This window comes from Thermincola sp. GK-1 (assembly GCF_059412445.1).
In genome coordinates, this window is record NZ_JBSQAT010000008.1 from 1 (window position 1) to 57,671 (window position 57,671).

Annotated in this window: 55 protein-coding genes and 2 riboswitches (1 of these 57 running past the window's edge); of the genes, 37 read left to right on the top strand and 18 right to left on the bottom strand. The window is 44.3% G+C overall.

Annotated features, from left to right (window positions below; translation table 11 throughout):
• Positions 1 to 141 precede the first annotated feature (141 nt).
• Entirely contained in the window at positions 142 to 459 is a 318-nt protein-coding gene (locus ACSNJE_RS09025; RefSeq protein ID WP_052218907.1) for a DUF6951 family protein, read from the bottom strand.
• 247 nt (positions 460 to 706) lie between these two features.
• A complete protein-coding gene (locus ACSNJE_RS09030; protein ID WP_013119755.1) occupies positions 707 to 832 on the bottom strand; it encodes a hypothetical protein in 126 nt (41 codons plus the stop codon).
• Positions 833 to 1,016: 184 nt separating this feature from the next.
• On the opposite strand from ACSNJE_RS09030, the gene gatC reads away from it, so the two are divergent.
• The 6 genes from gatC to icd all read left to right on the top strand — a co-directional run bounded on the left by gatC (position 1,017) and on the right by icd (position 8,193).
• Positions 1,017 to 1,298 carry an Asp-tRNA(Asn)/Glu-tRNA(Gln) amidotransferase subunit GatC gene (gene gatC, locus ACSNJE_RS09035; RefSeq protein ID WP_495252530.1) on the top strand — a complete coding sequence of 94 codons (282 nt, stop codon included), beginning with the start codon at positions 1,017 to 1,019 and terminating at the stop codon, positions 1,296 to 1,298.
• 42 nt (positions 1,299 to 1,340) lie between these two features.
• Complete coding sequence (gatA, locus tag ACSNJE_RS09040) at positions 1,341 to 2,798, top strand: Asp-tRNA(Asn)/Glu-tRNA(Gln) amidotransferase subunit GatA (protein WP_052218906.1); 1,458 nt, start codon at positions 1,341 to 1,343, stop codon at positions 2,796 to 2,798.
• An 11-nt stretch (positions 2,799 to 2,809) separates the two neighbouring features.
• The gene (gatB, locus tag ACSNJE_RS09045) at positions 2,810 to 4,258 is read left to right on the top strand and encodes an Asp-tRNA(Asn)/Glu-tRNA(Gln) amidotransferase subunit GatB (RefSeq protein ID WP_052218905.1); all 1,449 of its coding nucleotides are present in this window, start codon (positions 2,810 to 2,812) and stop codon (positions 4,256 to 4,258) included.
• 221 nt (positions 4,259 to 4,479) lie between these two features.
• The gene (locus ACSNJE_RS09050; RefSeq protein WP_052218904.1) at positions 4,480 to 5,490 is read left to right on the top strand and encodes a chymotrypsin family serine protease; all 1,011 of its coding nucleotides are present in this window, start codon (positions 4,480 to 4,482) and stop codon (positions 5,488 to 5,490) included.
• Positions 5,491 to 5,674: 184 nt separating this feature from the next.
• A complete protein-coding gene (nifV, locus tag ACSNJE_RS09055) occupies positions 5,675 to 6,811 on the top strand; it encodes a homocitrate synthase (protein ID WP_052218903.1) in 1,137 nt (378 codons plus the stop codon).
• Between the two features lie 86 nt (positions 6,812 to 6,897).
• On the top strand, positions 6,898 to 8,193 hold the full coding sequence (icd, locus tag ACSNJE_RS09060; protein ID WP_474774299.1) for an NADP-dependent isocitrate dehydrogenase: 1,296 nt from the start codon (positions 6,898 to 6,900) through the stop codon (positions 8,191 to 8,193).
• Between the two features lie 404 nt (positions 8,194 to 8,597).
• Here icd and ACSNJE_RS09065 read toward each other — a convergent pair whose 3' ends face one another.
• From ACSNJE_RS09065 to ACSNJE_RS09090, 6 genes are all read right to left on the bottom strand, one after another.
• A complete protein-coding gene (locus ACSNJE_RS09065) occupies positions 8,598 to 9,578 on the bottom strand; it encodes a cation diffusion facilitator family transporter (protein ID WP_052218901.1) in 981 nt (326 codons plus the stop codon).
• 127 nt (positions 9,579 to 9,705) lie between these two features.
• Complete coding sequence (locus ACSNJE_RS09070) at positions 9,706 to 10,275, bottom strand: xanthine phosphoribosyltransferase (RefSeq protein WP_013119762.1); 570 nt, start codon at positions 10,273 to 10,275, stop codon at positions 9,706 to 9,708.
• Between the two features lie 15 nt (positions 10,276 to 10,290).
• The gene (locus tag ACSNJE_RS09075) at positions 10,291 to 11,241 is read right to left on the bottom strand and encodes an ABC transporter permease (protein WP_495252531.1); all 951 of its coding nucleotides are present in this window, start codon (positions 11,239 to 11,241) and stop codon (positions 10,291 to 10,293) included.
• Positions 11,242 to 12,342 carry an ABC transporter permease gene (locus ACSNJE_RS09080; RefSeq protein ID WP_495252532.1) on the bottom strand — a complete coding sequence of 367 codons (1,101 nt, stop codon included), beginning with the start codon at positions 12,340 to 12,342 and terminating at the stop codon, positions 11,242 to 11,244.
• Entirely contained in the window at positions 12,339 to 13,859 is a 1,521-nt protein-coding gene (locus tag ACSNJE_RS09085; RefSeq protein ID WP_474774297.1) for an ABC transporter ATP-binding protein, read from the bottom strand. Before ACSNJE_RS09085 ends, ACSNJE_RS09080 begins: the two co-directional genes overlap by 4 nt.
• A 107-nt stretch (positions 13,860 to 13,966) precedes the next feature.
• Complete coding sequence (locus ACSNJE_RS09090) at positions 13,967 to 15,076, bottom strand: BMP family ABC transporter substrate-binding protein (protein WP_474661502.1); 1,110 nt, start codon at positions 15,074 to 15,076, stop codon at positions 13,967 to 13,969.
• A gap of 329 nt (positions 15,077 to 15,405) precedes the next feature.
• Positions 15,406 to 15,507, bottom strand: a riboswitch (purine riboswitch).
• Positions 15,508 to 15,679: 172 nt separating this feature from the next.
• Positions 15,680 to 15,779, top strand: a riboswitch (cyclic di-GMP riboswitch).
• A 76-nt stretch (positions 15,780 to 15,855) separates the two neighbouring features.
• Between ACSNJE_RS09090 and ACSNJE_RS09095 the strand changes: the two genes are divergently transcribed.
• The 4 genes from ACSNJE_RS09095 to ACSNJE_RS09110 all read left to right on the top strand — a co-directional run bounded on the left by ACSNJE_RS09095 (position 15,856) and on the right by ACSNJE_RS09110 (position 21,124).
• Complete coding sequence (locus tag ACSNJE_RS09095) at positions 15,856 to 16,680, top strand: tetratricopeptide repeat protein (RefSeq protein ID WP_474774296.1); 825 nt, start codon at positions 15,856 to 15,858, stop codon at positions 16,678 to 16,680.
• Between the two features lie 95 nt (positions 16,681 to 16,775).
• Complete coding sequence (locus ACSNJE_RS09100) at positions 16,776 to 17,141, top strand: carbohydrate-binding protein (protein ID WP_052218895.1); 366 nt, start codon at positions 16,776 to 16,778, stop codon at positions 17,139 to 17,141.
• A gap of 198 nt (positions 17,142 to 17,339) precedes the next feature.
• The gene (locus ACSNJE_RS09105; RefSeq protein ID WP_083436967.1) at positions 17,340 to 18,602 is read left to right on the top strand and encodes a glycosyltransferase family 4 protein; all 1,263 of its coding nucleotides are present in this window, start codon (positions 17,340 to 17,342) and stop codon (positions 18,600 to 18,602) included.
• Between the two features lie 5 nt (positions 18,603 to 18,607).
• The gene (locus ACSNJE_RS09110; protein WP_495252533.1) at positions 18,608 to 21,124 is read left to right on the top strand and encodes a sugar phosphate nucleotidyltransferase; all 2,517 of its coding nucleotides are present in this window, start codon (positions 18,608 to 18,610) and stop codon (positions 21,122 to 21,124) included.
• Between the two features lie 155 nt (positions 21,125 to 21,279).
• Here the strand turns inward: ACSNJE_RS09110 and ACSNJE_RS09115 are convergent, their stop codons facing one another.
• Both ACSNJE_RS09115 and ACSNJE_RS09120 read right to left on the bottom strand, forming a co-directional pair.
• Positions 21,280 to 22,893 carry a glycoside hydrolase family 57 protein gene (locus ACSNJE_RS09115; protein WP_052218891.1) on the bottom strand — a complete coding sequence of 538 codons (1,614 nt, stop codon included), beginning with the start codon at positions 22,891 to 22,893 and terminating at the stop codon, positions 21,280 to 21,282.
• Between the two features lie 71 nt (positions 22,894 to 22,964).
• Positions 22,965 to 23,615 (bottom strand): DUF4912 domain-containing protein, encoded by a 651-nt coding sequence (locus ACSNJE_RS09120; RefSeq protein ID WP_052218890.1) that lies wholly within the window; start codon positions 23,613 to 23,615, stop codon positions 22,965 to 22,967.
• A gap of 173 nt (positions 23,616 to 23,788) precedes the next feature.
• Here ACSNJE_RS09120 and ACSNJE_RS09125 point away from each other — a divergent pair, with 173 nt between their 5' ends.
• Positions 23,789 to 24,529, top strand: a complete 741-nt coding sequence (locus ACSNJE_RS09125; protein ID WP_474774293.1) for a CPBP family intramembrane glutamic endopeptidase — start codon at positions 23,789 to 23,791, stop codon at positions 24,527 to 24,529.
• On the opposite strand, the gene ACSNJE_RS09130 is transcribed toward ACSNJE_RS09125, so the two are convergent.
• Positions 24,526 to 25,611: a hypothetical protein gene (locus tag ACSNJE_RS09130; RefSeq protein WP_474774292.1), complete on the bottom strand. Its 1,086-nt coding sequence runs from the start codon at positions 25,609 to 25,611 to the stop codon at positions 24,526 to 24,528. The two genes, ACSNJE_RS09125 and ACSNJE_RS09130, sit on opposite strands and share 4 nt — an antisense overlap.
• 13 nt (positions 25,612 to 25,624) lie before the next feature.
• Positions 25,625 to 26,224: a hypothetical protein gene (locus tag ACSNJE_RS09135; protein WP_052218887.1), complete on the bottom strand. Its 600-nt coding sequence runs from the start codon at positions 26,222 to 26,224 to the stop codon at positions 25,625 to 25,627.
• Between the two features lie 157 nt (positions 26,225 to 26,381).
• Here ACSNJE_RS09135 and rlmD point away from each other — a divergent pair, with 157 nt between their 5' ends.
• Positions 26,382 to 27,749, top strand: a complete 1,368-nt coding sequence (gene rlmD / locus ACSNJE_RS09140) for a 23S rRNA (uracil(1939)-C(5))-methyltransferase RlmD (RefSeq protein ID WP_495252562.1) — start codon at positions 26,382 to 26,384, stop codon at positions 27,747 to 27,749.
• Positions 27,750 to 27,958: 209 nt separating this feature from the next.
• Here rlmD and ACSNJE_RS09145 read toward each other — a convergent pair whose 3' ends face one another.
• Genes ACSNJE_RS09145 through ACSNJE_RS09170 form a run of 6 tightly spaced genes read right to left on the bottom strand, consistent with a single transcriptional unit; the run spans position 27,959 to position 36,117 of the window.
• A complete protein-coding gene (locus ACSNJE_RS09145) occupies positions 27,959 to 30,466 on the bottom strand; it encodes a DEAD/DEAH box helicase (RefSeq protein WP_004103232.1) in 2,508 nt (835 codons plus the stop codon).
• The gene (locus ACSNJE_RS09150) at positions 30,467 to 32,776 is read right to left on the bottom strand and encodes a site-specific DNA-methyltransferase (RefSeq protein ID WP_028992618.1); all 2,310 of its coding nucleotides are present in this window, start codon (positions 32,774 to 32,776) and stop codon (positions 30,467 to 30,469) included.
• A 20-nt stretch (positions 32,777 to 32,796) separates the two neighbouring features.
• Positions 32,797 to 34,434, bottom strand: coding sequence for a DUF2326 domain-containing protein (locus tag ACSNJE_RS09155; protein ID WP_028306830.1), 1,638 nt, complete (start codon positions 34,432 to 34,434; stop codon positions 32,797 to 32,799).
• On the bottom strand, positions 34,409 to 34,651 hold the full coding sequence (locus ACSNJE_RS09160) for an ABC-three component system middle component 7 (RefSeq protein WP_014451309.1): 243 nt from the start codon (positions 34,649 to 34,651) through the stop codon (positions 34,409 to 34,411). Before ACSNJE_RS09160 ends, ACSNJE_RS09155 begins: the two co-directional genes overlap by 26 nt.
• Positions 34,635 to 35,873, bottom strand: coding sequence for an ABC-three component system protein (locus ACSNJE_RS09165; RefSeq protein ID WP_028992619.1), 1,239 nt, complete (start codon positions 35,871 to 35,873; stop codon positions 34,635 to 34,637). The genes ACSNJE_RS09160 and ACSNJE_RS09165 overlap by 17 nt, the downstream gene beginning before the upstream one ends.
• A 16-nt stretch (positions 35,874 to 35,889) precedes the next feature.
• Positions 35,890 to 36,117, bottom strand: coding sequence for a helix-turn-helix domain-containing protein (locus ACSNJE_RS09170; protein ID WP_028306832.1), 228 nt, complete (start codon positions 36,115 to 36,117; stop codon positions 35,890 to 35,892).
• A 272-nt stretch (positions 36,118 to 36,389) separates the two neighbouring features.
• Here ACSNJE_RS09170 and ACSNJE_RS09175 point away from each other — a divergent pair, with 272 nt between their 5' ends.
• From ACSNJE_RS09175 to ACSNJE_RS09295, 25 genes are all read left to right on the top strand, one after another.
• Positions 36,390 to 36,599 (top strand): hypothetical protein, encoded by a 210-nt coding sequence (locus ACSNJE_RS09175; RefSeq protein ID WP_038002252.1) that lies wholly within the window; start codon positions 36,390 to 36,392, stop codon positions 36,597 to 36,599.
• Positions 36,600 to 36,751: 152 nt separating this feature from the next.
• Positions 36,752 to 37,141 (top strand): RNA polymerase sigma factor, encoded by a 390-nt coding sequence (locus ACSNJE_RS09180; RefSeq protein ID WP_028992620.1) that lies wholly within the window; start codon positions 36,752 to 36,754, stop codon positions 37,139 to 37,141.
• A gap of 486 nt (positions 37,142 to 37,627) precedes the next feature.
• On the top strand, positions 37,628 to 38,908 hold the full coding sequence (locus ACSNJE_RS09185; RefSeq protein WP_334292198.1) for a DEAD/DEAH box helicase: 1,281 nt from the start codon (positions 37,628 to 37,630) through the stop codon (positions 38,906 to 38,908).
• Positions 38,898 to 39,314, top strand: a complete 417-nt coding sequence (locus ACSNJE_RS09190; protein WP_028992621.1) for a gp33 family protein — start codon at positions 38,898 to 38,900, stop codon at positions 39,312 to 39,314. The genes ACSNJE_RS09185 and ACSNJE_RS09190 overlap by 11 nt, the downstream gene beginning before the upstream one ends.
• A 121-nt stretch (positions 39,315 to 39,435) precedes the next feature.
• Complete coding sequence (locus tag ACSNJE_RS09195) at positions 39,436 to 40,188, top strand: hypothetical protein (protein WP_028992622.1); 753 nt, start codon at positions 39,436 to 39,438, stop codon at positions 40,186 to 40,188.
• Between the two features lie 58 nt (positions 40,189 to 40,246).
• Entirely contained in the window at positions 40,247 to 42,169 is a 1,923-nt protein-coding gene (locus ACSNJE_RS09200; RefSeq protein WP_028992623.1) for a bifunctional 3'-5' exonuclease/DNA polymerase, read from the top strand.
• A gap of 4 nt (positions 42,170 to 42,173) precedes the next feature.
• A complete protein-coding gene (locus ACSNJE_RS09205) occupies positions 42,174 to 42,971 on the top strand; it encodes a phage antirepressor (protein ID WP_028992624.1) in 798 nt (265 codons plus the stop codon).
• Positions 42,972 to 42,986: 15 nt separating this feature from the next.
• Positions 42,987 to 43,412, top strand: coding sequence for a DUF7768 domain-containing protein (locus ACSNJE_RS09210; RefSeq protein WP_028992625.1), 426 nt, complete (start codon positions 42,987 to 42,989; stop codon positions 43,410 to 43,412).
• On the top strand, positions 43,409 to 45,964 hold the full coding sequence (locus ACSNJE_RS09215) for a phage NrS-1 polymerase family protein (protein WP_028992626.1): 2,556 nt from the start codon (positions 43,409 to 43,411) through the stop codon (positions 45,962 to 45,964). The genes ACSNJE_RS09210 and ACSNJE_RS09215 overlap by 4 nt, the downstream gene beginning before the upstream one ends.
• Before the next feature lie 300 nt (positions 45,965 to 46,264).
• Positions 46,265 to 46,552: a VRR-NUC domain-containing protein gene (locus tag ACSNJE_RS09220; protein ID WP_028992627.1), complete on the top strand. Its 288-nt coding sequence runs from the start codon at positions 46,265 to 46,267 to the stop codon at positions 46,550 to 46,552.
• A gap of 105 nt (positions 46,553 to 46,657) precedes the next feature.
• The gene (locus tag ACSNJE_RS09225) at positions 46,658 to 47,113 is read left to right on the top strand and encodes a hypothetical protein (RefSeq protein ID WP_028992628.1); all 456 of its coding nucleotides are present in this window, start codon (positions 46,658 to 46,660) and stop codon (positions 47,111 to 47,113) included.
• 126 nt (positions 47,114 to 47,239) lie between these two features.
• The gene (locus tag ACSNJE_RS09230; RefSeq protein ID WP_307681246.1) at positions 47,240 to 47,482 is read left to right on the top strand and encodes a hypothetical protein; all 243 of its coding nucleotides are present in this window, start codon (positions 47,240 to 47,242) and stop codon (positions 47,480 to 47,482) included.
• 121 nt (positions 47,483 to 47,603) lie between these two features.
• A complete protein-coding gene (locus ACSNJE_RS09235) occupies positions 47,604 to 47,963 on the top strand; it encodes an HNH endonuclease (protein WP_028992633.1) in 360 nt (119 codons plus the stop codon).
• A 120-nt stretch (positions 47,964 to 48,083) separates the two neighbouring features.
• Positions 48,084 to 48,635 (top strand): P27 family phage terminase small subunit, encoded by a 552-nt coding sequence (locus ACSNJE_RS09240; RefSeq protein WP_003515999.1) that lies wholly within the window; start codon positions 48,084 to 48,086, stop codon positions 48,633 to 48,635.
• Between the two features lie 156 nt (positions 48,636 to 48,791).
• A complete protein-coding gene (locus ACSNJE_RS09245) occupies positions 48,792 to 50,090 on the top strand; it encodes a site-specific DNA-methyltransferase (protein ID WP_004400065.1) in 1,299 nt (432 codons plus the stop codon).
• Positions 50,091 to 50,095: 5 nt separating this feature from the next.
• Positions 50,096 to 51,349 carry a site-specific DNA-methyltransferase gene (locus ACSNJE_RS09250; RefSeq protein WP_004400068.1) on the top strand — a complete coding sequence of 418 codons (1,254 nt, stop codon included), beginning with the start codon at positions 50,096 to 50,098 and terminating at the stop codon, positions 51,347 to 51,349.
• A 116-nt stretch (positions 51,350 to 51,465) separates the two neighbouring features.
• A complete protein-coding gene (locus ACSNJE_RS09255; protein WP_004400069.1) occupies positions 51,466 to 52,158 on the top strand; it encodes a hypothetical protein in 693 nt (230 codons plus the stop codon).
• Positions 52,151 to 52,486 carry a DUF6329 domain-containing protein gene (locus tag ACSNJE_RS09260; protein WP_004400070.1) on the top strand — a complete coding sequence of 112 codons (336 nt, stop codon included), beginning with the start codon at positions 52,151 to 52,153 and terminating at the stop codon, positions 52,484 to 52,486. Before ACSNJE_RS09255 ends, ACSNJE_RS09260 begins: the two co-directional genes overlap by 8 nt.
• Entirely contained in the window at positions 52,483 to 52,713 is a 231-nt protein-coding gene (locus ACSNJE_RS09265; RefSeq protein WP_004400071.1) for a DUF4314 domain-containing protein, read from the top strand. The genes ACSNJE_RS09260 and ACSNJE_RS09265 overlap by 4 nt, the downstream gene beginning before the upstream one ends.
• 141 nt (positions 52,714 to 52,854) lie before the next feature.
• On the top strand, positions 52,855 to 53,754 hold the full coding sequence (locus ACSNJE_RS09270; protein ID WP_004400072.1) for an amidoligase family protein: 900 nt from the start codon (positions 52,855 to 52,857) through the stop codon (positions 53,752 to 53,754).
• A 61-nt stretch (positions 53,755 to 53,815) separates the two neighbouring features.
• Positions 53,816 to 54,283, top strand: a complete 468-nt coding sequence (locus tag ACSNJE_RS09275) for a gamma-glutamylcyclotransferase family protein (RefSeq protein ID WP_004400073.1) — start codon at positions 53,816 to 53,818, stop codon at positions 54,281 to 54,283.
• A gap of 3 nt (positions 54,284 to 54,286) precedes the next feature.
• Complete coding sequence (locus ACSNJE_RS09280; protein WP_028992635.1) at positions 54,287 to 54,481, top strand: DUF5049 domain-containing protein; 195 nt, start codon at positions 54,287 to 54,289, stop codon at positions 54,479 to 54,481.
• Between the two features lie 102 nt (positions 54,482 to 54,583).
• Entirely contained in the window at positions 54,584 to 56,188 is a 1,605-nt protein-coding gene (locus ACSNJE_RS09285; RefSeq protein ID WP_495252563.1) for a terminase large subunit, read from the top strand.
• On the top strand, positions 56,185 to 57,507 hold the full coding sequence (locus tag ACSNJE_RS09290) for a phage portal protein (protein ID WP_028992637.1): 1,323 nt from the start codon (positions 56,185 to 56,187) through the stop codon (positions 57,505 to 57,507). The genes ACSNJE_RS09285 and ACSNJE_RS09290 overlap by 4 nt, the downstream gene beginning before the upstream one ends.
• A protein-coding gene (locus ACSNJE_RS09295; RefSeq protein WP_008409538.1) for a head maturation protease, ClpP-related crosses the window boundary here: on the top strand, positions 57,446 to 57,671 show its 5' end (the start). It continues 503 nt past the right edge of the window; 226 of the gene's 729 nt are visible here — the first part of the coding sequence; it begins with the start codon at positions 57,446 to 57,448; the stop codon falls past the right edge of the window. The genes ACSNJE_RS09290 and ACSNJE_RS09295 overlap by 62 nt, the downstream gene beginning before the upstream one ends.

Sequence of the window (57,671 nt, forward strand, 5' to 3'; positions counted from 1 at the left end):
TATGAGCCATCGAGTTCGGGAACGCTGCCTGCCCGGCCAGGGTTTGCAGCACCAAGCTCCCAGGTAGCGGAGACACCATCCTACCCTGCCGCCATTCTCCAGCACCAAGCTCCGGGGTAGCCGGGCCACCCCACCCACCCTTTATTCGCCCTTTGCCAAAGTAATAGTTACATCTTTAGGTAGAGCCATGCCCGCGCTGGCTTCAATTGCCTTTAGAATACCAATGGGAACCGGGCAGGTAAGGTGAGGCAGGATTTCTTTAGCCGCGGCTAAAACCTGTGATTCCCCTTTTTTGAACAGTTCGCTCATGACGTTCAGGGTGCCCAGTTTTTCTGCCATTTTGTTTATGTGCTGGCAGCCGCTGGTGATTTTTACGCCGGCCAGATAGTCGGGGCCGGCTTCTGCCTGGACTGTTGTTTCAAAGCCACAGGCGCCGGAGTTGATTTTTGCTTTGACCATGGATATACCTCCTTAAGGTTGTTGTTAATTCCAAAGTCCGTCTGTGGGGAAATTACATAAATACTATGTTTAATGCAATTATACACCCGGACAAAAAGGCTGACAATGGTAGGCCGTACCAATATATTTGCATAATAGGAAAAGGGGAGGTTAAATGGTTTTGAAAACATTTAACCTCCCTAATTGTTTTTCGGAATAACTTTTGACAGCCCTAAAAGTTGGACCAGGTCCAACCCAAAGCAAATCCCTAAACAGGCCTTTTCGGCAAAATCACCGGAATTTTGGCCCCGTTGGCGCTATAAATGTATCCGTAACACCTGATGCGGGGCAATTTTGTTTTTGGGTCATACTTAACCTTATAGATTATTTCCATTTCATCCACTCCTTTAACAGTATTTTACCTCATTGGCCTTATTTTAATTAAAGGCGCGAAACTTGCCACCAATCGCCATATTTGGTATAATTAAATATCGTGAAAACTTGTCCTTACCCGGCGCCAGTCGCTGTTGACTGGCTACTAATCACTACTGGTCACTATATTTAAGGAAGGTGAAAGGATGTTAACCAAAGCTCAGGTAGAACATGTTGCCTTGCTTGCCCGTCTTGAACTGACGGAAGAGGAAAAAGAAATGTATGCTTCCCAGCTCAACGACATACTAAATCATGTTGAAGCTCTGAACAAACTTGATACCACCGATATTCCTCCGACAGCTCATGTACTTCCCCTGCGGAACGTAATGAGAGAGGATAAGGTCTGTGAACATCTGCCTAACGAAGAAGCGCTGGCCAATGCTCCGGCGAAGGAAGACGGTTACTTTAAGGTTCCGAAAATTGTTTAACATCGTTTTTTGTTTATTTTTCAGCTATAGGAGGGAATCAGATTGGCGCTGTACCGGAAAACCATTCACGAACTGCACCAATTGCTGAAATCAAAGCAGGTCAGTTCTGAGGAAATAACCAAATCGGTTTTTGAACGAATTGACCAGGTTGAAGATAAGGTCAAGGCTTTTGTAACCCAGACCAGGGAAATAGCGCTGGCCAAGGCAAAAGAGGTTGATGACAAGATTGCCAGAGGCGAAGAGATCGGCCCGCTGGCCGGTATCCCTGTTGTTATCAAGGATAATATGTGCACCAGGGGCATTTTGACCACCTGTTCTTCCAAGATGTTGCATAATTTTGTGCCGCCATATGACGCTACGGTAGTGAAAAAACTTGCTGACGCCGGAGCGGTTATGATTGGCAAATCCAACCTGGACGAATTTGCCATGGGCTCTTCGACGGAGAACTCCAGGTTCTTTCCCACCAGAAACCCGTGGGACCTGGAAAGGGTACCCGGTGGTTCCAGCGGCGGTTCGGCTGCTGCTGTCGCGGCAGATGAGACCGTTTATTCTCTGGGTTCCGACACAGGCGGTTCCATCAGGCAGCCGGCGTCTTTCTGTGGTGTAGTTGGCTTGAAACCGACTTACGGTTTGGTCTCCCGTTATGGATTGGTGGCCTTCGCTTCATCGCTGGATCAAATCGGGCCTTTCAGCAAAGACGTTACGGACGCGGCCATTATTATGAATACCATAGCCGGCCATGATCCATGTGACTCTACATCGGTTAATTACAATGTACCCGATTATACAAAGTCATTGGTTAACGACGTAAGGGGCATTAAAATCGGTATTCCCAAGGAGTACTTTGTGGAAGGCATCCAGCCTGATGTGCGGGAGCTTATAGAGGATGCTATTAAGAAATTTGAATCCCTGGGAGCTGTTTGTGAAGAGATGTCCCTGCCTCATACGGAATATGCGCTGCCCGTTTATTACATACTGGCGCCCGCAGAAGCCAGTTCCAACCTGGCTCGTTACGACGGGGTAGGGTACGGCTACCGGGACGAATCAGCCGACGATATTGTCAGCATGTATATGAAAACCAGGAGTGAGGGCTTTGGCGCCGAGGTTAAACGGAGGATCATGCTGGGCACCTACGCATTAAGTTCCGGTTATTATGACGCATATTACCTGAAAGCCTTAAAGGTGCGGACTTTGATTAAACAGGATTTTGACCGGGCTTTTGAAAAATATGATGTTATTTTGACGCCTACATCTCCTTCGACGGCCTTCAAATTCGGCGAAAAATCGGACAACCCGATGGAGATGTACCTTTCCGACATCTGTACCATTGCCGTTAACCTGGCCGGTATACCGGGTATTTCGATACCCTGCGGCTTAAGTCAAGGTCTGCCTGTTGGCTTGCAGTTAATTGGCAAGCCCCTGGGAGAGGAAACTTTGTTCAGGGTTGCTTATACCTATGAACAGAACACAGACCATCATAAAGCCAAGCCCAGTTTATAGGAGGTGCAGCGATGTCAGCGGATTATGAAGTAATAATAGGTCTGGAAGTCCATGCTGAATTAAAAACTGATTCCAAGATATTTTGTTGTTCATCAACGGAGTTTGGGGGCGACCCCAACACTCATGTTTGTCCCGTATGTTTAGGTTTGCCCGGGGTTTTGCCTGTTTTGAATAAAAAAGTTGTAGAATTCGCCATTAAGACAGGATTGGCTTTAAACTGTAAGATTGCTGAATTCAGTAAATTTGACCGGAAAAACTATTATTACCCCGACCTGCCCAAAAACTACCAGATTTCACAGTATGATTTGCCCATTGCTGAGCACGGTTACCTGGATATTACCGTGAACGGTGAGCAGAAACGAATCGGTATTACCAGAGTGCATATGGAGGAAGATGCCGGAAAGCTGGTACATGAAGGCGCTACCATTGCTTCCTCCAAGTATTCCCGGGTAGATTATAACCGGACCGGCGTACCCTTGGTGGAAATCGTTTCCGAACCGGATATCAGGTCGCCGGAAGAGGCACGTTTGTACCTGGAAAAATTAAAGGCTATTCTTCAGTATATTGATGTATCTGACTGCAAAATGGAAGAGGGTTCGTTACGGTGCGACGCCAATATTTCCGTGCGCCCGGTGGGCCAAAAAGAATTCGGCACTAAGACAGAGCTGAAAAATATGAACTCCTTCCGGGCCCTGCAGCGAGCGCTGGAATACGAAGTGCAGCGGCAGATTGAGATCCTGGAAGAAGGGGGCCGGGTGGTTCAGGAAACCAGAACCTGGGATGAAAATAAAGGCATTACCTTATCAATGCGCAGTAAAGAACAGGCCCATGACTACAGGTACTTCCCCGACCCGGACCTGGTACCCCTTGTGATTGATGAAGAATGGGTTAATAAAATCAAGTCTACTTTGCCCGAACTGCCTGACCAGCGAAAGGCCCGTTATGTCGAGCAGTATGGACTGCCCGAATATGACGCTGAAGTAATTACAGCTTCCAAAGCCTTATCGGATTACTTTGACCGGTGCCTCAAATACTACGACAACCCAAAGGCATTGAGCAACTGGGTCATGGGCGAATTGCTCAAGCACCTGAACGGGGCCAATATTGATATTACCGAGTGCAAGATTTCTCCGGAAAATATGGCTGAACTGTTGACGTTAATCGATAAAGGCACTATCAGCGGCAAGATAGCCAAAACTGTTTTTGAAGAAATGTTTGCCACCGGTGAAAAACCGGAAAAGATCGTTCAGGACAAAGGCTTGGTTCAGATTTCTGACGAATCGGCAATTGCTGCCCTGGTTGATGAAGTAATTGCCAACAATCCGCAATCTGTGGAAGATTACAAAAACGGGAAAGACAGGGCTTTGGGCTTCCTTGTAGGACAAGTCATGAAAGCAACCAAAGGGAAGGCCAATCCGGAAATTGTGAATAAACTTTTAAAGGAACGGTTAAACAACTAAACCATAAACTGTTGAACAGCGTGTTGTGGCAGCCAATAGGCTGCCTTTTTTCTTTGAGGAACATTGAAAATTTAAAGCACACCCGGCGAGGATACAGTGGTAGAGATTATTTTGCCAATGGTATAAATTTGGTTTCCCATTGAAAACCTTTCTTCCCTTCTTCCCTAATTTTTATGGTCTGCATATAATGTAATGACCTTAAGCGGGAGGGAGGTAAGAAAATGGAGAAGATTAAAGCTACGATTCAAAAATATCAAAATTCATTATTTTCCAGGGCCAATGTCTGCGGAGTGGGCATGGGCAAAAAGATGGTCAGGTCGATAAGCAGTGCGGATGCGCCGATGAGCATTGTTGTTCTGGTAAAGAAAAAACTTCCTGAAAGCGAGCTTAGAGTACACGATATTGTTCCTAAAGAGATAAACGGCATTCCCACCGATGTAATCGAAGTCGGGGATATTAAACTGCAGGCCAGCCGGACGATAAAATATAAAAAAGTACAACCGGGAGTAAGTATCGGGCATTATAAAATTACGGCCGGAACGTTAGGGGCCGTGGTTAAGGACAAAAAGACCGGGCAACTGCTCATATTGTCAAACAACCATGTCCTTGCCAACGGAAGCAACGGTAACGACGGCAGAGCCAAGATAGGAGATCCCATTTTACAGCCCGGACCCCATGATGGGGGGACGAGAAAGGATGAAATAGGCACTTTATACAAGTTTGTTCCGGTGCACCGGGAAACGGTCCAGCCGGCGTGCGCAAAAGCAGCGGCAGCAGAGTTTTGGGCAAACGTGCTGGTAAAAATGGTGGCTCCTAAGTATGTGGTCAAGGTCCTGCGGAAAACACAAACGGCAAATATTATAGATGCGGCCCTGGCCAAACCCAACGATCCCAACCGGCTTGACCCGACTATCCTGGATATTGGTCCGGTCAAAGGAGTGGCTGAAGCCGAGGTAGGGATGAACATAAAGAAAAGCGGCAGGACCACCGGAGTGACAAAAGGGCAGGTCAAAGCGGTCAATGCCACGGTCCAGGTTGATATGGGTGACGGAACGGAAGCGGTTTTTGCCGACCAGATTATTGCTTCAGGTATGTCCCAGGGCGGCGACAGCGGTTCTTTGGTATTGGATGAACAGAACCGCGCCGTAGGGCTGCTTTTTGCAGGTTCCGACAAGGTGACTATACTAAATAGGATACAAAATGTTATGGATAAATTATCTATCACTTTTTAAGGAATAGTTTATATATTGGCACCCAAGAAAAGGTGCCAATTTTAATTTTATCATTATTTTGTACCTGGTAAACAACAAATATATTCTAAATTTGTGGCTTCTCAAAAAAAAGATTTCGTGTTAGAATTAGATTATATGGCTCTCTTGGAAAAGAACCAATGCTGTATATGAGAGGGGTGGAATAATGATGGAAAAAAAGATAACAATTGTGGATACAACTTTACGCGATGGGGAGCAAACGGCCGGAGTAGTATTTGCGAACAAGGAAAAGGTAAGAATTGCCCAGATGCTTGACGAATTAGGAGTTCACCAGATAGAAGCCGGTATTCCGGTCATGGGCGGTGATGAAGAAAAAGCCGTTAAGGAGATCGTCAAGCTCGGGCTGAAGGCCAGTATTATGGGATGGAACCGGGCAGTTATTTCCGATATTGAAGAGACTCTAAGGTGCGGCGTGGACGCTGTGGCGATTTCCATATCTACTTCAGATATACATATTCAGCATAAACTACAGACATCACGCGAATGGGTGCTCGAAAATATGGTCAAAGCCGTTGAATTTGCCAAAAAGGAAGGGGTTTATATTTCCGTTAATGCTGAGGATGCTTCCCGCAGTGATATGGAGTTTCTTATCCAGTTTGCCAGGGCGGCTAAAGAAGCGGGGGCAGACAGAATCAGGTATTGCGATACCATAGGTATTTTGGATCCTTTTACTACTTATGAAAATATCCAGACGTTAAAAAAACACGTTGATATTGATATAGAAATGCATACGCATAATGATTTCGGTATGGCTACGGCCAATGCTCTAGCCGGGATAAAGGCCGGCGCTTCCCACGTGGGAGTGACCGTTATGGGCTTGGGCGAACGCGCCGGTAATGCTGCTCTGGAAGAAGTGGTGATGGCTCTCAAGCATATCTGGCAAATTGACCTGGGATTCAAGACCAATATGTTCAGGGATTTGGCCGAATACGTTTCCCTCGCTTCCGGGCGGGAACTCCCTGCCTGGAAGGCCATCGTAGGGTCAAATATGTTTGCTCATGAATCAGGCATACATGCCGACGGCGCTATTAAAAACCCTATAACTTACGAAGTATTTGCCCCGGAAGAAGTGGGGTTGGAGCGGCAAATAGTAATCGGCAAACATTCAGGTTCCAAGGCTTTAATGATGAAGTTTGCTGAATACGGCATCCACCTCAGCGAAGCGGACGCAGCCCAGCTTTTGCCAAAAATTCGGTCCCATGCCGTGGCCTTAAAAAGGTCTTTGTTTGATAAAGAGCTGGTATATATTTATGAAGAAGTTTTCGGGAAAAAACCTCTTTAGGTTTTGGAGAAAATAACAATTTCCTGTTTTGGGATGATGTGATATTATGTATTAGTGGGGATAAAAAGCACAAGAGGTGATGGAGTTTGGTCAAATTCGAAAAATACGATTTACCCAGAGAAGGCACTCCCATTACGATGGAAAACGGAAAACTTAATGTACCGGACAACCCTATAATTCCCTTCATCGAAGGCGATGGAATCGGTCCGGATATTTGGGCTGCAGCGTCCCGGATTTTGGATGCGGCGGTCGAGAAAGCTTATGCCGGAAAAAAGAAAATTGCCTGGTATGAAGTCTATGCCGGCGAAAAGGCTTTTAATAAATTTGGCGAATGGATGCCTGCCGATACTTTAACCGCTATCAGGGAATACATAGTAGCAATAAAAGGGCCCCTGACAACTCCCGTTGGCGGGGGGATCCGTTCTTTGAATGTGGCCCTGCGCCAGGAATTGGATTTATACGTATGTTTGAGACCGGTAAGGTACTTCCAGGGAGTGCCTTCGCCAGTCAAACATCCCGAATTGGTAGATATGGTAATATTCCGGGAGAATACCGAAGATATCTATGCCGGGATAGAGTGGCCGGAAGGCAGTGAAGAAGTTAAAAAGGTTATCAAATTCCTGCAGGAAGAAATGGGAGTTAAAAAAATTCGCTTCCCGGAAACTTCCGGTATTGGTATTAAACCTGTATCCAAAGAGGGTACTTTCCGGCTGGTAAGAGCCGCCATAGAATACGCCCTGGCCAACGGTAGGAAAAGCGTAACCCTGGTGCATAAAGGCAATATCATGAAATTTACAGAAGGAGCTTTTAAGAACTGGGGTTATGAATTGGCCGAGAAGGAATACGGGGACAAGGTGTTTACATGGGCTCAATATGACAGGATTGCGGAAGCTGAAGGAACAGAGGCTGCTAATAAGGCCCAGGCTGAAGCAGAAGCAGCAGGTAGAATAATTATCAAGGATTGCATCGCCGATGCCTTTCTGCAGCAAATACTGCACAGGCCCAAAGACTATGATGTTATTGCCACTCTTAACCTGAACGGCGACTATATTTCTGATGCTTTGGCCGCTCAGGTCGGTGGCATTGGAATTGCCCCCGGGGCCAACATAAATTATGTAACTGGACATGCTGTATTTGAGGCAACCCATGGAACAGCGCCGAAATATGCCGGTCTCGATAAGGTTAACCCGGGTTCCGTACTGTTGTCCGGTGTACTGATGCTGGAATACCTGGGTTGGAAGGAAGCCGCTGAATTAATTTATAATGCTTTGGAAAAAACCATAGTCAGTGGTATTGTAACCTACGACTTTGCCCGTCTGATGGAAAATGCCAAGGAAGTCAAGTGTTCAGAATTCGGTAATGAGGTAATCAAAAACCTGTAGAAGCGCATTTAGGATAATGGGTGCAGCATCTGAAGGTAAATGCAAAAGAGGTCAATGGTCCTGTGTATAACTAAGGAACCATTCGACCTTTTTTTAATGCTTACTTATCCTTTTTATTATCAGGCGCCAAAAATTTTTTGTCCAATTGTATACATTTGTCCGGCCAAATTGTTTATTAAAGGGGGAATTTGAACGAGTTTTCATTAATTTTGCGGGTAAGGATGGGAAAATAACTAAAGACGATTACAAGGGGTTCCCGCATGTTTGAAGATAGCAAGACATATTTCGCGGCAGCGGTCACACATGAAGCATTCAGCATGAGTTTTTTCTCCCCTGGGTCCTGGCAGACTGCGCCAGTAGGACAGGCATTTATGCAGGCGTTGCAATTATTGTAGGCTTCAGGTTTATGCTGGAAGGTTACCGTTCACATTTTTGCAGTGGGTTCCCCAGTCATCAGTACAGTTATCGGCTATAAACATAACATGGGCAAACTCCACCTGCTCAAAATTATCTTTCAGTTTAAACTCGACTTCATGGGCCAGGTCATCCAAATCTTTAAGCTGAATGTGTTCATCAGCTTCCAGGACAAGGTAAAAAAGATATTTGTTGGGCCCTACGCTCATAGATTTGATTTTGTTTACATCTTTGACGTGGTTAATCGTTTTTACAAAATTACCGATTTCAAGGGTGGTGTTCATATCTGCAGATTCACCCGTGATAGCCTCCATATTATCTTTGGCGCTTGTTACACCGATAGCAAAAAGGATGAGCCCGATAATGACCGATGCTAAACCGTCAAAAACGGTATTATCAGCGGCCACTGAAATTCCAATGGCGATTCCGGCAATAATTAGGCCAAGGAGGGCTGCCATGTCTTCCAGGAAGACAAACCTGGTGGCTGGAGGACTTTGAGATAGGTATCTGAAGGCTTTGCCAATTGCACGGATGCCCTTTGTACTATCGCCTGCTTCGTGGCATATGGCTACTGTTGCCTTATAACAAGAAAAGAGCTCAAATAATATGCTTAGTCCCAGGATGCCCAGGTTAAGGGTAACATGCTCCAGGGGTTCGGGGTGAATTACCTTAGTGATTCCTCCGTAAATTGACAGGGCCCCACCTATAAACAGCAATCCCAGACTGGCTACAAAGGACCAAAAAAAGGCCTTTTTCCCGTGACCGAAATTGTACTTGTTATCTGCTGGCTTTTCAGACTGCTGGATTCCTATGAGCAGAAAGAAACCATTAGCCCAATCACCTACCGAGTGTTTAAACTCTGCCAGCATAGAAGCGGAACCGCTCATAATTGCCCCCACAAGCTTCATCACCGCTATAAGACCGTTGGCTAACAACGCAGCTTTTATCGCGCCTTTACTTTCCGCGGACATTCTGTTCTCTCCTTTGGAAATTAATATATATAAACAAAAACAATTCTAGCATAATCAGGTTTTTAAGTAAAGACGGTTTTTCCGCAATGAAAAAGCCTCGCCAGGGACGAGGTGCAATCAGAATTAGCTAGCAAAACTCAATTTGCCCGGAAGCTAAACTTTTTACCGTAACCAGGGATTCCACCCGGATTCCTTGGTTACGCAGTTCCTGGCCTCCTGACTGAAAACCTTTTTCTATCACAATACCTATCCCAACAAGGCGGGCTTTGGACTGACGGACGATTTCTACCAGCCCTTTTGAGGCGGCGCCCATGGCCAGGAAATCGTCTATGATTAGAACCCGGTCGCTAGGTTTCAGGTAGTTGGCCGATACGCTGATGGTTACGTCTTCATTTTTAGTAAAAGAATGCACCAGGGCAGAATAAATCTGACCCTGCAAGGTGGAAGGCTTATTTTTTTTGGCAAAAACCACCGGTACTTTAAGTTCCATGGCGGCAGCAAGAGCTACGGCAATTCCGGAAGCTTCAATGGTCAGTACTTTGGTAACGCCGTCGTTTTTAAACCGGTTTGCAATTTCTTTACCAATTTCTAATATTAATTCAGGGTCCAGTTGGTGGTTCAGGAAAGAATCAACCTTTAGGACTGTGTCTGAGACGACTATACCGTGCTCGCGAATTTTTTGCTTTAATAATTCCATTTTTTCAGCTCCTTGCTATCTTTCTTCCCGGTTATAAGGGAGCCCCAAAGCGGCAGGAGTCCCGACCCGGCGTCTTTTAGTTTCACTTGTGATAAAGATAAGTACTATTATAGTCATTACATAAGGGAGCATCTGTAAGAAAAACGGTGAAATGGTTTTAAGGAAAGAGGCCTGTTCCCCAAGGGCCTGGATACGGAATCCAAGGGAGTCCACCCCGCCGAAAATGTAGGCTCCTACCAGAGCCTTTCCGGGGTGCCATACCGCAAAGATTACCAGGGCCACCGCGATCCAGCCCCGTCCTACAGTCATGTTTTCTATCCAGGACGGCGCATAGGCCAGGGATAGGTAAGCACCGCCAATGCCGGCCAGCATTCCGCCGATGATAACATATATATACCTTGTTAAGTAAACGCGAATTCCCATTGAGTCGGCTGCGGCGGGGTTTTCGCCTACTGCCCGCATGTTTAGGCCCCAACGGGTATGAAAAATGAGCACCCAGAGGACGGCCACCAATAAAAAGCTCAGGTAAACAAGAGCATCATGCCGAAACAGGATAGGGCCCAGGAAAGGTATCTTTGACAAGCCGGGGATGACCACAGGCTTAAAGACATCTGGTACGGGCTGACCTATATAAGGCTTGCCCAGAAAACTGCTTAATCCTGTGCCAAAAATGGTTAGGGCCAAGCCGCTGACAACCTGGTTAGCTCTCAGAGTAACTGCAAGGAAAGCATGTATGGCGGCCATTAATCCGCCTGCTGCCATAGCGGCGAGGATACCCATCCAGTGGTTGTGGGTATGCACCGTGACAATATAACCGGAAACCGCCCCCACTAACATCATTCCTTCTACTCCCAGGTTTAGTATGCCTACCCGTTCTGAAAGGATTTCGCCAAGGGCAGCGTAAAGAAGCGGTGTTCCTGACGTAATTGCCGTAGCCAAGAGGATTACTACCAAAGGTTCGTTCATTTAGACAACTCCTTTCTTTTGGGTGGCCTTGATTTTTAGCGAGTACCTGGTAAAAATCTCGCTTCCCAGGATAAAGAAGAGGATAGCGCCCTGCAGCATAGATACTACAGATGCCGGCAGACCTAAGGTCTGCATGTTATAGCCGCCAACCATCAGCCCGCCAAACAGGAAAGAAACCAGAATAATGGCGAAGGGATTAAGCCTTGCTAACCAGGCGACTATAATAGCCGAGTATCCGTATCCAGGGGATAAGTTTGGCTGCAGCCGTTGAGTGATCCCGGAGACTTCGGTCATACCGGCTATCCCGGCTAATCCACCGCTTAAGGCCATAACCAGCAGGATGTTTTTTGCTATATTCATGCCTGCATAACGGGCTGCTACCGGACTTTCGCCGATGACTCTTATTTCATAGCCCCACTTGGTATGCCAGAGGACGATGTAAAGGATGATCGCCAAGACCAGGCCAAAGATAAGGCCCAGGTGAATCCTTGTGTTTCCAAGGACGGGTAGAAAAGTACTGGAAGGGAATATTGCCGTCAGGGGAAAGTTCATGCCCTTCGGGTCCTTCCATGGGCCATAAACAAGGTAATTTGAAAAGAGAATAGCTACATAGTTCAACATTAGGGTTGTAATAGTTTCATTTACTTTCCACAGAGCCCTTGGCACGGCAGGGAGCAGGCCCCACAAACCGCCGGCCAGAAATGCTACCAGCAACATGAGGGAAAGATCAAGAAACCTGGAGCCTGTACTGTGGAAGAGGGCAAACCAGGAAGCGGCGACAGCGCCCATATAAAACTGGCCTTCAGCGCCAATGTTCCACAACTGCATCCTGAAAGCTATGGAAACGGCCAGACCGCACAAGAGCAAGGGCGTAGCCTTTACAACTGTTTCCGACAGACTGTAGGAGGAACCAAAGGCGCCTGTTATCATGGCTGAATAAATTTCAAGGGGATTATGTCCCGATACAGCAAGAAATACCGCGCCCACGAGGAGGGCTAGGATTACCGAAAGGATAGGGTTTAAAACCATGGCTGTTTTAGATGTATCATCCCTTTTTTCGAAAACCAACACTCGGTGGTTACCTATCGGCAGCCCGCTCATATACTCACCTCTTTTGTTTGGCCGGCCATCATCAGGCCAACTTTTTCTATGTCAAACTGCTCTCTGGAGAGGATACCCATAATTTCCCCTTCGTGCAAAACTGCAACCCTGTCCGATAAAGTGAAGAGTTCTTCAAGCTCTTCAGATATCAGAATAATGCCTTTACCGGCTGACCTTTGTTCCAGAAGTATTCTGCGTACTGTTTCAACAGCCCCTATATCCAGGCCGCGGACAGGATAGACAGCCACTATTACGTCCGGATTACCTGAGATTTCCCGCGCCAGCAGTAATTTTTGCAGATTTCCTCCGGATAAAAGCTTGACCGGCGCATCGAGTCCCGCCAGCTTAATATCGAAACGTTCTACCAGTTCGTGGGCAAAGGCACGCACTCTTTTCCAGTTGATAAACCAGCCCCGGCCAATGGATTCAGACCGGTAATTCTTTAAAATACTGTTATCAAGGGCATTAAGACTCCCAACCAACCCGGTTCCCAGGCGATCTTCCGGAATAAGGCTTACCTTTGCATCTATCATGTGCCGGGCGTTTTTGCCGTTGAAATGCTGTCCCCGTATCAGCAGTTCCCCTGCGGCGACTTCCCGAAGGCCGGCAATTACTTCCGCCATTTCTTTTTGGCCATTGCCGGCAACTCCAGCTATACCCAGTATTTCACCCTGCCTAACCTGGAGGGAGAGGTTTTTTAGCGCCCGTTGGCCCCGGTCTCCAAGGGCTGATACATTCTTAAGTTCCAGAATAATATCTCCCTTGTCTGTAAAAGGCAGGTTGTCATTTAAATTTATATCCCTGCCGACCATAGCCATGGTCAGATGTCTGTTGTCAATTTCTTTTCCGATATAAGTCCCCACAGATTTTCCGTCGCGCAGGACAGTCACCCGGTCGGCATTATCCAGGACTTCCTGCAGTTTATGGGTGATTACGATAACTCCTTTTCCTTGGTCAGCCATCCGTCGCAAAGTAGCAAAGAGCTCCCTTGATTCCTGGGGTGTCAATACAGCCGTTGGTTCATCCAATATCAGTATTTCGGCTCCCCGGTAAAGCATTTTTATAATTTCAACTCTTTGCTGCTCTCCCACGGATAACTGCCAAATCTTCGCTCTGGGGTCAATTTTCAAGCCATATTCCTCCGAGAATCGGGCCAGTTTATCCTGAACTTTTCTCATATTGATAATGAAACCTTCTTCTTTTGAGCCCATTATAATGTTTTCTGCAACGCTGAAGGACTGCACCAGGCGGAAGTGCTGATGAACCATGCCTATACCTGCGTCAATGGCATCGCGCGGGGAGGAAAAACGGGTTTTCCGACCCCTGATATATATTTCTCCTTCGTCGGGCATATAGAGGCCTGTTAATATACTCATCAGCGTACTTTTGCCTGCGCCGTTTTCTCCCAGCAGGGCATGGATTTCTCCAGGGAGAAGTTCAAAATTTACATCCTGGTTGGCAATAACCCCTGGAAATTTTTTAGTTATGGCTTGCATTTTTACAAGTGGCGCTTTCATTAAGCACTCCTCCTGAAAAGCTTTATCAAAAGTTGGCTGCTGACCCGAAGGCCAGCAGCCGGATAGCACAGTTATTTGAAAATGGGCATTATTTAGAATGGGCCCCTTTACTGTTTGGGAACAGTTCCTTCTACGCCTTCGACAAACCAGTCCATACTAAGCTTGTCTTTGTCACTTAGATCTTGACCGGCAGGAACACGTTCTTTACCTGTGTTGTCTTTGATAGGCCCGAAGAATACATCCCACTTACCGCTGAGAATTTCTTGTTTTTTCGATTCAATGGCGGTCTTAATGTCTTCTGAAACCATGTCGCCGTAAGGAGCCAGGTCTACGACGCCGTCAGCCATGGGCCCCCAATATTGTTCGGATTTCCAGGTGCCGTCAAGAATGGCCTTGACAGTTTTTTCATAATAAGGTCCCCAGTTCCAAACTGGGCCGGTCAAAACTGCTTTGGGAGCAAACTTCCTCATATCGGAGTTGTAACTGATGCCAAATTTGCCTGCTTCTTCGGCCGCCTGCATAGGACCGGGTGTATCCTGATGCTGGGCTATTACGTCAGCGCCCTGTTCCAGGAGGCTCTTGGCGGCTTCTTTTTCCTTGGCAGGGTCATACCAGGTATTGGTCCAAACTACTTTTACCTTTGCCTTAGGATTTACTGAACGTACACCGAGGGTAAAGGCGTTAATGCCCCGTACAACCTCAGGAATGGGGAAAGCGGCAACATAGCCGATAGTGTTGGTTTTAGTGGTTTTACCTGCTGCGATACCGGACAGGTAACGAGCCTGGTAAATTCTCCCGAAGTATGTACCGACGTTTTTAGCTGTTTTATAGCCGGAGCAATGCAGGAAAACCACATCGGGGTATTTCGCGGCTACCTTCTGAACAGCATCCATGTAACCAAAACTGGTTGCAAAGATGATCTTGCAGCCTTGCTGAACAAGGTTTTCCAGAGCGCGTTCAGCATCGGCATTTTCAGGTACTGACTCCATGTAAATGGTTTTGATGTTGGGAACCTTTTCCTCCAGGTATTTACGCCCCTGGTCATGGGCATAGGTCCAACCCGCGTCACCTACAGGGCCTATGTAGATAAAGCCAACCTTTGTAGGTTCTGTCGCCGTCTTTTCTGTGGCGGCTTTTTCTGCCTTACCGCCGCCGCAACCTGTTACTGTTACAACAGCAAATAGCAGCAGGGTAAAGAGCGCCAGAATCTTTTTCATAGTTCTCCCCCTTTTTTTGTTATTTTAAATTCAACTTTCGCAGTTCTATTAGTACTGTATTGGCGAAACAATAAGTTGTAACTTAGCGGAAGGCGGCGAAAGTTGAATTGTTAAAACAAATAAAAAAATATGACCAAAGCTTGTCTACTGACACAGTGAAACAAAAGGGTATAAAATTGCGCGGTACCCTTACACCAGTAAACTAATTCTTAAACGGCGACCCAAGCAAAATAAAAACTCAGATGGTAGTTTTCGCTTCCGGAGTGAAAACCCTCATCTGAGCCGGATTGCCCTAGATGCCAGTTCTAAAAGAACTGAACCAATATATAATGGTGGATTGTTTCACTCGTAGTCGGGCAATTTACGGTCGCCCGGTAGAAACTTTTGAGCCATATTCTCAAAGATATACGAGTATTTATTCATGTTTAATTTCAAAAATAATGTAACATAAAAATCGACATTTTTCAAGGAAAAAATTACTAGTGCTATAGTCCTAATGCCAGGGTACTATTTTTGCCAAAATGCAACGGATGTGCAGGAAAAATCTACTTGTCGGTAGAACATGATAAATCAAGAATTAAGCATTAAAAATTAAAAATTTCTTGGTGAAAAGGGTAAACTTATCGAAAGATAAGGACACAAAGCCATGGGTCTACGGAATGGTGTTCAGTGGTCATTATTCTATGATTGCCAGGCTGCCGAAAAACGTGTAGTTACCCTATTGTCTACAAGATAATAGGGTTTTTTATTTACATATTTTATCAAGGAGGGTTTGCTCCATGAAAAAGGGTATCCTCTTTTGCGCGACTTTTTTGGTGGGAGCGTTTTTGCTAGCAGGTTGTTCCGCCAAAAGTATGAACCCATTTGCTGCCAAATCACAGTTGTCGGTACAGAAAGACGAGGTCAAACGGCTTAGTGAGAAACCGGCAAAAGGCGATCAGGAAAAGGTTGATATTGACCGGGTTGTTGTGCAGATGGTTAATGAAACCCGGGCGGGGTTTTTCGATAAAGCTATATCAATAGGCGAATCAGCTTTTGAACAGGGCCGGCAGTCCGAAAAGTTTCTGGACACACTGGCTGTAGCCTATGGTTACAAGAACCAACTGGAAGGCTTAACTGACCGTGAAAAGAAAAAGTATGTTGAAACAGCCCGGTTGTTATTGGCAACAGACCCCACTAATACGGGAAAAAAGAATCTTTTGGCAGCGGTTTTAATAGACACGGGTAATTTCAACGAAGGTAATAAATTAGCCGCTGAAATATATAATGCTTTGCCCCAAAAAACAAAGGAAGTTATGGATACTTATGGTTGGGGGCTTTATAGGGCCGGAAAAGCGAAAGAAGCGTTGCCGGTTTTTCAGGCCCTTATGCAGGCAGGACCGGACAACCTTTCCCAAACCTATCATACGGCTGTGGTATTGGAAACAGTGGACAAAGCCAAAGCATTGTCCTTGTATAAAAAGATAGTGGACTGGGCCAATAATGCCCTCACATGGGAAGAGAACAGAGATAATCTGGCTTCTACGGCACTGATTAATAAAATAAGAAAGGATGCGCAGGATGCTATTAACCGCATCCAGTTAAGAGGGCGTTCTGCTTATTAGTTTTTGTTATTACCACATTAATTACCATAATTAAATCTATGGCCGGGATAAATAATATAAATGCAGTCCAATATCTTGTACAGGAGGAGTAATTAATGGATATTAGAGAAAGCCATCCCACTATCGATATGAAAAATAATTATAGTGCTGACGAAAGTGCGGGTGTTACCGTCTATCCTACTCCCATTACCCAGGGAGAACACATCAATGTAATCTATAATGGGTTACTTGCCAAATCAGGAGCTGACGGAATTTGGCTGCATTACGGTTTTGGTCCCCATAACAACTGGCATGATGTGAAAGACCTGAAGATGTTTAAAACCGGCCGTGGTTGGGAGTATACGTTCCAGGTGACAGACCCCACCAGATTAAACTTCTGTTTTAAGGACAGTGCTAATAACTGGGATAACAATAACGGTCTGAACTGGAGTTTTGAAATTCACCATGGAAAAACCTATTAATTTGCTGCCGGTTGCCCTCTTTGTACAGAGAAAGCTCTTTGGCAAGTTGACCAGTAATCCCCCCTTTGTGGGGGTTTTTTTATGGGCGGAAAAACGGCGTAAGCCTTCGTTTCCTTTATGTATAATGCTTTTTGCCCGTAGGAAGAATACAACATATAAAGCTTTGTAAAAATTTATAATCAAAGGAGGTCAAAAGGTTTGCGCATACTTATATTCAGTTGGGAGTACCCGCCCAAAAGTGTGGGTGGTTTAGCTCAGCATGTTTACTATTTGTCAAAAGCTTTGGCCAAATGGGGTCATCAGGTATATGTGGTGACATGTGGAGGCCCTGATACTGAACCAGTGGAAAACATTGACGGCGTTCAGGTTCACCGGGTGCATTCCTATGCTGTTTCAGCGCCTGATTTCCGTACCTGGATTTTGCACCTGAACCTCAGTATGCTGGAGTATGCAGTAACTCTTCTTAATTCTATCGACGGTGTCGATATTGTGCATGCCCACGACTGGCTGGTGGCATATGCTGGTCGGGCTGTCAAACATGCTTATAGGATTCCTTTAGTGGCCACAATTCATGCCACCGAATACGGGCGCAACCACGGTTTGCATAATGACAACCAGCGGTACATCAGCGATGTGGAATGGTGGCTAACTTATGAAGCGTGGCGAGTCATTTGCTGCAGTTCGTACATGGAGCAAGAACTAAAAAACTTCTTCCAGTTGCCCGGAGACAAAATCAGAATAATTCCCAATGGGGTTGAACCGGAAGATTTTCAGGCGCCTGCCAGTATCCGGGAAGAACGGGGCAAGATGATATTCTTCATCGGCAGATTAGTTAGGGAAAAAGGCGTCCAGGTTTTGTTGGAAGCAGCGCCCAGGATACTTTCGCAATATCCGGATACGCGCATTGTAATTGCCGGCAAAGGGCCGTATGAAGATTACCTGAGGGCCATAGCCCATGGTTTGGGCCTCAACGGGAAAGTAGAATTTGCCGGTTATGTCAATGACATGCAGCGAAACCGGCTTTATCAGCAGGCAACGGTAGCCGCTTTTCCCAGCCTTTATGAACCTTTTGGGATAGTCGCCCTGGAAGCTATGGCCGCGAAAACTCCGGTAGTGGTGGGCGACACAGGCGGTTTAAGGGAAATAGTTGAACACGGCGTGGATGGGCTGAAATGTTATCCTGGTTCTGCTCAGTCCCTGGCTGATAACATCCTGGCTGTATTCAACGATCCTGGATTGGCTCAACGGCTGAAAAAGGCAGGTTATGAAAAGGTGATTAAAAAATATAGCTGGGATGCCATTGCGGGCCAGACAGCGGAAGTTTACAAGGAAATTGTAAATGAAGCCAAATCAGTAAACTGGCAGACCGATACCTGGATGGCTCGCAAACGACTTAGTCTGGTACAGGAAAAATTTCGGAATTTTGGTCGGTACAATATTTTTGGACAAGAAAGGAGATAAGATCAGTGCAGGCAATTATCATGGCCGGCGGCGAAGGTTCCAGGCTGAGGCCGCTCACCTGTGACAGGCCCAAACCCATGGTACCTTTGGTAAATAAGCCGGTAATGGAACACACAGTCGACCTTTTGTGCAAATTAGGTTGGAATGATATAGGAGTAACTCTTCAATATTTACCCCAGGAAATTACTGAGTATTTTGGGGATGGGTCAGCATTTAACGTAAAAATGCAGTATTTTATCGAAGACGTTCCACTGGGGACAGCAGGCAGCGTAAAAAACGCTTCGGCTTTTATTAAAGATACTTTCCTCGTTCTCAGCGGAGATGCCCTCACGAATTTTGATCTGGAGAGCGCCCTGGAGTTTCACAAAAAAAACGGTGCCTGGGTGACCCTGGTCCTGAAAAAGGTCAATATTCCCCTGGAATATGGCGTGGTGATTACGGCAGAGAACGGCGGCATCCGGCGTTTTTTGGAAAAACCGGGTTGGGGGGAAGTTTTCAGTGATACGGTAAATACCGGCATCTATATTATCGAACCTCAGGTCTTGGATTATATCCCCGACAAAACCAAGTTTGATTTCAGTCAGGACTTATTTCCTTTGCTGATGCGGGAGGGCAAGCCGTTGTTTGGTTATCTGGCCGATGGTTACTGGTGTGATATAGGGGGTTTGGCCCAGTATTTGCAGGCAAATATGGATGTTTTAAGCGGAACAGCTACTGTAACGGAAATCAGGGAAACATTGCAGGGGGATAAAATCTGGCTGGGCAAAAATGTAGCCATTAGCAAAGGAGCCAATATTTACGGTCCTATAATTATAGGCGACAATACCGTTATAGAGCAGGGCGCGGAAATAGGTCCGTACTCCGTTATAGGGCCGAATTGCCGGATAGGGGCCAACTCATCCATTAAAAAATCTGTTCTCTGGGATGGCGTTGTTTTGGAACCGATGGCGGAAGTAAGAGGCGCTGTTTTATGCTCCCAGGTGAAGATGCAATCCCGTAGCGCAGTCTTTGAAGGAGCTGTCTTGGGCGACAGGGTGACTGTGGAAACAATGGCGAAAGTTCGCCCGGGGGTGAAAGTCTGGCCGGATAAAGTAATCGAGAAAGAAACCATACAGAAGGACAATCTTGTTTGGAGCAAAACCGGCACAAAAAACATTTTTGGATTGGAGGGCATTTCCGGAGCGCCCAATACGGAAATACTGCCTGAATATGCCGCCCGAATCGGGGCTGCCTTTGGGGCCGTCATGGGCGCCGGTGAAAAAATTATCCTCAGTTCTGATGAGATTCCGGCCAGCCTTATGGTCAAGCTGGCCTTAGCTTCCGGCCTATTATCCGTGGGCTGCCAGGTAGTAGATATAGGACAGGTTCCGGTGCCCCTGCACAGATTTGCCGTTAAATCTCTGGGCGCCAAAGGCGGCCTCCACGTTATGCTGGCCGAGGAAAATAATAACTTGGTTATTCGGATGACTGATGCCAGAGGAATCCCCATATCACGAAATATAGAAAGAAAGATTGAAAATCACCTGCAGCGGGAAGATTTCGGCAGGGCGCCGGCAAACAGGATAGGCAGTATTACAGATTACGCCGGTATATACGATAAATATTTAGATAACATCCTGTCCTTTATAAACGTAGAAAGGATAGCCCGGCGCAAGCCGAAAGTCTTTGTTTATAACAGGGGACTAAACAAAAACCTGCTGGTTTCCCTCATGGAAAAGCTGGGGTGTCAGATGGTGATAGCGCCGGCTGAAAACGGTGTCACCTTTTCAGAACAGGAATTGTTGGCCCGATTAAGACAAATGATTATACACGAACAAGCCGATTTGGGGGTTGTATTGGGCAGTTCAGGAGAAAGGTTGGAGTTAATCGACGATTTAGGGCGTGTTTTTGGCAAGGACGATTACCTTACCTTGACCACGGCCATGCTTTTGAAAAGGTCGCAGGGCAGGGATAAAAAGCAAGCACTTAAGGTTGCCGTACCGGTAACCATGCCAGGACTTGTGGAGATGGTTGCCCGTGAAACTGACGCTCAGGTTATCAGGACAAAAAGTTCACCGCAGCAATACTTTGAGGAACTGTTGAAAGACGAAATTATGCAAACTCAGGAAATCCCGCAGTATCTATTGGCCTTTGACGGAATTGCCGGTTTGGTGGGAATCCTCGATTTTCTGGCGGCCGGGGATACAAAACTTTCTTCGTTTATAGACGAATTGCCCAAAGTTTATAACCGGAAAAAATCGGTCAACTGCAGTTGGGAAAACAAAGGTAAAGTGATGCGCAGCTTAATCGAGGAACATGGTGGAGAGGATTGTGTTGGGCAAAATAGGGAGAAAAAAGTGCAAGTAATAGACGGCATAAAAATCTTTGACCGGGACGGGTGGGCTTTAATCCTGCCTGATGTGGAAAAACCTCTCTACCATGTCTATACGGAAGGTGCCAATTTTGAGATTGCCGAATCACTGGCTGATTTTTACGTGGATAAGATTAAGCAATTGGTTAATGAGAAGCAGCCTGGTGATTGATAAGGGAGGGTATTGAAGGGGTAGGTGGGGTCCTCCACTACCACGGAGCTTGTGCTGCAAAACCTTGCCAGAAGTTCCGGTAACCACCGCTGTAGAGGTAAAACAACCGGTTCTGCGGGCGCAGTTGCTCCTAAACGGTAGCATGAGAACCCCATCTACCTTTCCGTAGCTGAAGATAGCTGCTGTTGAGAGGCGTAATACCTGTAATCAATGTCGGGGAAGATGTTGTTTTTGTCTTCCAGTTCTTTCAGCCAATGGGGGTTAATTTTATTCCATTTGATATCTTCGTACAGTGAAAGAAAATTGTGAATATGCAGCTTGGTTCGTTTCACTGCATATCCCACCATGGTCCCTGTTTTCATGATAAAAGCCCAGTCGCTGCTTTGCGCCAGCAGCAATTCCCTGGCAGCCTGATTAAGAGCTCTGCGCAGATCGCCGCCGGCATCGGGAAACATATTGGCCAGTTCTATCATCCTCTCTGCGCATTTATGCAGGTGGCGGTAGATCCAGTGATTGCTGCTTTCCAGCCAGACCTCATTATAGCCCTTGTACCCCCAACTGGACATGGAAGGCACGGCTACCTGGTTGCAGGGGTATTCTGTTAAGTATTCGCTGGGTGTAATGAGTTTGAAAATGTCGGTATCGTAAGCAATTTTTCGGATCAGGAAATTTAACCACTGCGGTCCTTCGTACCACCAGTGCCCGAACAGTTCGGCGTCATAAGGTGAAACCACAATGGGTTTGCGGTCCATGATTTCGGCCAGATATTCGATTTGCCGTTCCCGGTTAAACATAAAGTTTCCTGCGTGTTCTGCCGCTTTGGCCAGGGCGACATCAGGGTTGTAAGGTTCTTTGTAATCTGTTTTGCCCGTGATTTTATAATATTTGATGCCTGTATGGGTCCTGATGCCGTCAGGGTGGATATATGGTTTAACGTAGTCAAAATCCAGGTCATAACCGATATCCCGGTAAAATTCCCGGTAATTAAAATCCCCTGGATAACCTTCGTGCATACTCCAGACCTGTTTTGACGTTTCCATATCCCGCCCGAAGGCGGCCACACCCGAAGGACAGTATATCGGTGCGAAAACACCGTATTTGGGCCGGACGGAGGCATTCATGACCCCGTGGGTGTCGACGAAGAAATATTTAATCCCGAATTCGTCTAATATATAATCATCCCCCGGATTATATCCGCACTCGGGCAGCCAAATGCCTTTTGGCGGCCTGCCGAAGAATTGCCAGTAATTGTCTACGGCAATGCCTACCTGGGCCCGGATAGCTTCCCGGTGAATGCCCAGTAGAGGGAAGAAACCGTGGGTAGCGCCGCAGGTAATGATTTCTAGCTTGCCCAGGTCCTGAAATTTTTTATAGGCGCTGATCAGGTTGCCATGGTATTTGTTGGCATAGGTTTCATAGACCCTGCTGAAGAAATCGACATACATTTTGGCCAACCGGTTAAAACTTCGGTCATTTCTGGTCCGGACAACTTCTTTTTTGGCCAGTTCCAAAAGCTTCAGGATATATTTACGGTATCTTTCTTTCAGTAAATCATCATTAAGCATACATAGGAGTGGGGGCGTTATTGACATTGTCAGGCGAAAATCAACCCCGTCTTCGAGTAAAGAATCAAAGACATTGATTAAAGGGACGTAACACTCGGTAATAGCTTCGTATAACCATTTCTCTTCCAAAAAATTTTCATGTTCAGGGTGCCTGACATAAGGCAAGTGAGCGTGGAGAACCAAAGCAAGGTAACCTTTGGGCAAAAAAATCATCCTTTCTTTTGATGTTCAGTGGATAATGGTTAGCGCACGGATTCCAGGTTAGGACCTTAAGGTTATTCTCTTAAGGGATTATAAAAGTCCGGGGAACTGGGGCCGTGGCCTATACCTATTCGCCTGTACAGTTTTTTCTGTTTGTCGTCAACCAGCATCCATTCTTCATCAATCCGGTCTGACATAAATGCCCTTGGCGTGGTTACGATATTAGAACGCAATACGGTGACCACCCTACCGTCAGGGTATATGCGAACAAGGTCAATAAGCAGGCAGGTGTTTTCCGGAACCCTTAAGTACCAGTTATTTGTCGAATCGTTGATTTGTGTTGTAAAAAGCCGGACTAAACTGCGCGGGTCAGCCGCATTGTAAACGATGAAAAAAGGCGTTGAATCGGCCCAGTTTCCGTATTGTTCCTGAAACCTTCTTTTTAGGTTTTCCGTAATTTCCCAGTATAAATAAACCCAATAAGGGTCTCTTACCAAAGCTGTTAAACGGCTTTCCCCGTAACTTGCCGGAAGTTCGGGAATAAATTCTGACACAGCCTTTGAAGAGGGTTGTGGCGCCAGTTCCTGACTGAATTCTGTGCCGGAAGGGAGGGATTGGTTAATATTTAATTTTTTTATAGGAGTTTTTTTGGTAGAATATAAGAGTATCCCGGCAATGATCAGCAAAAAAAGCGAAACGATGACGAGGATGTCTACGGTATCCATGCCCCTCCTCCTTTGTATTAAATAACACTGCTTAATTTATTATGTCCAGAAACCTGATGTTTATTTGCAGAGGTTTTACCTAATAATAAGAAGACCGAAAAGACCGTAACATAACAAAAGACCGTAAAGTAACAAGGCCACCGACTCACCGGTAATGATTGGGGGTGGTATTAATGCAGAAGGAAAGTTTCCTGGATGATAAAAAAATAAAGTGGTCCTTTGTGGACATTATTCTGGTTTTTGTTTTTTTGCTAATCCTGATGGGGATTACCAGGGCTTATGCCGACAACATCAGAAGAATTTTCGGCAGTCTTCGTTTTTTGGGCATGGAGCCCAAGCTGACTTTGTTCTTTTTTAGCGCCATGTCGCAAGCTTTCTACATCCTCGTTGTAACAGGGATTATTTTTTGGTTCCGCAAAGCAACCCTGGCAGAAATAGGATTAACTACACATAACTTTTTACAAACCCTGTTTATAGGCGTTGGGGGCGGTTTTGTGCTGGTATTTCTCATCCTTCTTCTTGGCGTTATCATGGTTATCATTACCAAAACTACTCCGCCGCCTCAGGATGTTGCCACTTATTTGCTGGCGATGGACGGAAAATGGTCCCGGTTGCTGGCATTTTTCCTTGGGTCGGTTATGGCCCCTTTGAGCGAGGAAATCTATTTTCGCGGCATGGTTTACCCTGTATTTCGGGACAGGTTTGGCCGGCTGCCCGGCATGGTTATATCGGGATTAATTTTTTCTTTGATGCACCGGGACCTGTTCAGGTTTATCCCTATTGCCGTGGGTGGTATTGGCCTGGCCTACCTCTTTGAACGGACCAAATCCTTGTGGGCTTCGATTTTTGCTCATTCCACCTGGAATACTGTTATGCTGCTTTTAATGGCTACCGGTTCGCGGTTGGCACCCTAATCCACGTAAGGGTCCACCAGGCACTCCTGAATATTGTTTTCATTGACGTGGTCAAACTGGGAAATCCAGCGGCGTTTCCGGTCCAGGACAAAATACTTGGCCATCGTGTCGAATAGTTTTTCGTCGGTGTTGTTTTCCAGCAGTTCAAAAACGGAACCGTTAATATGATATAAAATCATGTAGTTTATACTGATCACCGGTTCGCCGACCATAGTCATGCCGTCTGTTTGTTTGCGTAAATTAAAGAGGTATTCGACCGGGTGTTTTTCCCCACGGGGAAAAATTAAAAGTTTGGTATCTATTTTTTCCTCTTCTATTTCTTCAAGGGCCAAAAAGCCTAGAGGAATATTTATGTTTCTCAGTACCGGTACCGGTTTGCCCGTAATGGGTTCATTGGGAAAAATGAGGCGCAGTTCGCCGAAACCTGCAAAGAGGGCTTTTTTGTCGTTTTTTAGTTCGATATAATAAAAATAGTCGTCAAAGGATAATTCTTCTTTTAAAACAACCAGCGTGGCGTTGTCCCTCTTTTTTACCACCAACCTTAACCGGGCGTGTTTTAATATGGTTTTGACAGAAACATTTACATATTTCGATAAAAACGAAACACTGCGCAGCTTGGTTGGCGGAGGTATTAACGGGGTAAACAGGCCGTTATCTATAGGATTAATAGCATTTTTTAAAAGGTACCTGTAGAAAAAAAGTATACTCAGCCCTGTGCTGATTGGGATCAAGTAGAGTAGCGCCTCCCATTTCCAGGGCGGTTCAAAATCAATTATCAGCAGACTGAACCAGACAAATACGACCACAAAAATTGTCAGGTTAATGTAGTACAGAATCTTTCGGCTGGGGCTGTCGGGCAAAAGGTAATGCATTTGGTATTTTTCAATAAGCCTGAACATTTGTCCGGTCAGATTGGCCGAATTATGGTAAGATAAGTCCATAAATTGTTCCAGGGTGTCCTGTAGGCGCTCTATTCTCCTTTGTACGGTCAGCGAAACAAAAATACCTACGGAACCTAATAGGGTAAGTAGCCCGGAACTTACGGATAAGAGTACCCGAATATAGGACTGAAAATCAAACATATTTTCCTCCAGTTTACAGTTCCAGGTTGAAACGGTAGTTTTTTGCCTGTGCAGCCAGACAGTCATTGCCAAAATCCCGCGCCTGAATTTCTATCAAACGCAATGCTGACTGAGTTGTTGCTGTGGGAAGCGCTTTTTGGACTGCCATTCGCCCCAGTTGAGCCAGTGTGTCCAGGGCTGTCCGGGCGTCATTGTATTTTTGTCGACGCAGCAAATACAGGCAGAAGTTTTGCAAGATAATGTTAATGTATTCCCAGATATGCTGTATATATGGAAAATCGGGCTGCAGGCACCGTTCAAAAATGAGTCGGACCCTGTACATAGCTTCCCGGCAGGTGAGCCCATCATTATCCAGGTTTGCCAGGCAACTTTTCAAAAGCTCATTTAAACCGACCTGGATGCGGTCAAGCCGACCTTCTCTGATTTGCTCCAGGATTATTTCAAAAACCGGTAAAAATGGGTTGCCGGCGGGGTATCCTGACAGTTGGATTTCCGGGAGCCGGTCGGTAATGCTAATGGTAGCTAAATCCAGATAATTGTTGTTTTGCGCCTTGAGTTTCCCAGTCGCAAGGTGCTGCCGAATTTCCTGAATGAAATCCGCAAGGGTTTGCATATTTACCTCCTACAGGTGGTATTATCCCCTTTAGGTTGACCGCTAATTCAGAAACCACTTAAGAAAAGGCAGTCTTTATATTTTTATACGAGTTTGAAAACAAAAGGAATCAGGCGGGTTCATGACTGTACACGACAAGAGAGGTGACTTTTTGAGAATGAAACGCGCAGCTCCTGTGCAGGAAGGCCAGGTTCTGGAACTGGAAATTACGGGTTTTAGCCATGCCGGGGAAGGAATCGGGCGGTATGCCGGTTTTACAGTGTTTGTGCCTTATGCCGTTCCCGGGGAAAGGGTTCTGTGCCGGGTAGAACAAATCAGGAAAGGGTTTGCCATAGCCAAACTGGACAAGGTTTTGGATCGTGCGGAAATACGCCAGGAGCCGGCCTGTCCCGATTTTTTCAAATGCGGGGGGTCTCACCTGCAGCATATTTCCTACAGCGCCCAGTTGGCCTTTAAACAAAAGGTGGTAGCCGATGCTGTGCAACGGATAGGTAAGCTGGGGGATGTTCCGGTGCATTTTCCCATTGGCATGGAGATGCCTTGGCGTTATAGAAATAAAGCCGCGTTTCAGGTGGCCGATGACAATGGACGTATCAGGCTGGGTTTTTTTGCGGAAGAAACCCACCAGGTAGTGGCGGCTTACGATTGTATGTTGCTGCACAGACAAATCAGCGAGTTTGCGGCGGTGGTGGAAATGCTGCTGAACAAATATAAAGTGCCGGCCTACGACTGGAAAACGCACCGGGGAATATTGCGGCATGTGGTGATCCGCCGCAGTTGGGCCCATAATAAAGTGATGATTGTCTTGGTAACCACTTCTGAAAAATGTATAAATTTACATGCTATGGCCAGAGACCTGCACAGGAACCCGTCGGTCGTTTCCGTGGTGAGGAATATCAATGACGGGCCGGGACGCAATATTTTCGGGAACTGCAATGTTGTTTTGGCCGGGCGGGAGACTATTGAGGACAAGCTTTGCGGGCTGACCTTTGTTATTTCGCCTACGTCCTTTTTTCAGGTGAACCCTGTGCAGACGGAAATCCTTTACCAAAAAGTGCGGCAGTATGCCGTGGGAACAGGGAAAGAAACGGTGTTGGACCTTTACTGCGGAATCGGGACCATAGCCCTGTATCTGGCTCAGTTTACGGAAAAGGTGATCGGCCTGGAGGTGCATGAAGCGGCAGTGGCCGATGCGGCGGCCAACGCCAGGATTAACGGGATTGGCAACGCGGAGTTCATTGTGGGCCGGGCGGAGGACAGGCTCCCCAAACTGGCGGCGCAAGGGGTGAAAGCTGATGTGGTGGTGGTGGACCCGCCGCGGAAGGGCGTGGATAAGAGGGCTTTGCAGGCTATCTGTGACATCGGGCCGGAGCGGATTGTTTACGTATCCTGCGACCCGGCAAGTATGGCGCGGGATTTGCATTTCCTTCGCCACCGCGGTTACGGTGTCCGGGAAATCCAGCCCGTGGACATGTTTCCGCAGACGCATCATGTTGAGTGCGTCACATTGATGTCAAGGGTTTAGAAATAAAGAACAGAAAAGCTTGTAAATAAAGGGTTTCCAGACATTTAGTTTTTCCCGAGGCCGATCTGCCGGATGTGGCAATGTCAGGAAACCCTTATTTTGGTTGCTTGAGGGAACATATCAACCGTCCAGAAAATTAATAGTTGAGTTACCAGATTAGATAACCCCCTTTTTTACAGGGGGTTGAGGGTGCAGGATGGATGTATAATTTAATCTTCTCGCTCAGCATCCGTATCAAAAATTCTATCAAGTTCCTCGTTTGATGTAATGCCACGAACTTTATTTCTAACAGCTACTTTTGCCATATCAAGTCTATAGAAATGTTCACGACCGTCTAATCCTTTCTTTTGCCGGATAAGTTGAATTCTTCCAAATTTATCCCAATGTTTCTCTGCGAATTTTGCTAGGCCAACTGCCTTGGGATAATTGTCCTTACGGCTGGGGTCGTGTGGTTCTAGAATATCAAAAATGTAACCTTGTACATCAGCTCTCACTACCACTAAATCAGGAAACATAGAAGTGATAACACCGCCGACCTCATATGGGATTTCAAGTGACCACTTTTTACGATCAAGATTACGTAACCAGCAAACGGCACCGTTTTTTAGTTCTTCTTCAATAACTCCCTTTTCCCATGGGTTTAGTGATGCTTGGAATGTTCCATCCTCAGAACAATAGAGGTGTCGATCAATTTTTATACTGTTATCTGAAACTGAAAAATCGATTGAATCTGGCAATACCCAAGGAATAGCTATTGGTTGAGCGGAAGCATTTATTAATCTTTCATAGATGTTTTTTCGAGCCTCATTTAATCTTGCAATAGAGCGTTTATTATTCTCATATAGACTAATAAATTTCTCTTCTGCAAAGGCGTTTATTCGCTCCATAGCAGCAGTATCACTTGTAAGCACAATGACTTCAATCTTTACTTCAATATGGTCTCGGGTACTGTGGCGAATCCAATACTCCTTATGTAAGCCTTCTCCCAATATCCTTCCAGCTTGTTCAAAATGTCGAGAAATGTCAAATTCGGTAACAGTCATGGTTTGTGTAGCTTCATCAAATGAATAAGCATTTTCTCCATAGTCAAATGTTAGCGTATTAAGAGCAAATCCAGTGATTGAAGCAACTCGACCATCAAAGTCACCACTTTCTTTTATGCGAGCAATTTCTTCGTCCATTTTTGATAAAACTGCATTTTTAACGGCTTTTTGTGCTTCCAAATCAATACCATCCATTGTTAATGCTCTAGAAAGCTGTATTAATAACTTAAGCGGTGCTTGCTTGCGGGATGAATCCAGGCGGTATGTAATGAGCTTATCCATTGAATCAAACACATCAGAATAAGCGAGGTTGCGCCCGAGTGTTATAAGCTCTTTATTTGTACCAGTTTCAGTGGGCATAACCGATTCACTATCATGTAGAGCATTAACAACATTTTTTACTGTATCTTTATCAAAGTATGGAAGAAACAGACTTACATTATTAAGTTCAGCATCGGAGGCAATTCTTCTTGCCAAAGGAGTGCGAATCATACGCCCCAAAAGCTGTGCTATGTAGGTATAGTCCTGCGCGCTACGAAATGACATCATTGTTTCAGCACGAGGACAGTCCCAACCTGTGGAAAGGTTCATTTTGAAGAACACAACCTTCACATTTTCTTCGTCTTCGATTCTAGAAGCTTCAATTTGATGAATTTCAACGTCACGCACTTTGATCGTACCATAATCATTAAAGGTATGTACCACTTCACCGGGCAATAACTTGCGTACCATTGCCTCTTCCAGCAAATCGATACAAATCCCTAAATCGGTACGGGTTATTTCTCGTTCATTACCATCTTCGACTTGGACGACAAGGATAGGGTTTACCATTTTCTCATTTTCACGTTCACAGTAAGCTTTCCAGTGAGCACATTTATTAAGCCAATTTTCGACTGCACCTTTGAACATTGTCATATCGGCACCAAGTTGGATATCTGGGTAATGAATAATGATTCTGTCCTTTAAAAGCCCCGATTCACGTACTTGTTCAGGTGGAACAATAACTTTTTGTACTGTCGAAGTAGTCCCAGCAATTAAGTTATCAAATCTCTGGGGTGTTGCGGTCACGCCGATAACTAAAGGCATAATACAAAGTCCGTCTTCTTCGCTACCTTTGATGAATTTTTGCATGATGGATTGTGCTTTATTTTCTGCTTGAGCAGATGTATAAGTCCCTCTATGTGCTTCATCAATGACCACATAGAACTGTTTGGGAATGCGTTTAGCTGTATTTGTGAGTGTTTCCCAAATTGTATATTGCCTTGTATCGGACTTAGTTGTTAATAACTTGTCAGAACCGAGTTTTTGTGTGTTAATAAAATAAATACGTCCACCCTCCAAATACTCGGCATCAAAGTTTGAATCTACAGTTACTAAGTCCCGTACACGAATTTTGTCTGATTTGCTTTCAATTTTTAATCGCGTTTGCTCGTTAAGTTCCGGCGAATCGGAAAGCCAAACAAACACTGAATTCGGATCGCCGATATTATCTGAACCTCCATATAGGATTTCTTCAAAAAGTGCAGTCATAATTATAGTTTTTCCAGAACCCGTAGGTGCGGAAAACGATATTACCTGAGGGTCTTTTTCGCTCCACATTAAATGAGCTTTATTAATTTTCTCATGCAATTCTGCAAGAGCCGTTTCCTGAAATGGAAATAAAGTAACTCTCATTTATGAATCCCTCCTACTTCCCAACACAAAGTTATCAATGTAATCTCGGTATAGTTGGTATGTATTTTTTATTTTTATGCCATCAGTCATTTCGCGGAAAGCTTCCTCCGAGTTTGTTACAAAATATACCACTTTAATATTATTTACTTCTGAAATCTTTTTTGCAAACTCGGCATATTTTGCTTCATCAACCAGAACTGCAAAGCCGTTTTGAGGAAGAATTAACATATCTGGTTCTTCATCGCTGTTTATTTCTGGCCTCCGGCCGATAGCACCGGATTTTAGCCAAAGCAATGGTAATATTTCGCGGAATTGTTGACCTAGTGATACGCTGTTTTTATCTAAAAAACCTAGTTTAAAATACTCAACATTTGCAGGAAAACCATCGCTCATGGGACGTTTAACTTGCAATGTTACATTCATTGGACCGAGCAAGTTTGATACCTGTGCTTTAATTTCCTTGAAAGTGGCAGCAGATTTTACCACTATATAAAAGTCTGTGATGTGGTCTTGATCTTCTAAAGCTTCCAGCCATTCATTAACAGCATTTACATCAAACAAGATAGTCGCCGAATGTTTATCCGAAACAATAAATTTACTATCTGCTTTGACTAATGATTGTGGTAATTGCGACTTTCCATCCTTACCGCGTAGCAAAGAAACAAGCTGCTTTTTTGCATTAGTTGTTAGTTCCGTAGGATTATCAATAAAGCCAAGCTGATAGAATGAACGCTCTACCTCTTTTGATACTGTTTGGTTTGTGTAATACTCTCCTGATAGGATAGTGCCATCATCACGTTTTCCAAGGATACTATATTTTATCCTAGGCCAAGTAACCGAGCGACATATACCATGTTTTTCCCATTCTGGGTCGCCAGGTTGATATCCTTGTTCGCGTAAAGCTTTTGATTCTGCGTCTGATACTTCGTTATTTGTTACTAAAATACAACGACGGTTACCATTATCCTCTACGTTTAGTAAATTTACCGCATGGAGCGTTGTTCCACTACCAGCAAAAAAGTCGACAATTAAAGCATTTTTCTTTCCTGATACAGCGAATAACAATGCATCATGGACAGCATAGAGTGATTTTGGGTAAGAAAAACCGCCACCAATTATGGTTTTAAGCATATCTGTACCATGGGCTTCTGCATTATATAAAGGATCAGTCCAAACCGTTTTTGGAGGTTCGCTTTCTCTACGTAAAATAATTTCTATTCGATTTCCTTTTTTTTCAATAAACATTCTATCTTTTACTGATTCTACGGTATCACGTCCATATCGCCATTTCTTTTCAATGCCATTCTTATCAATTGGCCAAACATAAATTGTACCATCTGCATTATATTCTACTTGAGCTGTAGGGTGTAACTCTTCATCGAGTAAATCACCAAAACCGATGATGTTATAGTTAGAGTCTAGAATTACTGGATAAAAACATGTTGCACCTTCGTAGCGACCTGAAGTGCTTCCCCAACGTCTTAAATTATATACATCTCCACCAGTATGTTGCTTGCGAAAAATAGTACTTTCTGATGAATATGAAAATATTGCATATTCATGAGTCACAGAAAATTTTTTGCCCTGAGTTCCGCCGGGATTATGCTGAATGGTTATGCAGGTATGAGTTAGGTTTGGAAAAATTTCGTGAAGGAGAATCCATAGATGAGCATATTCATTGTCATCTATTGTAGTAATCAAAACACCATCATCAGCAAGTATTCTTTTTGCTATCTTTAAACGTTTCTGCATCATGGATAGCCATTTACTATGACGCCAATTATCAGTGGAATCAACATAATCATTATTATATTTCCAATCCCGAGCACCGGTATTGTATGGTGGATCTATATAAATGCAGTCTACTTTCTTTGGATATAAATATTCTAATAACTGGAGAGCGTGGTAATTATCTGCTTCAATAATAGTGTGCCATAAATTACTGTCAGGTGCATTCTCTACAGCAGCAATTGGCTGAAGCATGGGGAAAATAGGTTCTCCAAATTGAGCAACTGAAACCAACTCCGAAACTGGGATATTTCTAGTATCACCTGTTGTTTTGTTGCGGCAAAGGGCAATATCCTCTTCTATTTTTAACACCGTATACAAATCGTTAATATGACCTGTTTTGAGTGCAACCGTCGAGCCACGTTTTACAGGAACATCATAAAGAGGAGTACATTCAGGAATGTGCTCTTCAAATACAAGACCAAATTTTTTATTTTTTGATAAGCGGGCAAATTCCTGTTCTAATCGATCACGCAAAGAAGTGTCAGGAATTTGACGCAGTAAATCATTGATTGCAGCCATATTTTTCATCCTCCTAATATTTAATCATTCGATTCGTATTTACTCCACGAACGACCAAATAGTTCATTACCATCTGATAATCGCAAGATTGCTGTTTCTTCTAAAATCTTGTGCGCTTTCTCAGTTGTAGAATCAGCTTTATCAAACGCAATGAAAACCTGGCGATTACTGGATTGATAACGTTCCAATATATGTTCTAAGTGTATATCCTCAATACGTTTAAGGATATTGGAGTCGTGGATAAGTGCAGGGATTGGACGTAGTTCAAGTATAGTTAAATCGTATATAACTAGGCTCTTGAAAGCGGTTCCCTCACTTGTGTTTCCGGGTGTTTCAAATATAATTTCCTTTTGAGGAGTTATCTGCAAAAGTGGGGCGATTTCCTGCTGTTCAGTTACTACGTCGTTAATCATTTTCATTCGTAGGTTAATGTTATCTTGTATTTCATGTATTATTTCGGTTTGTTGCAGCAGCAAATCTTTTAATTTCCTCTCCGCTTCAATGCGAGCTTCTTGAAGCTCTTTCTGACGAATTAAATCCGCCGTTTCTTCTTCAAGTCTATCAATTGTTTTAGACACATTAACACACTGTGATAGTATTCTCTCTGACATTTCCTTAGCTAAGCCAGTTTCTTTAATTTTTCTATTAAGGCGATTTATTTCTTTATCATATTGATCAATTATTTGCTGCAAACGCTCAATTTCCTGATTCATCTCTTCGCCTAAAATTTCTCTAATTTTCTCATGAAAATATTCAATCTTTTCAAATGCTGCTATATTAGCATTTGGGAAAAAGTGTAACAATGAATCAAATTCACTTGCGATTTCGGCCTTACTATCAGCTATATTGCTCGTAATAGCATTAAGCTGCGATTGCAAGCGATTACGTTTGCGAATAAAACTATTCAATTCTTTTTGAATTGCAGTTATTTGTTCGAATGTATGTGTATCAAACCCAAAAACTGCTAATTGCGCTTCTTCGTTGTTTTTCATTAATTTTTGAAGCCTTTTCTTTAAAGACTCGATCATTTTTTGATTGGTTTCGATTTTTTCTATATCCACTCTCTGATGTTGGCGGTATTTGAGCTGCGAAAATTTAATCCCAAGTTCTTCTTCCATGCTCTTAATCGCAGATAGAATTTCATAATGCCCAAAAAGTTTTAATAAAAAATCGACTGCCTTTTCATCTTGTTCACGAGGTTTTACAAGTAATGGATACTTTTCAAGCGTATTTTCGCGCCCATAAATGCGGAAAAAACGCTCAGTTATATCTGAAAATGTAAGAGAGGGGATACCAACTTTATATTCTTGAAATAGAAAGCTACGAAATTCATCAAGTGTCAATTTTGTAATAAAATGTCCGTCCTTATCACTTCGATATACATTTTTAGTATCTTCAGTACTTCTATAAAAATAGTACGGTTGTCCTTCAAACTCGTAAGTGAAATGGATGGTATGTGGGCCTATTTCCTTTTTTATATCATCCGACATGGAGTAGTATCTGTCACCGCCGAATGCATAATCTATAACCCACAGAAATGTTGATTTTCCTATTGCATTAGTACCGCTGGAACTGCCCAAAACCGTGTTTAATCCTTCATTAAGTTTTATCACTTGATGATTTGGAGCAAATTTATCGCATCGTATCTCTTTTAACATAGCGCAGTACCCTCTTTTCCTCAATTAGTTTAATTCTGCCTAATGCAAACAAGCAGTCTAAAGCACTTAGAAAATCAGCCATGTTTTTTTGGCGTGGCATGGTTCGTTCAAATAATTCTTTTGGGGACATATCTTGCTGTGACAATGCTTCTAAAATACCTGGAAAAAGCGCAATAATACTGTTTGAATATGATGTTACTTTATTTGGTAATCTCATCGAACACCTCACACCTTTGCACGAAGTAGGAGATTATTATCTCACAAGCCTCTCTGTATTTACGACCGGTCTTTTCAAATAATGTCTCAACAAGGAGGTTGTAAATAGCACTTTGTGAAATCTGTGATTCACTAGCATCTTCATACATCCGTTTAATACTTTTAGCAAATCTATCCACATTTAATTTATTTTCTCCGGCTAACCGATCTAATGTATCATTTACTCCTTCATAAAACCGTCTAACATCAAAAAGCACTCTTTCTTTCAGGCGTTTTTCAGTAATTTTATTTTCAACCTTAATAGGTTCCATTTTGAGTTGTGTATCGGCTGTAACATCCATTAGATCAACTTCTCGAAGTACTTGTTCAATTTGCTTTTCTATTTCATGTCTTGATGTAGCATCTCTTGCCTTAACAAGTATTTCTAAGTCATGCTTGTCGGATAATAAAGCCAATTTATCTTCTTCAGATAAATTTCGAATTTCGCGTTCACAGTCAACACATAGAATAATATCGTCAGTTTCTGAAAGGCGAACGATCTTAGCGTAGTTAATATCGTTGCCTTCTTTTTTTATACCAAGAATTCTACCGCACTTTTGGCATCTGCCGCCCGTTTCAGCTAGTAGCACCAAAGCTCGAGCATCGATCGCAACTTCATTAGCGGCTTCCATAGAAAAATTATTGTAAGTTGTAATAAATTTAATGCTTTTCTTTTGAGTTTCAAAGGATTGTATGTACTCATCGGTTATCTCTCTTACACTATTTTCACAATTCCTGTTTTCGACATTAAGTACTGTATAAAGAAATATTCCGGCAAGAAAGTCTTCCAGAACAAATGAATTACAGGTAACAATATCCTCCTTTGTCATGTTATTTACTTTCTCAACAATTGTTTCAGGTTCGATTGTGTCATCAGAAGCAATGATGTCCTTCAATGCAAGAACTATTAGGCTATTTTTATTACTATCCAACATGGGGAGGACTTTCTCCTTAAAGAAAACCGAAATATCACGAGCATCTACATCCGGAGCAGCATCGGTTACAACAGGTGAAAGATTTTTTTTACCTAATATCAAATCTGAAACGGTGCCATCATCGCTGCGAATATCATAAGTAGGCGCAATAGAAAGCAGCATGGTACCGCACAATTGCTTTTGTGTTACTCTTTTTGCCATGCAAATCTTTAAAATTGTTGCAAAAGTGCCAAAACATAGCTTCTTCATGTATTGCGCCCTCCTGTTATTTTGTTTTATTGGTTGGAATATCGTCGTCAACATAGTCGACAATATCGCCTATGTTGACATCAAGAGCTTTACAGATTCTTCCTAACACATCCATGCTTACCGGCAAATCTTTACTCAACTTCGCTATTGTTGTCGATGTTAAATTCGTCATCGCCATCAGATCTTTTTTCATCATCTTTTTATCAATTAATAGTTTCCAAAGTTTATTATAACTAAATGCCATTTTAATCGCCTCCAAGCACTATTGGATGGTATTCCCAACAGGTTATTTATTATTATAGCAATTAACTATACAAATTACAATTAGTTATTTATATATACAAACTTCGGCTTTACAAACGCTTATGTTAGTTTTGTTCCAAAAATAAATGGAGATTTGCGGAGTTTCAGCGGAGTAACAGCGGAGTCATAGCCGAGGACTTCAGGTGCTCGAATTAATAAAATTTAGATAGACGGCGGAACAAAGCTGTAATTTAAGAAAAAGGAGGGTAACTCATGAAAGATATTCGCGATTTCAATGGTCGCTTAGTCTGTAAAGCTGACGCAGCCACAGGTCTTGTAGAAGTTGCATATAAACGATGTAAAACCAGCACACAGATACCTATCGGAGGAACATTGAAGATTGAACGTGATGGGGTTGTCACAATAATCAAACGAATAAATGATGCTGCTTTTCATGTAGAAAGCTATGTCTGCGCAGCATAAGACGTTAATCAACTAAATAGAAAATCCGCGGAGCTGCATGACGGCCAGGATTAATTCTCATACCAGAGAATTATCCCGGCCGTCATTTTTTGTTCTACGGATTTTCGGCTCCTGCGGATTTCAAAAATCTGAAATTCAAGGAGCTGAGAAAAATGAAAATCAAATATCACTTCAACACTGAAACCATTGAAATTGAAGTATCTGAAGAGTGGGGAGAAATTCTGGTCGAACTTGACCGTCAGGAATACAACATTAACCATAAAGAGACTCGCCGACATACATCACTTGATGCAATGAAATATGAGGGAGAGATTTTCGCAAGCAATACCAACATTGCCGCAGAGTACATAAGAACTCAAGAAAATGAGACATTGCTAAAAGCCATCGATAGTCTTCTCCCACAGCAAAAAGAACTGGTACGAAGGGTGTACTTCAATAATGAATCCCTTGCTTCAATAGCACGAGAAGAAGGGGTCAGTAAGATGGCTATTACAAACCGCATGAAAAAGATCCATGAAAAACTAAAAAAAATTTTGAGTTAGGGGGTTTACTTTTACTGTTTTCGTGGCCTAACAGTGAGGGCCAAAACATCAGTCCTAAGAAAGATGAGGTGAAAAGAGCATATGAAACACAAACTCAAAATCAATATCTCGGATAATGACAGAGATTTAGGTATTGTGAAATGTCGCAATGTCACTCTACGAGAAAGGTTTTTGCAATATCTGCTGGGGAGAAAACAGAGAGTAACGATTATTGTTCCTGGTAACAGTGTAAAGTCTGTCGATATCCGCGAAGTTTCGGAGGTAGATGATCTTGATGCATTCTAAACGCGAAGAAATTATTCCAATGCCCATAAAGGGCAGACCATATAAGCATCAGATTCGTGCTTTCAATTTCATCTGCAGTCTATTTGGGCTTTTGAAGGGTGGTGGTGTTTCTGCCATTTCCGGATGGGGTGCAGCGCTCCTGATGGAAATGGGCTGAAAAGCACCGGGAAAACTCTTGTCTCAATCGCCATTATAGGAGCATTGCTTGCTGCAGGAAGAATAAAACGTGTGCTGATTGTTGCGCCACTTTCCATTCTGGGAGTGTGGGAAGACGAGTTTAAACGGTTCGCAGATTTCCCATATCAGCTTATAGTCCTTAATGGCACGATTCAAAAGAAAATCCAACAACTAAGATTTTTAACTGGCGAAGGTGTCCATGTAGTGGTAGTCAACTATGAATCAGCATGGAGAATGGAAAAGGAACTGGCTAATTGGCATCCTGACCTTATCATTGCTGATGAAGGACATAAAATTAAAACTCATAACACTTCAGTTTCAAAGGCAATGCACCGGTTGGGCTTGCTTGCCCGGTATCGGCTCTTGCTAACAGGAACGGTTATAACCAACAAAGCCATAGATGTATTCAGCCAATATAAGTTTCTCGATCCACGCATCTTTGGCAACAGCTTCTATGCCTTCAGAAACCGTTATTTCAACATGGTCGGCTATGGCAACCATACACCAGTGCTGAAAAAATCAATGGAACAGGATTTAATGAAAAGGATCCACAGCATCGCCTTCCGGGCGACCAAAGCGGAGTGCCTGGATTTGCCGGAAACCACCGATATTATTCGCCACATTGAGCTTGAGCCTGTCACTTTAAAGAAATATAAAGAGCTTGTCAAACAAAGCTATACTGAGCTGTCAGCAGGAGAAGTAACAGCTACAAACATACTGATACGCTTGCTTCGTCTTTCGCAATTAACCGGCGGCTTCATCGGAAGCGATGACGGTGGGAAAATCGAGCAAGTCAGCGATGCCAAGTTGAAAGCTCTTGAAGATATCCTTGAAAGCAGTATTCAAGAAGGACATAAGCTGGTTGTTATAGCAAGGTTTATCCCTGAAATTCATGCCATATGCAGGTTGCTGGAGAAGAAGAACATCGGTTATGCGTGTATTTATGGTGCAACTAAGGATCGCCAAGGGCAAGTAAACCGGTTTCAATGTGATCCCGACTGCATGGTGTTCGTAGGCCAGATTGCAACTGCTGGCCTCGGTATTACACTAACCGCTGCAAGCACAATGGTATTTTACTCACTTGATTATTCCATGTCGAATTTCGAACAGACAAAAGCCCGTATCCATAGAGTTGGACAAAAGAACGGTTGCACATATATCTACCTTATCGCCAAGGGTACTGTAGACTCAAAAATCCTGACTGCTCTGCGCAATAAGGCAGATCTTGCAAAAATGCTGATAGACGACTACCGCAAAGGAGCAAATCCTTTTGCCCCAGAGGGAGGTGAAAGCTGTGAGCAATAATGCGATGTTTGAACTTGCTGATCGTCTTAAGGAGCTTCGCGATGCAAAAAAGGCCGCGGAAGAGGAAATGAAAAGCATAAATGCGGAGATTGACGATGTCGAATACCGTCTGTCTGAGCTGATGATCAGCAGTGAGACGCAAAACTTCACAAGAGCAGGAACAATGTTCTGCCTTTCAACGACAACAAGAGCCAGTGCTGCCGCAGGCATGAAGGAGGAACTGTTTGACGCACTACGCAGTAAAGGCTTTGGAGAACTCATCTATGAAACAGTAAATGCAAATTCCCTGTCAGCATTTGTTAAAGAACAGATTGCGGAGAATGGGGACGAGCTTCCGGACTGGCTGAAAGGCCTTGTGAATGTCTTCGAAAAGACAACAGTAACTGTGCGGAAAGCAGCAAGGTAAATAGCTTCAGAAAGCAATGCTCCAATATCAATGTTCAAGGAATAACTGTTCGAAGAACAATGCTTCAAAGAACAATGATATAGATTACATTCCAAATTCATAATTACGGAGGTATAAAAGCATGAAAAACAATGAACTCGTAACTATTAACGAAAATACAGGTTTTCTTCAGCTCGCTAATTTCAATCTTGACGAGGCAATGGCATCAGAACTTGACGGTCTTGACATGACTTTTGAACGCATAAAAATCCCGTCCGCAGGCAGCACAGTATTTGAAGTGCCCGGGGAAAATCCCGGAGAACCTGATACTGTCAAGGAATTCTCAGCGGTAATTCTTTATCATCATCCACTTTATGCATACTACAAGGACAAGTATACCGGAGGCAGTAACCCACCGGATTGCGGAAGCTTTGATGGTATAACCGGCGAAGGAGACCCCGGAGGAAGCTGTGCCAAATGCCCATATAATCAGTTCGGTTCGGGGGAAAACGGCAGCAAAGCTTGCAAGAACCGCCGCAGGATATATGTACTGCGTGAAGGGGAGATTTTCCCGTTGATACTCTCATTGCCAACAGGATCGTTGAAAGAGTTTTCCCGCTACATCAAAAGGCTGCTTTCTAAAGGTAAAAAATCGAACAGCGTAGTTACCCGCTTTTCATTGAAAAAGGCGACCAATTCAAGCGGTATCACCTATTCACAGGCTCAGTTTGCTGTAGATCGGGATCTGACCGCTGACGAATATGCGTTGATATCCAAGCTTTCCGAGCAGGTCAAAGCATTCAGTACCCGAGTCGGCCATGACACTGAACCTGCCGGTGAAGAGGTAATAAATGTAGACCCTGAAACAGGTGAAATTACAGAGCCGCTTAAGTGATCAATTGCCCTATCGGAGAGGAACTTTCTATCTCCGATAGGGCGGAAAGGAGAACCGCATGGGATACAAATGTGTTTATACGCTGGCTGAAATACAGGAGTATCTGAAAAACACTGTCCTATTTGCTTTCGACTTTGAAACGTCACCCCGCGATAAATGGAGGAACGATAAAAGTGCAGCTCTGGATGCTCATAAAGCAGATATTACAGGGATCAGTTTTTCAGTATCAGAAGGGACTGCTATATATGTTCCACTTAAACATCGTAGCGGGCGAAATGCAGAGAACCAGGCGGCAATATGGGATTATCTGAAATTACTATTCGAATCAAAAGATGTAATAAAAGTTGCTCATAATCTGGCTTTTGAGTCTATGTTCCTTTACGCAAGAGGTATCGTCCTTCAAAAGCCTTGCTATGACACGATTGCAGCATCACAGCTTACATTAAAAAGCAAGTGGGAGTTCAGAAGTCTTGCTGACAGCGGACTTAAAACGCTTGCGCCTGCACTCTGCAAAGCAGAAATGACAGAATTCTCAACGGTTACTGAAGGTCGGTTTTTCGATGAATTGAACCCTCAGGATGAGAAGACTGTCCGCTATGCTTGTGCTGACAGCGACTATACTCTTCGCTTGTATCATGTTTTCAATCAGTGGTTTGATAGATTTTTACCCAAACACAGAACTATTGTGGAAGAGGTAGAATCGCCTACATCAGTATATGTCGGGATAATGAAGTATAACGGCATATTGGTGGATAAGTCAGCCATGCTGAAGAAACAAGCGGAAGCCGCAGAAAAGATTGTCAGTATCAGAAAAGATATTGCCGGAATTATCGGCAATGTAGAGATTGGGGCAAATGCTTCAACTTCAGCATTTAAAAAATATCTTTTTGTGGATCTCGGTCTTCCGGTAATGAAAACGACCGCAAAACATCAGGAAGCTGCCGATGATGAAACCATGATCCTATTAAAAGAATGGTGTGAATCCAACAGGCCTGAACTTGATCGCTTATTTGATCTGGTGCAAGAGTACCGCAAATGGGGCAAACTCAAATCCACCTATATAGACGGTTATCTTCGATTTATTGATGAGGATACCGGCAGGATTCATCCGGACCTTATACCATTGGGGACAGAGACAGGCAGATTTGCGTCAAGAAACCCGAATATGCAGAATTGTCCGCAGAAAGACAATGACCCAATAGGCGTACGGAAATTTATCATTGCACCGGAAGGAAAGGCTATTTTATCCCTTGACTTTTCACAGATAGAACTGCGCGTCGGAGCGTTTTATTGCAGGGACAAACGTATGCTGGAAACCTATCGTACTGGCGGTGATATCCATGCTCAGACCACTTCTGTTATTTACCGCATTCCTTTTGAGGAGGCAGCAGACAAAAATGCTCCACATTATAAAGAGCGCAGGACCATTGCAAAGAACTGCAATTTCGGTGTGTTCTATGGCCTGTTTCCTACTGGCTTACAGAGAACACTTAAATTTAAAGCTGGGCTGAACCCAACTTTGTCCGAATGTGAGACCATCATTCAAAACTTGAAATCCGGATACCCCGATCTTGCCAAATGGCAGGATGAGGTTAAAAAGCGAGCTGCTGTAAGCTGCTATACAGAAACATGGCTGGGCAGGCGAAGATACCTGCTGGGAATTCGGTCATCAGATTGGGGCAAGAAGTCCTTTGCCGAGCGGTGCGCATTAAATACACCTATTCAAGGTACAGCGGCAGATATTCTAAAGCTTGCCTGTGGGCGCATCATCAGTGGACTTCCCGAAAGGCTCTGGCTGAAACCTATACTGCAGATACATGACGAGCTGGTTTTTGAATTACCGGAAGACAAGGCGGACGAAGCAGTTGTTTTTATAAAAGAGTGTATGGAAACACAACCCTTCCCTGAATTTGATGTACCTATTGTGGCAGAGGCTTCGGTAGGGAGAAATTTTGGAGAAATGAAAGAAATGGAGGATTGATGTTATGAATAATTTACAGGTTTTTAAGAATACAGAATTTGGCGAACTTAAAGTACTCGTTATTGATGGAAAGGAATACTTCCCTGCAACAGATTGTGCAAGGATGCTGGGATACAGTAACCCACACAAGGCAGTAATAGATCATTGTAAGTACCTAACAAAACGTGAGGTACCTCATCCGCAAAATCCTGAAAAAACCATAAACATAAATTATATTCCTGAAGGTGATTTGTTCAGACTGATAGTTAAATCCCAACTTCCTGCAGCCGAACGCTTTGAGAGATGGGTCTTTGATGAAGTGCTGCCTACGATAAGAAAACATGGAGTCTATGCTACGGATAAAGTTATCGAAGAGATGATTTCCAATCCAGAGTATGGTATCAGGATTTTCTCCGAACTAAAGGCAGAACGCGACAGACGGAAAGCTTTGGAAATAGAAAATGCAAAGAATAAACAGATTATCAGCGAGTTAAAGCCCAAGGCGAGCTATTATGATCTCATATTGCAAAATAAAAGCCTTGTGCCGATCAGCAAGATTGCCAAGGATTACGGAATGTCTGGCCGCGCTTTCAATAAGCTGCTTCATGAGCTTGGAGTACAGTACAAAATGGGAAACTGCTGGCTTTTATATCAGGAGTACGCCGATCAAGGATACACGCAGTCCAAGACCCACGTTATTGATGCAGAAAGAAGCGTAATGCACACATATTGGACACAAAAAGGAAGGCTATTTATCTATGACCTTCTTAAAAACAAGAAAGGTATATTGCCTGTAATCGAACGTGAACAAAAAAGCGCATAGGCAGGGGGTAATACCATGAGTATCAGCAAGTTTAACGCGGAAGGATATTACGACCCCACACCTTATGAAGCACTGCTTAGGATTGAGCGAGAGGCCAGGAAAGCGCCTTACAGACCGATGGTATTTATCTGCAGTCCATATGCTGGTGATATAGAACGTAATATCCGTAAGGCTCAGGGGTACTGCCGCTTTGCAGTGAGCAGGAATTGCATACCTATTGCTCCGCACCTCTTGTTTCCGCAGTTTATGGACGACGATGATGAACAAATGCGAAATCTGGGATTGTTCTTTGGCATGGTATTGATGTCAAAGTGCTCAGAAGTGTGGGTATTTGGCAGAAAAATTACTAAAGGGATGTCCATTGAGATTGAAAAGGCAAAGCAGCGCAGCATTCCGATCCGGTATTTTAATGAACGATGCGAGGAGGTGCGGTGTAAATGAGCATCTCATTCCCTAAAGAATTGGCAAACCGGAAGCAATGGATCTGCTGGCGTCTGGAACCAAACACAAAGGACGGAAGAGACAGTAAAATCCCTTATAATCCCTTAACTGGTAGAAAAGCCTCAAGCACTAACCCAAACGACTGGTCGACGCTTGACGATGCGATTGCGGCAAAAGAACAATACCTCTATACCGGATTGGGTTTTGTATTCGCAAAAAGCGGAGGTTTAGTGGGGATAGACATAGATCACTGCCGCGACAAAAACACTGGGGAATTAAGCGATACCGCTAAGGATATCCTTGAGCGGTTTCCGTCCTATACGGAAATCAGCCCTTCAGGAACTGGGCTTCATATTTTCTATAAAGGGGAGATGCCTGCCAAGGGCAATAAAAACACTAAAACCGGCGTTGAAATGTATGCCCACAGCAGATACTTCACAATGACTGGCGAACGACTGCCAGGGACTCCTGATTACATTGCTGAAGATAACGGGGCACTGGCCTGGATACATGAGAATTATATCAAAAGTAAAAAGCGGAGAGGAAAAAGCAAGAAAGACAGTAAGGTGGTTAAGCTAGAGCCGCTTACAGACGAAGAAATTCTGGAGAAAGCCCGGACAGCCGAAAACCATAAGGAATTTAATCTGCTATGGGAAGGAAAATGGCAGGAAGCAGGGTATCCGAGCCAGTCCGAAGCCGACCTTGCCCTTTGCTGTATGCTAGCTTTCTGGTCAGGCAAAAACAAAGAGCAGATGGACAGGCTGTTTAGAAATTCCGGGTTATTCCGGGAAAAGTGGGATACGGTACATCATGCAAGTGGAGCAACATATGGGCAGGAGACACTGGATAAGGCCATTGAAGTTACAGAGAACGTATACAGCCGCGAAAGCGAGTCAGTTATCTTTGAACATGAGGGCAGGTATTACCGCACCAGAGGCGAAAGTGTGTATCCTATAACAAATTTTATCATTCAACCGGTGGAGATGATTGTATCGGAAGATGAAACGCAGATGACTGCTGATCTTATTACAATTCGTGATGAAATATACCGCCAGACATTTATGACTACCGACTTCAATAACATCCAAAAATTTAAAAATATCTTGAACCGCCGGACAATATCCTTAGGCTATTTTGGCTCAGAAGGAGATTTGGAACTGCTGAAAGGTTATATATCTGAAATGGAGTGGGTAAGGAAAACAGGGGTCAAGGCTCTTGGGATTTATGAGCATGGCGGGCGGATGGTATATGTTTCAACGGATGGTGCCATTGAAGCAGGAGGCAACATTGTTGAAGATATCGTGCAGCTTGATAAGTATAAAAGCATAACAACCGATATCCTAACCTTTGAGCCATTGACAAAGAAACAGCTTATTATGCTTGGTGAATGGCTCCTCAGCTATAACGAACCCATAAAAACGGTATCAGTAATGGCCTGGGTGGCCGGGTGCTTTATCAAACCGCATCTAAAAAAATCAGGTATCAAGTTTCCTCATTTATTGCTTGTCGGAGAACAAGGCAGCGGAAAAAGTAATACATTGGAGCGGGTTATTCTGCCGGTATTTTCGTGCAGTAAAATCCGCGCGGCTACACAGGTTACTGCATTTACACTGATGAAGGAATCTGCATCATCGAATCTGATACCACAGTTGATGGATGAGTTCAAGCCTTCAAAGATAGATAAGTTAAGGCTAAATGCCTTATACAACCATCTTCGAGATGCATATGACGGCCATGAAGGTGTCCGCGGTAGGGCGGATCAAAGTGCTGTTACTTATGAACTGTTGGCGCCTATTATTGTAGCTGGTGAGGAATCGCCGGATGAAGCGGCCATCAGAGAACGGAGCATAGAATTGCTATTCAGCAAGAAGGACTTAAAACCAGCCAGCCATAGACAAGCATTTTATAAGCTGTGTGCAAAAGCGGATCTGCTTGGCAGCTTCGGTCGGAGCCTGCTGGATATAGCACTCAGAGTATCGGTTGCTGAGGCAGAGAAGTGGTATGAGGAAGCAAAGTCAGAGATATCTGATGAGTTTCCATCTCGTATCGTCAATAATCTCGCCTGTTGCTATGCCGGATTGAGCCTAGTAAACAAACTGTGTGAATTCCTTAATGTTACATGGTCTGAAGTGTTTCCCATTAACAAAGGGGCGTGTATTCGATATCTTCAAAACGGTGTGCAGGAATACTTGCTGGATGGCGGCAGCAACAACAAGACTATTGTAGAACAGACGCTGGAAATCATGGCCCGGATGAAACTGGCTCCGAATCAAGACTACACTTTTGATAAAGGAGGCAATGTTATCGGGATTCGTTTCTGTGATGTATATGACCGCTATACCAAGTACAGACGCGATTATGCAATCACAGGTGAATGTCTTCCGTATAACCAGTTTCTGAAGCAATTGAGGCAAAGTGACTTTTTTCTGGAGAGCAATAAAACGATGCGTTTCGGGAACGAAACTAAGAAAGCGTGGGCTCTTGATTTTTCGATATTGAAAGAGCGATGCGATGTGAGCGGCTTTGAGATCACAGATATTGAGCCTCTTTAACCTCAAAAAAGGTAACAAGGTAACAAAAAGGTAACACCCGAAACGCTGATGAATAGCCACTTGTTACCTATGTTACCTTTGTTACCTCAACTTTATATATACGCGCGAGAGATGAAATTATTTTTTGAAAAATAAAAATAAAAAAATATAAATATTTGTGTCTATACCTACCCCAAAAAAGAGGTAACAAGGTAACAAAATCCTCAAATGCGCTTGTAAAGCGGGTTTGAGAAGTTGCCTTTTTAGAAATACCGGGGTAACAAGAGGGGAAAAGGTAACATTTTTGGAGGATAAGCGGTTATGTCCGAAAAGAGTATTGTGACTAAAGTACTGCGGTACTTAAAGACAGTACCGGGATGCTTTTGCTGGAAGGAACATGGTGGTATGTACGGGACAGCGGGGATACCAGACATTATTGCCTGTGTAAATGGGCGGTTTATAGCTTTTGAAGTAAAAACCCCATCGGGAAAGACAACAAAACTGCAGGAAGCAACTATAAGGAAAATCCTCAATGCCGGAGGTGTGGCAGCGGTTGTCCATTCGGTAGATGAGGTGAAGGCTATTTTGGAAAAGCATGGCCTTCTATAAAGAACGAAGACATAACGAACAAGGAAACAAAGCACTGCAAAGCAACGCAAAAAAGCACACTGCTTCAAAGATCAAGGTTTTTATCTTGATTTTTGGAGGTGCGATATGCTGATTGCATGGCAGTATTTAGATAAAAAAGCGGCTGCTGTTGAAGCTTTGAAAGATTACAGCAGCATGCAGTACATTATCGAACACAGTGATGAGGATATATATGAAATTGAAACCCGTATGACAAGCCCTCATAGTGCAAAGATTACCGGAGTTCCGGGCAAACACAATCCCAAAAGCGGCGAAGAACGCCTTGCTGCTTGCCTTGACGAGATTGATGTGTTGAAAGAACGTTATAGACGGGCATTGGAATATATGGAATGGTTCAAGCCTGCTTGGGACGCCTTGCCGGAGGAAGAACAGTTTATACTGACAGAATTTTTTGTTAATGATGTGAGCAAGACAGAAGCTGTAGCAAACATCGGAGAGAAGCTGTTTCTTGAAAGAGCACAGGTGTACCGTAGGAAGGACAAGGCACTTAATCATCTGGCACTGCTTTTATACGGGAAGTAGTAATGAGATTTTTATGAGATGTAAAACACAGGTATCCAATATATAATGATATCGTGAAAAAATGACATTAAAACGCATAAGCCCTTCGGGGCTTTTTCTTATGACATAAAACGGGAGTGAAGAAAGATGTACGATAATTGTTTTGGCGGTAACGGAAGGAATGGCTGCAATATCCTGACTGTACACAAGTGCTTGCAAGATAAATGTTCCTTCTATAAAAGCACCCAGGAGTTAGAGGAAGATAGAAAAAAGGCTTATCTTTTGCTTGCAGCTTTATCACCCGATATGCAGCGGTATATTTCGGATAAATATTATAATGGCAGGATGCCATGGGCAAATAGCAAATGTGTTGTTCAATATTCCAGATGAGATTTTTATGAGATGAAATTCATTATAAATCCAAATATAATGGTATTGTGAAAAATTATAGATAATCCTTCATGGGATGAACCTGTGAGGGCTTTTTTATACGCGTAAAGGAGGTGGCCAGATGCCAAGAAAACCAAAAAGGCCTTGCTCCTTTCCTGGCTGTCCTGAACTGACGGACGGAAGGTACTGTGACATGCATCAAAGGCAAATGGATGCTTATTACAACAAATACGAACGAGATCCCCAAACAAGAAAACGCTATGGCCGGAGATGGAAACGCATCAGGGACAGATATATCTCAGAGCATCCGCTTTGCGAGGAGTGCCAAAAGTACGGAAGGCTTACACCAGCCGAAGAGGTACATCATATTATCCCTTTATCCAAAGGCGGAACCAATGCAGACAATAACCTTATGAGCCTGTGCAAACAATGTCACTCATCGCTCACTGCTCGCGAAGGAGAACGATGGGCAAGACGGTAGGGGGGTCAAAATCTCTGGCGGAGTAGTTTTGTGCAACGGGCGGGGGGTCACGCGCGAAAAATCGCAGTTTCAAACGGGGTATATCCCCTGTTTATTTTTACATGAATCGAGGTGATGTGTATGGCAAAGGACGGTACCAACCGCGGCGGGGCACGTATCGGTGCAGGACAGAAGAAAAAGCCTCTGGCGGATAAGATTTTGGAAGGAAACCCCGGCAGACGAAAGCTCATGGTAATGGAGTTTACGGATGCTGCGGAACTGGAAGGAGAGAGCATGCCGCCACCAAGGGATTATCTTGCTGCAAAGCAGAAGAACGGAAAAACAACACTGGCGGTGGAAATATACGAAAAAACATGGCAGTGGCTTAAGGAACGCAGGTGTGTTCACCTTATCCCTGCGCAGCTTATAGAGCAATATGCCCAGAGTGTGGCGCGGTGGATCCAGTGCGAGGAATGTATCACTGAATTTGGCTTTCTTGCTAAGCATCCGACAACTGGCAATGCCATCCCGTCACCTTATGTGGCTATGAGTCAAAGCTTTATGAAACAGGCCAATAACCTGTGGTATCAAATTTATCAAGTCGTGCGGGAAAACTGTGCTACCGAATACAAGGGGGCTACTCCTCACGATGATGTTATGGAAAAACTACTGACAGCCAGGAGGGGTGGCTGATGCATAAAACAAATTCAATCTTTCTTAGGGAACTAAGAAAATATAAAGACCATTTAACGAAGCAGCAGTTTAAGACTCTGCGGGGACAAGTAATAAACGGAGATTGTAAGGGCGCAAAAAAGGGTCTTAAGAAAATATTGAACAGGAGAACGCAGAATGAACATACAAAAAATATCTGTTGAAAAACTTAATCCAGCAGCATACAACCCGCGCAAGGATTTAAAACCTGGCGATAAGGAATATGAAAAGCTAAAACGGTCAATAGAGGAATTTGGCTATGTGGAGCCTGTTATCTGGAACCAAAAGACGGGCAATGTGGTAGGCGGGCATCAACGCTTAAAGGTTTTGCTGGACTTGGGACAGACTGAGATAGACTGCGTTGTAGTGGATCTTGACCCGCAGAGAGAAAAAGCGCTTAATCTTGCTCTTAATAAGATTCAGGGAGAGTGGGACGAGAATAAACTGGCCGAGCTGATGGCTGAGTTGGACGCAGGTGCTTTTGATGTTTCGCTTACAGGGTTTGACGCTTCTGAAATAGACGAACTGCTTAACCGATGGTACTCCAAAGAGGCGATACAAGACAGCTTTGACATAGATAAAGCGCATGAGGAAATTGTGCAGCGCGAACCTGTAACGAAGCGGGGCGACATCTGGCTTCTCGGGAATCATCGCTTGATGTGCGGCGACTCTACTAAGGATGAGGATTTTGAGAAGTTGATGGAAGGGTGTCACGCACAGATGGCAGTGACTTCCCCTCCATATGGGGTAGGCAAAGAATATGAAAAAGCCGGGATTGAGCCATGGTTCGAGACAGTACGCCCAGTGATTAGAAACCTGTGCAGGTATGCAGATATTGTCTGCTGGAACTTAGGTGATCTCTATGCCACCGGCTCTCAGTTTATTGAACCCACCAGTGTTTACAGTGTGAATATGTTTTTGGACAATGGTTACCGCCCTATCTGGATCCGCATTTGGAAGAAACAAGGGCAAAATTTCGGTGTAGGACCTTATCATCTTGTTTCAAACAAGCCGGTTCAGCAGTATGAGTATATTTCAGCCTTCAGCAATAAAGGAGAAGTTGAGGAATATAACGATCAGGAATATGTATGGCTTTCAGCCTTTGCGGGACACAGTTATAAATTTGTGAAACGGCTTACAAAGGAAGAACGCAAGAAATGGGGCTATGCTGGGATATGGGAGATGACCACTGTCCGGGCAAACAAGGAGCATCCTGCAATGTTCCCTGTGGAGCTTCCATGGCGGTGCATCAAAATGCACAGCGACAAAGGCGGTATTGTGCTTGAGCCGTTTTCAGGCAGCGGCACCACTATAATTGCGGCTGAACAGACCGAGCGTAAATGCTACGCAATGGAGTTATCTCCTGTTTACTGTGATTTAGCTGTTAAGCGCTGGGAGGAATTCACCGGTGAAAAAGCCATCAAACTGGAGGGTTAAGATTTATGGATATACTGAAAATACCAACAGAAAAACTAAAACCATCTAAATATAATCCGCGGAAAGATTTAAAGCCTGGTGACCCCGAATATGAAAAATTACGTCGGTCTATTGAAGAGTTTGGATATGTAGAGCCGGTCATATGGAATAAACGCACCGGGAATATTGTCGGCGGACATCAGCGTTATAAAGTACTTACAGCTTTGGGGTATAAGGAGATCGACTGTGTTGTAGTTGATCTGGATGAACAGCGGGAAAAGGCGCTCAATGTCGCGCTGAATAAAATCAGTGGTGAGTTTGATATTCCGCTTTTGACCGATCTGCTTATGGATTTAAATGAAGATGGTTTTGACGTTTCTCTTACCGGGTTTGATGCTGCGGAAATTGATGAGTTGTTCCGTGATAAAACAGCCGCTAATGTCAAAGAGGATAATTTCGATACAGAAAAGGCAATTGCAGAGATTAAAACTCCGGTTACCAAAAAGGGCGACATATGGGTACTTGGCAACCACCGTCTGATGTGCGGTGATAGCACCATGCTTTCAGATGTGCAAAAGCTGATGAACGGACAAAAGGCGAGATTTGTTTTCACCGACCCACCATGGAATGTTGATTACGGTTCAGATACCAGGCATCCAAGCTGGAAGCCAAGACAAATTCTAAATGACAATATGAGCACCGAAGAATTCGGCGCTTTTTTATTGCGCGCTTTTAAATGCATGAAAGAGGTTTCTGAAGCCGGATGCATGACCTATGTGGTAATGAGTGCTCAGGAATGGGGCAGTTTGATGAACGTCATGCGAGAGGCAGGGTATCACTGGTCGAGCACAATTATATGGAAAAAAGACAGCTTGGTACTATCAAGAAAGGACTATCATACCCAGTACGAGCCGATCTGGTACGGTTGGCTTGAAGGAACACGCCTTTGCCCGCTTAAAGACCGTAAACAGTCAGATGTTTGGGAGATACCCCGTCCTAAAGTATCGGAGGAGCACCCTACCATGAAGCCGGTATCGCTTGTAGCAAAGGCAATGCTCAATAGTTCCCATATTGGAGATTTAACTCTTGACCTGTTCGGTGGTTCTGGTACGACAATGATTGCGGCACAGCAGACCGGGCGGGTTTGTTTTATGATGGAGCTTGACTCGAAATACTGCGATGTGATTGTAAAGCGCTATGTTTCACAATTTGGAGCAGATTTAGTATTCCTGCTGTCAGGTGGCGAAAAAATTCCTTACGCTGAAACACAGATTGCTTAAAAATGTCCTTGCTTTCCCCTCAAAACAGAGCGTTAATGTACCCCACCAAAAAGGAAAGGTGGGATTTTTTATGGGAATCAGAAATGGTTTAGCTTATTTGAGGGGAGGTGAACGGCATGAGCAATAATAGCTTTCGTTTTTCACAGAAGGTTGTCGGTCAGGAGAGGAAAGCCATTGCCACAGTCATTGCTGAAGCTCTTGAAGGCGGGGTGCGCTATGCCGGAGCGCCGGGTTTTGCGTATGAGGTAAACGACGGGAGCACTGCTGGCAGCTGGACGGTAGACAGGGACAGTGTGGTTCACTCGCCGAAAATCAGTCTTGATGAAATCAAAAGCATCCGTCCCGTTATTGACGCGCTGAATATGGCGGGCTTATCTGCAGAGGGAACCATGACAATTACTCTTTCTTTGGAGGGCTTTGGCGAGACAAGCCTTGAAAACCTTAGAAATATGCTGGCCAGCAAAGAGACGTTGATTAAGAAAGCACTGTCGCTTGACCGGGAACTTGAAGTATTCGCTGAAAATGATGAGATTGCTTTCCCTTTTTGGAACGCGACTTTAAATGCTGATGAAGTGCAGACCTATATAACGCTGGCAAAGCAGATGGCAGAACAGGCAAAAGCTCAGAAGCATGTGCTGCGCATTGAAAAACCGGCAGATAATGAAAAATATGCTTTTCGCTGTTTCCTGCTTAGGTTGGGATTTATAGGAGATGATTTCAAAACCGAACGCAAGGTGCTGCTTTCAAGGCTGTCAGGCAACGGGGCGTACCGGAAAGGCAGAGCAAAGGCGGTGGATGAGAATGAATGATTTTTATAGCACCGCCTTCTTTGTCAAGCATCCGTTTAGGATTGAGGATCTAAAGGTGCCGCATCGGTATGAGACGAGGAAACGATTCGCAGTTGTGAAGACCATTGAGCTTTCAAAGATTGACTATGACAACTTCGTTGCCGACCTATGCGTTGACCGCACATTTATTGAGGAAAACAAAGGGCTTTGCAGAATTGACGAGGATGGAGTATGGCTTTGCTTGCTGGTTAAGCAGCGGGGACGGTCTGATGGAGTGTTGGTAATGCCGGATGGTAGAGATTATCCAAAGTATGCCGCATATTATCCTGGAGAGGAGGACGAGCTATGAGTGCAAGAGGCTTTCCTTCAAAAGAAACAGTCCTTCGCCTTAAAGAGCAGTATCCGCCGGGAACACGCGTTGAGCTTATCTACATGGATGATCCGTATTCTAAGCTGAAACCGGGAGACCAAGGAACAGTCTCTTATGTGGATGATATCGGAACTGTTCATATTGACTGGGACTGCGGTTCTTCTTTGGGTGTAGCTTATGGTGTAGATATGATCAGAAAGCTGTAAATGTACACAAATTAAGATGCGGAAAATCGTCCAAAATCCAGCGGAAACTCATGCAGAATTGCCTTGCTATCCTGTGTTTTCAATGGCCTAATGTACACTGCCAAAGGGCAAAAAACACAGAGAAAGCGAGGAGAAAGCGCAATGCTTACAACGAGATTTGGAATCGAGGTAGAATTGACGGGGATTACAAGAAAACAGGCGGCAAAAACTGCAGCAGCTTTTCTTGGAGGAAGGATTGAATCCAGCGGAGATTATTACGATACCCAAAAGGTTATTGCACCGGATGGACGGATATGGAAATTCATGAGCGACGGGAGCATCCGGACTCAGAAAAAGGAAAGCGGCCGGATTGCAGCGGCAGGCCGGGAATACAGTGTCGAGCTGGTAAGTCCGATACTGACATACCGCGAGGACATTGAAACCCTGCAGGAATTGATAAGGAGGCTCCGCAAGGCGGGAGGTTTTGCAAACACAAGCTGCGGAATCCATATCCATATAGACGGGGCAAACCACACGCCGCGAAGCATCCGTAATTTTATCAACATTATCGCCAGCAAGAACGACCTTTTCTATAAGGCACTGCAGATTGAGCCGGATAGGATGCGGTTTTGCAAGAAGATGGATGAGACTCTGGTTGAAAAGATGAACAGGCGTAAGCCCAAAACCATGGCTGCGATTGAGAGCATCTGGTACGAGGGTTACAGCGAAAGCCGAAGCACCCATTATCACAATAGCAGGTACCATTTTCTCAACCTGCACAGCTTTTTTAACGGCAATGGAACAATTGAGCTTCGAGGCTTTAACAGCGAACTTCATGCGGGAAAAATTAGAAGCTACATAGTGCTTGCCCTTGCGTTAAACCATCAGGCATTAACCCAAAAATGCGCTTCCAGCAAGAAGCCACAGGTTGAAAATGAGAAGTTTGCCATGCGGACATATCTCAACCGCATTGGACTTATTGGTGATGAGTTCAAAAACTGCCGGGAGCATCTTTGCAAACACCTTGATGGTAACGCAGCATGGCGGTTTCGGGCAGCATAGATAGACAAGCGCAGGGGTGGATCTCCGCCTCTGCCTTGGTAAATACAAGGAGGATGATACGATGAGCAAAGAAAAAGGAACCATATATTTAGCATACGGAAGCAATCTGAACTTAAGGCAGATGGCATACCGCTGCCCAACGGCAAAAGTGCTGGGGAGTGCAAAACTCACAGGATACCGGCTGTTATTCAGAGGAGGGAATGGCGGCGCAGTAGCGACAATAGAAAAACAAAAAGGTGAAAGAGTACCAGTACTGCTTTGGAGAATCATGCCTAATGATGAGAAGGCGCTGGACAGATATGAAGGTTATCCGCATCTATACCGGAAAGAAACGGTTAAGGTACGTTTCAAAGGGCAGTGGGTACCCGCAATGGTGTATATCATGAATGAAGGTAGACCTTTGGGAGCACCGGGTCGTTACTATTACGAGGTGATTCGGCAGGGCTATATAGATGCGGGTTTTGATATTTCATTTCTCAATAAAGCGGTAAGAGATTCAATTTCAGCGGCAGAGAAGTCAGAGGTGTAGGACATGGGTAACGAGAATCTGATAACTGATAAGATTTATCGGCAGATTATGGCCATGCGGGACAGCGGTGCCTGTAATATGTTTGACTTGCCAAGAGTACAGGAAGAGGCATATAAAATGGGGTTTTATGAATTAGTAGTATTTCTTAATGAACACAAGAAAGAATATGCCGAGTTTATCCTGACAGGCAAACGATAACGTTTATAACGTAACAAGTTTCATAGAAATCCACTAAGGAGAGGAACTTCATCCATGAGGTTCCTTTTTTCTTGCTCAATTTTAGGAAAGGAGGCGGCAAAGCTGCGGAAGTTAAAACGATATAAACCAACCAAGTTTATGGCGGAAGGTTCTCGATATGACAAGGAAGCGGCGGATGCCGCTGTTACTTTTATAAACTGCCTGAAGCATACCAAGGGTGAATGGTATGGAATGCCTTTTGAATTAATTGACTGGCAGGAACAGATTGTCCGGGATATATTCGGAATCTTGAAACCTAACGGATACAGGCAGTTTAACACTGCCTATATAGAAATTCCAAAAAAGCAGGGTAAGAGCGAACTTGCAGCGGCAATTGCTTTATATCTTACCTGTGGTGATTTCGAGCATGGTGGCGAGGTTTATGGATGTGCGTCTGATCGTCAGCAGGCATCCATTGTTTTCGATGTTGCAGTAGATATGGTGGAACAGTGTCCGGCATTAAAATCTCGAATTAAACCAATGCTGTCACAGAAGCGGCTGGTTTATAAACCGTTAGGCAGTTTTTATCAGGTGCTTTCAGCGGAGGCATATACGAAACATGGGCTAAACGTCCATGGTGTGGTATTTGACGAACTTCATGCTCAGCCAAACAGGGATCTTTATGATGTAATGCTTCACGGATCTGGCGATGCAAGAAAACAACCGCTGTTTTTCCTGATCACAACTGCTGGCACAGACCGCAATTCCATCTGCTGGGAAGTACATCAAAAGGCTGAGGATATTCTTCAAGGGCGTAAGATAGATCCGACTTTCTACCCTGTTATCTACAGCGCAGCCGATACCGATGACTGGACAAGTGAAAAGGTATGGAGAAAGGTTAACCCGTCACTGGGCATTACAGTCGACATCGAAAAATTGAGGGTGGCTTGTGAAAATGCCAAGCAAAATCCTGCAGAGGAAAATTTATTCCGTCAGCTCCGCTTAAATCAGTGGGTGAAACAATCGGTGCGCTGGATGCCAATGGATAAATGGGATAAGTGTGCGTTTCCTGTTGATGCAGAAAAATTGCGCGGCAGAACCTGTTACGGAGGACTTGACCTGTCATCTACTACCGATATTACCGCCTTTGTGCTGGTGTTTCCACCGCTTGATGAATCTGATAAATATCAGATTCTACCTTTTTTCTGGATACCGGAGGAGAATATTGATCAGCGTGTGCGGAGAGATCATGTGCCTTATGATGTCTGGGAGAGGCAAGGCTTTTTATATACCACTGAGGGTAACGTCGTGCATTATGGCTTTATCGAAACCTTTATTGAGGAAATCGGAATGAAATATAACATTAAGGAAATAGCCTTTGACCGCTGGGGCGCAATTCAGATGACGCAAAACCTCGAGGCTTTGGGGTTTACGGTTGTTCCATTCGGTCAGGGTTTCAAGGATATGTCGCCGCCTACAAAAGAGTTGATGAAGCTGACATTGGAAGAACGCATCGCCCATGGTGGTAATCCAGTACTGCGGTGGATGATGGACAATATCTATGTCAAAACCGATCCCGCCGGAAACATTAAGCCGGATAAAGAAAAATCCACCGAGAGAATAGATGGTGCGGTAGCGTTAATTATGGCGCTTGACCGCGCGTTAAGGCATGACGGGGATGAACGCAACGGATCAATTTATGATGAAAGGGGGCTGTTGATCATATGAGTGTATTTTCCCGTTTGTTCAAAGCAAGGGATAAGCCGAAAAACAGTCTGTTCGGTAATGCATATAGCTTTTTCTTCGGCGGCACATCCAGCGGAAAAGCTGTCAATGAGCGGACTGCAATGCAGACAACGGCAGTGTATGCCTGTGTAAGGATACTTGCAGAAGCCATCGCCGGGCTTCCGCTTCATGTGTACCGCTATAAAGAAGACGGTGGCAAAGAAAAAGCGTTGACCCACCCGCTCTATTATTTACTCCATGACGAACCAAACCCTGAGATGACTTCATTCGTGTTCCGAGAAACACTGATGAGTCATCTTCTTTTATGGGGAAATGCTTACGCTCAAATTATTAGGGACGGTTCCGGACGAGTGCTGGCGCTTTATCCACTTTTGCCAAACAAAATGACGGTAGACAGGGCTCCAAATGGAGAACTGTTTTACACTTATCGGCGCGACAGCGATGAGAGCAGGGTTAATCCAAAAGCAGGCCTTATTTACCTACGAAGTGAGGAGGTTCTTCACATCCCGGGACTCGGTTTTGACGGACTGATCGGATACTCCCCTATTGCTATGGCCAAGAACGCCATAGGCATGGCTATTGCCTGTGAGGAGTATGGTGCATCCTTTTTTGCCAACGGAGCAAATCCGGGTGGCGTTCTGGAACATCCCGGTGTACTAAAGGATCCGGCAAAGGTGCGGGAAAGCTGGAACGCTGTTTATCAAGGAAGTGCCAATGCTCATCGCATTGCAGTTCTGGAAGAGGGAATGAAGTTTCAACCAATCGGCATTCCACCCGAACAGGCACAGTTTTTAGAGACAAGAAAGTTTCAGATAAATGAAATTGCTCGGATATTCCGAGTACCTCCCCATATGGTTGGAGATCTTGAAAAGTCAAGCTTTTCAAACATCGAACAGCAATCTCTGGAATTTGTTAAATACACGCTTGACCCGTGGGTGGTGCGTTGGGAACAGGCTCTCCAAAAAGCGCTGCTTTTACCATCAGAGAAGCGGGCATACTTTGTCAAATTCAATGTAGATGGCCTTCTGCGCGGTGATTATGCAAGCCGCATGAATGGTTATGCTGTAGCTCGCCAGAACGGCTGGATGTCTGCTAACGATATCCGCGAGCTTGAGGACATGAACCGGATTCCGGCGGAGTTGGGCGGAGATCTGTATCTTGTTAACGGTAACATGACCAGGCTTGCCGATGCAGGTGCCTTTGCAGGCAAAAACAATGCTGAAACGGAGGGATCAAAAGTTGAACAAATCGCAAAAACCAAAACCGGTTCGCCGCTTCTGGAACTGGATACAAAACGATGATGGCAGCCGGACATTATATATTGACGGCCCAATAGCTGAAGAAAGCTGGCTGGGAGACGAAGTAACTCCCAAGCAGTTCAAATCAGAGCTGTTGTCCGGAGAGGGTGATATAACGATCTGGATCAACAGCCCTGGCGGAGATATATTTGCAGCTAATCAAATTT

What these genes read in the sequence shown, in the direction of transcription:
- ACSNJE_RS09145 (WP_004103232.1), bottom strand. Translation starts at nt 30,466, where the DNA reads ATGAGAGTTACTTTATTTCCATTTCAGGAAACGGCTCTTGCAGAATTG.
- ACSNJE_RS09240 (WP_003515999.1), top strand. Translation starts at nt 48,084, where the DNA reads ATGGCAAAGGACGGTACCAACCGCGGCGGGGCACGTATCGGTGCAGGA.
- rlmD (WP_495252562.1), top strand. Translation starts at nt 26,382, where the DNA reads ATGAAACGCGCAGCTCCTGTGCAGGAAGGCCAGGTTCTGGAACTGGAA.
- ACSNJE_RS09245 (WP_004400065.1), top strand. Translation starts at nt 48,792, where the DNA reads ATGAACATACAAAAAATATCTGTTGAAAAACTTAATCCAGCAGCATAC.
- ACSNJE_RS09280 (WP_028992635.1), top strand. Translation starts at nt 54,287, where the DNA reads ATGGGTAACGAGAATCTGATAACTGATAAGATTTATCGGCAGATTATG.
- ACSNJE_RS09170 (WP_028306832.1), bottom strand. Translation starts at nt 36,117, where the DNA reads ATGGCATTTAGTTATAATAAACTTTGGAAACTATTAATTGATAAAAAG.
- ACSNJE_RS09250 (WP_004400068.1), top strand. Translation starts at nt 50,096, where the DNA reads ATGGATATACTGAAAATACCAACAGAAAAACTAAAACCATCTAAATAT.
- ACSNJE_RS09195 (WP_028992622.1), top strand. Translation starts at nt 39,436, where the DNA reads ATGAAAAACAATGAACTCGTAACTATTAACGAAAATACAGGTTTTCTT.
- ACSNJE_RS09260 (WP_004400070.1), top strand. Translation starts at nt 52,151, where the DNA reads ATGAATGATTTTTATAGCACCGCCTTCTTTGTCAAGCATCCGTTTAGG.
- ACSNJE_RS09160 (WP_014451309.1), bottom strand. Translation starts at nt 34,651, where the DNA reads ATGAGATTACCAAATAAAGTAACATCATATTCAAACAGTATTATTGCG.
- ACSNJE_RS09150 (WP_028992618.1), bottom strand. Translation starts at nt 32,776, where the DNA reads ATGGCTGCAATCAATGATTTACTGCGTCAAATTCCTGACACTTCTTTG.
- ACSNJE_RS09100 (WP_052218895.1), top strand. Translation starts at nt 16,776, where the DNA reads ATGGATATTAGAGAAAGCCATCCCACTATCGATATGAAAAATAATTAT.
- ACSNJE_RS09220 (WP_028992627.1), top strand. Translation starts at nt 46,265, where the DNA reads ATGTCCGAAAAGAGTATTGTGACTAAAGTACTGCGGTACTTAAAGACA.
- ACSNJE_RS09255 (WP_004400069.1), top strand. Translation starts at nt 51,466, where the DNA reads ATGAGCAATAATAGCTTTCGTTTTTCACAGAAGGTTGTCGGTCAGGAG.
- ACSNJE_RS09215 (WP_028992626.1), top strand. Translation starts at nt 43,409, where the DNA reads ATGAGCATCTCATTCCCTAAAGAATTGGCAAACCGGAAGCAATGGATC.
- ACSNJE_RS09205 (WP_028992624.1), top strand. Translation starts at nt 42,174, where the DNA reads ATGAATAATTTACAGGTTTTTAAGAATACAGAATTTGGCGAACTTAAA.
- ACSNJE_RS09120 (WP_052218890.1), bottom strand. Translation starts at nt 23,615, where the DNA reads ATGGATACCGTAGACATCCTCGTCATCGTTTCGCTTTTTTTGCTGATC.
- ACSNJE_RS09265 (WP_004400071.1), top strand. Translation starts at nt 52,483, where the DNA reads ATGAGTGCAAGAGGCTTTCCTTCAAAAGAAACAGTCCTTCGCCTTAAA.
- ACSNJE_RS09235 (WP_028992633.1), top strand. Translation starts at nt 47,604, where the DNA reads ATGCCAAGAAAACCAAAAAGGCCTTGCTCCTTTCCTGGCTGTCCTGAA.
- ACSNJE_RS09290 (WP_028992637.1), top strand. Translation starts at nt 56,185, where the DNA reads ATGAGTGTATTTTCCCGTTTGTTCAAAGCAAGGGATAAGCCGAAAAAC.
- ACSNJE_RS09050 (WP_052218904.1), top strand. Translation starts at nt 4,480, where the DNA reads ATGGAGAAGATTAAAGCTACGATTCAAAAATATCAAAATTCATTATTT.
- ACSNJE_RS09155 (WP_028306830.1), bottom strand. Translation starts at nt 34,434, where the DNA reads ATGTTAAAAGAGATACGATGCGATAAATTTGCTCCAAATCATCAAGTG.
- ACSNJE_RS09135 (WP_052218887.1), bottom strand. Translation starts at nt 26,224, where the DNA reads ATGCAAACCCTTGCGGATTTCATTCAGGAAATTCGGCAGCACCTTGCG.
- ACSNJE_RS09080 (WP_495252532.1), bottom strand. Translation starts at nt 12,342, where the DNA reads ATGAGCGGGCTGCCGATAGGTAACCACCGAGTGTTGGTTTTCGAAAAA.
- ACSNJE_RS09090 (WP_474661502.1), bottom strand. Translation starts at nt 15,076, where the DNA reads ATGAAAAAGATTCTGGCGCTCTTTACCCTGCTGCTATTTGCTGTTGTA.
- ACSNJE_RS09030 (WP_013119755.1), bottom strand. Translation starts at nt 832, where the DNA reads ATGGAAATAATCTATAAGGTTAAGTATGACCCAAAAACAAAATTGCCC.
- ACSNJE_RS09165 (WP_028992619.1), bottom strand. Translation starts at nt 35,873, where the DNA reads ATGAAGAAGCTATGTTTTGGCACTTTTGCAACAATTTTAAAGATTTGC.
- ACSNJE_RS09180 (WP_028992620.1), top strand. Translation starts at nt 36,752, where the DNA reads ATGAAAATCAAATATCACTTCAACACTGAAACCATTGAAATTGAAGTA.
- ACSNJE_RS09270 (WP_004400072.1), top strand. Translation starts at nt 52,855, where the DNA reads ATGCTTACAACGAGATTTGGAATCGAGGTAGAATTGACGGGGATTACA.
- ACSNJE_RS09125 (WP_474774293.1), top strand. Translation starts at nt 23,789, where the DNA reads ATGCAGAAGGAAAGTTTCCTGGATGATAAAAAAATAAAGTGGTCCTTT.
- ACSNJE_RS09025 (WP_052218907.1), bottom strand. Translation starts at nt 459, where the DNA reads ATGGTCAAAGCAAAAATCAACTCCGGCGCCTGTGGCTTTGAAACAACA.
- ACSNJE_RS09210 (WP_028992625.1), top strand. Translation starts at nt 42,987, where the DNA reads ATGAGTATCAGCAAGTTTAACGCGGAAGGATATTACGACCCCACACCT.
- ACSNJE_RS09175 (WP_038002252.1), top strand. Translation starts at nt 36,390, where the DNA reads ATGAAAGATATTCGCGATTTCAATGGTCGCTTAGTCTGTAAAGCTGAC.
- ACSNJE_RS09070 (WP_013119762.1), bottom strand. Translation starts at nt 10,275, where the DNA reads ATGGAATTATTAAAGCAAAAAATTCGCGAGCACGGTATAGTCGTCTCA.
- ACSNJE_RS09275 (WP_004400073.1), top strand. Translation starts at nt 53,816, where the DNA reads ATGAGCAAAGAAAAAGGAACCATATATTTAGCATACGGAAGCAATCTG.
- ACSNJE_RS09065 (WP_052218901.1), bottom strand. Translation starts at nt 9,578, where the DNA reads ATGTCCGCGGAAAGTAAAGGCGCGATAAAAGCTGCGTTGTTAGCCAAC.
- nifV (WP_052218903.1), top strand. Translation starts at nt 5,675, where the DNA reads ATGATGGAAAAAAAGATAACAATTGTGGATACAACTTTACGCGATGGG.
- ACSNJE_RS09075 (WP_495252531.1), bottom strand. Translation starts at nt 11,241, where the DNA reads ATGAACGAACCTTTGGTAGTAATCCTCTTGGCTACGGCAATTACGTCA.
- gatB (WP_052218905.1), top strand. Translation starts at nt 2,810, where the DNA reads ATGTCAGCGGATTATGAAGTAATAATAGGTCTGGAAGTCCATGCTGAA.
- gatC (WP_495252530.1), top strand. Translation starts at nt 1,017, where the DNA reads ATGTTAACCAAAGCTCAGGTAGAACATGTTGCCTTGCTTGCCCGTCTT.
- ACSNJE_RS09130 (WP_474774292.1), bottom strand. Translation starts at nt 25,611, where the DNA reads ATGTTTGATTTTCAGTCCTATATTCGGGTACTCTTATCCGTAAGTTCC.
- ACSNJE_RS09085 (WP_474774297.1), bottom strand. Translation starts at nt 13,859, where the DNA reads ATGAAAGCGCCACTTGTAAAAATGCAAGCCATAACTAAAAAATTTCCA.
- ACSNJE_RS09230 (WP_307681246.1), top strand. Translation starts at nt 47,240, where the DNA reads ATGTACGATAATTGTTTTGGCGGTAACGGAAGGAATGGCTGCAATATC.
- ACSNJE_RS09095 (WP_474774296.1), top strand. Translation starts at nt 15,856, where the DNA reads ATGAAAAAGGGTATCCTCTTTTGCGCGACTTTTTTGGTGGGAGCGTTT.
- ACSNJE_RS09225 (WP_028992628.1), top strand. Translation starts at nt 46,658, where the DNA reads ATGCTGATTGCATGGCAGTATTTAGATAAAAAAGCGGCTGCTGTTGAA.
- ACSNJE_RS09200 (WP_028992623.1), top strand. Translation starts at nt 40,247, where the DNA reads ATGGGATACAAATGTGTTTATACGCTGGCTGAAATACAGGAGTATCTG.